Genomic DNA, 57,671 nt, shown 5'->3' on the forward strand with positions numbered 1-57,671 from the left:
GGGACATAACAAAATGATTGCTTCTAAGAGACGAACAATAGCTGTTCCAATCTTTTTGGTTTGTCTGAACACGTTCGTTCCATTGCGCTACGGCCACTCGCTTTCCGCGGGGAGGAACCTGAGCTTCCTCGCTGCGCTGCGGGATCTCCGTTTTCCCTCTCTTTCCCGCAGGAGTCGAGTGCCCTACGCTCCATTCCACCCTGTTTCCAACATTGTTTTCACAATCAACCAAAAAACCTGAACGATTAAAAGTGAGAAACTCTCAATCGTTCAGGTTTATCATTGGCTGAATTACTTATGTCCCAGCCTCTTTTAACTAAACATTTATTCCGACTCTGCTTCCATTGCATCTTGTTTCGTTTGATGAACAGTTCCGAACGGATGATTTGGCGGGGCATAAATAGAATAGAGCTTTAGAGGTGTGTCTCCTGTATTCGTTAAGTTATGCCATGTTCCTGCAGGTACGATAATGGCAAAATCATCTGAAACGTCGGTTTGAAACGTTAAGTTATCTTTTCGACTGCCCATTTTGACAGACCCTTGCCCTTGTTCAACGCGTAAAAACTGGTCTACGTCTGGATGTATTTCTAAACCAATATCTTCTCCTGGTGCAAGACTCATTAGCGTTACTTGAAAATGCTTTCCGGTCCATAAAGCCGTGCGAAACGTTTCATTTTGCTTAGTCGCTTCTTTGATGTTTACAACAAGTGGATTTGGACCGTAATCTCTGATTTCTCTCGTTTGATGGTTTCGGCTGCTTGCTGCAGGTGCAGAGTAATAAGGTGGATGAAACTGCTGATACATTTGATGATACCACTGATGGTAATAAGGTGAATTTGGATACATTATTTTTCCTCCTCTAACTAGGTGTTTTCCCTGTTCATCATATGCAGATAATGCCAAAAAGGGAGGAGGTGGGCTGAAAATGGGCGCTAAAAAGTTTGTGTTTCAACTCATTTTTGTAGAGTATATGGAATTCTTTCAGTAGTTAGCAATTGCACAAAGCCATTGTAGTAAGGAAGCAATTCCTCTGCTGTTTTAAAATCAACCCATTGAACTTCTAAAATATTTTCTTCACTAGGAATTTGTTTCGGCGCTTTTATAATACTTCCTCGAAATGCAATGAAAAAGACAATGAAATTAGAATATTATGTAAAAACAGGCGCTGATTATGATAAAATAAGAGCAATCAGAATGAGCGGGAGGAAGTCCGATGTAAACAATCTCTTACACTTATAAGCTAAAAACTAAATAAGATGTGAGGGATTTCTATGTCAACATTTCATAACGAACAATCATTTCGTTTTCTTTGGATTGGACAAATGCTAGCGAATTTAGGTGATGTGTTATATATTGTGAGCTTAACAGCAGTAGTATATCACATGACTAAATCAGTTACCTTCATGTCCTTGATTCCATTTGTTATTACGATGACAGCGTTAGTAAGCGGTATCGTGGCGCCTTTAATGATCGAAAAGTATCAGTTGAAAGCAATTCTATCTTACTCTCAGGTTGGGAAAACGATTTTTTTGCTAGTGCTTTGTCTTATGGCACTGCATATAAGCATAGACCGTTTATGGCTAGTCTATATAGTGATTGGATGCATTTCTTTTTTAGATGGAGCGGCATCACCGGCGCGCAATGCGCTTGTTCCAAGCCTAATCGATGACGAGCATCTTGTAAAAGCAAACAGCTTTTTAGCTATGATTGATCAAATAACAAGACTTGTCGCCTGGCCTGCTGGAAGCATACTAATGATATGGTGGGGCCAAGTTAATATGCTATGGCTCACTTTTTTGCTGTTTACTACTTCATCTATTTTTATGTGTTTGATTAAAGTGGAACCCATAGAAAAGAGCGCAGAAGCATCACCTAAGCTAGGCGTGATTAAGGAAGGGTGGCAAATTATTTGGAATTCAAAGCAGCTCCGGATAATCAACGTGATGACAGTGTTAGAAACTGTGGCTGGAGGAGTTTGGATTGCGGCCATTATACTTGTATTTGTCGAAGAGGCTCTGGATCAAACACAAGCGTGGTGGGGAATTATTAATGCAGCTTTCTTTGCAGGAATGTTATTAAGCGGAGCGCTTGTATATCGCTATTCTAAAGTAATGGAGAAGAATTTAGGTCAAGCGATGATGTGGTCATCATTCTTCCTAATGGTTCTTACTCTTTGGTTTGGAACGACTTCTATAGCATGGTTAGCCGCTATGATTTCACTATTGTACGGGTTACCACAAATGGCGAGAGATGTTGCAGAAGTGACCATTATTCAAAGAAATGCCAAAAAAGAGTTGCTGGCTAAAGTGTATTCAGCAAGAGATACACTAATATACGGGTCTTTTGGAATTTCTTCATTGCTCTTTGGGTATATAACAGATTATTTCGGTGTTCGCATAACGTTTACAACTGCAGCAGGTTTCTGTTTGCTTTCCTTTCTTATTGCAATTCTGAATAGAACCAACCTTGTCCGGATATCAGGCGTTAATAATAGAAATAGAACAAACCAAGCTGGCTAAATTTGCCACTTGGTTTTTTTATTCTTCTTTAAAACTTATCTTTGAGACAGCTTCTGACGATGTGTTAAATTCAATTGAAACAATTACCGTGAATTTTTGGTTGTTTTCATTTAACCAAAGCTTAAAGGTTTCTTTTGACATATTACCTTGCTGTTCTCTTTTTACATGCAAATAGTCATAAATAGCGGCTTTCGGGTACTTTTCTTTTGTTTTTTGCATCGCAAGCTTTCCCCACTTTGCGTAAGCTGGTTCTCTGGATTCTACTGCATGAGCGGGAGAAAACCAAGCAAGGTTAGTGAACGAAATAAAAGTGAGTGTTAAGCATAAAAGTAACTTTTTCAATGAAATCACCCTTCCTAATTTAAATTGAAATAAATTACGTTTCTATAGCATTATTTTTTAATATCTATGGCTTGTTGGCTGTTTGCAAAAAGCACAGTATTAAAAAGAAAAGACCGTTTAACATTGTGCTAGCTATCGTTAGTTTGTGAAAGTTGTTGAAAATTATGTTGAAATTCTAAAAAGCGAATACATACATAAAAGATAATGGCCTCTGTAGTGAGAATTGTTACACCTCAGTACTTCTGAATGGCTTTTGGTTTATTTAACCTCCTGATTATAAACCAACCAACCAACCGGGTTCTGATATTTGAGAAGAACGCTCCAAAATTTTATTCATGATGCTCTTTGTCGGAGCATTCGAGAGGGTTCGGCTGGTAGTTATTTTTAGAGGTGATAGAAGAAATGCTATAAGGAATAATAACAATTTATCTTTGCTCATTTCAAAAATATCTGATGTAAACATTAGAGAGAGGACAAATCGCATCCTCATACCTGTGTTCTAGGTAGTCATACGTGTGATTATTTGCTACGTTGACGTCTTTTACGAAATAATCCAACTATGAAAAGAAGCAGTGGATATATCAATCCAAAAATTAAGCTATAGGAAAGCCATGTCTCACTGTCCCATACTTTTTGATAACTGATGCTTGGATAGACGGTAATGGATAAAACGATAACCATAATGGCAAATGGAAGAGTAAAAGCCTTATACTCTTTTAATCCAAAAATTTGTGCAAAGCTTGAAACGGTACCGTAAAAGTAAATAGATAATTTAAAGTACAAAGAAATAAACCACATGATCGCAATTAAGATTTCAATTCCTTGCAAAAATGTCCCTATATTAATTCGCATCGCTAGTTCATAACTAGGGTAGGAAGTACTTGCAGAGACAAAGGGACCTAAAACTAAGGTGCTTAATAAAATAAGGATACACATGATGAATCCTCCTATAATGCCACCTTTTAAAAACGAAGATTTTGCTTTTTTGAATCGATTTATATGTGCAGGAAATAGCATAAGTAAAGCAGGAAAAGTAAGATAGCTAATGTTAACAAAAGTAAATGTAGAGCTGACGAGTGATTTTAGGTTTATATCCGTTATGGGCTGAAGATTTTTAAAATCGCTTTGTGGTGCAATAAAGCAGATTAACGCAATGAAGGGTATGACAAACCATGGAAACAAAATTTGAGCCGATCTCGCTAAATTTTCTACTCCCGATCGAACACCAATCGCTACAACAAGCATAAATGCGATATTAATTAATAAAATAGGGGTTTCGTCAATAACCTGTGTGGCTAAGAAGCTCCCTAAGTAGTATAGAACTTCACCACAAAATAAAAATACAGAAAGAAAAAAAAGAAGAGATACAGCCTTTCCAATCCACTTTCCAAGAAGATATTCATTTAATTCAATTAGCGTTTTATTTGGAGAAAGGTTCCCAATTGCAACGTACAACTGTACTAAAATAACCCCAATCATAATACCTAAAAAAGCTGAAATCCATGCGTCTTGTTTTGCATCAGCAGCTATGGCTGATGGTACAACAAGAATAGCGCTCCCTACACAGTGTAGCGTGACTAATATTCTAAACTGAGTAGAGGATATCTTATTTTTCTTCATAGTCGTTTCACCTATTTTTACCTTAAAATCTGAACTAGAATATCAGTAAGAGGTCTTAAAAGGAACGCAATCCCATTTAAAGGGTTAGGGACGTCCTGCAATATACCTCTAGCAATAACCATGCTAAAGCTAATTGAAAGCAAAAAAATAAGCACTTTGAATTCTTTGTGCATTTTTGCTTTTAGTAAACGAGGAGCGTCAATCTTTAGAATAAATATAGAAGCTAAGATTATGCAGATAATAGGAATCATTTTTACTTCATGCACTCCTGTTATGTTGGTTATTTATAGTTATTACCTTAGTGAACGGTTTTTATCAGTTTAGTTAAAAAATGCTTGTTTTAAAATTAGAAATTAGTTTCATCATGAGATGCGTCGGGTATACAAAATATAACAAATCAAATATAGGAGGGGTTTCAATGAGTAATCAAAACCAAGGATTGGGAGATAAAGTAAAAGGTGCTGTTAACAAGGCAAAAGGTGAAGTGAAGGATCAAGTAGGTAACGCTATAAATAATAAAAACCTTCAAGCAAGCGGTAAAAAAGATAAAGCAAAAGGAAAGGTACAAGAAGGCGTAGGGAAGTTTAAAGACGGTCAATAAGCTAATAAAAAAGCAGGCTTTGTATTGGACAAGCCCGCTTTTTTAATTAAACAAAGTATTATGAAATTAAAGTAAGTGGATTTTATGAAGTGATGAATGCTACTATTACATTATTGGTACGAACAATACCACCATACCCCTTTGACTTAAAGTCAAAAAATCCCTAGTTATCCCCTTGATAACTAAGGCCTTACTGGTCAATTTTAGTTTGATGTAGATGGAAAAAGCGCTGCTTGCGAGCAGCGTTTTTTCGTTATCCTTCTAAATATCGATATAGCGTAGATTTGCTAATTCCCGTTTTTTCTTTAATACCCGCTAATGTGTAGTTTTTGCTTTGGTACATTTCAATTGCTTTTTTTACATTTTCATCCGGTTTTCGTGGACGCCCAGTCGAAATTCCTTTTTTCTTCGCGCGTGAGACCCCTTGCTTTGTTCGCTCACTAATAACATTGCTTTGGAAGTCTAAAAGATGTTTTACCGTATGTATAAATACCTTTCCAGTAGATGAGCTCGTATCAATGTCTTCATCAAGAAACTGAACGTATGCTCCTTTTTCTTGAATTGCTTCAAGCAGTTCCAAAAGATGTCTGGTAGAGTCAGCTAGCGTGAAGAAACGTTTAACAACTAGCTGATCATTTGCTAAAAGACTATCAATTAAGTTTGCTAACTGAACTCGTTTTTTTGCAGAGCCATGTTCTTCTTTTATAATGGTATCGCATGGGATTTTTTGTAGAGATAGTTCTTGATTCTTACAGTTTATATCTCCTTCGTAAGGCCTCATGTATCCAATAATCATCTCACTGCTCCCTTGCTAATTAATGCATGTCTTTTATCATACCACAAAGAAAATTATAAACAAAAAGTATCAAAAAGATTCCATTTTGGGAAAAAAGAGTGGTAGACTACTTTTTGTTGAAGACGAATTCGGCTTGCGAGTAGCGAGTCAAAATAAAAGGTGCAGGATTTGGTAGATAAAATTAAGCAAGAATGGTTTTCGAACACCCGTGCTGACGTACTAGCAGGAATCGTAGTTGCTTTAGCACTAATTCCAGAAGCCATTGCATTTTCAATTATTGCAGGCGTAATTTTAAGTGCAGTATTATTCGTAGCAAAAATCTCAAAGATTAAGCTTTATCAAAAGGTGGAAGGTTCCAACTTACTTGTTAACGTAGAAGGTCCTTTGTTTTTTGCTTCAGTTGAAAGCTTCGTAAATGCTTTTGACTTTACAGCTGATGCTAAATCTGTCGTTATTAACTTTTCCAATGCCAAGGTTTGGGACGATTCAGCTGTAGATGCTATTGATAAGGTTGTGATGAAATATCATGAATATAGAACGAATGTCACGATAAAAGGGTTAGATTCGACCAGTAAAAGGTTGGTAGATAAGCTCGCGGTTTATCATCGCTCAAATGCTAAACCATCAGCTCACTGAGGTTAAAACTTTATCATTGGAGATAGGCTAATAATTATAGTCTTGATCTTGTTTGGATTAAAAAGAGACTGAGACATAAGTAGTTCAGTCCTTACTATACCTGAACGATTGAGAGTTTCTCACTTTTAATCGTTCAGGTTTTTGGTTGATTGTGAAAACAATGTTGGAAACAGGGTGGAATGGAGCGTAGGACACTCGACTCCTGCGGGAAAGAGAGGGAAAACGGAGATCCCGCAGCGCAGCGAGGAAGCTCAGGTCCCTCCCCGCGGAAAGCGAGTGGCCGTAGCGCAATGGAACGAACGGGTTGAGACAAATCAAAGAGATGGAAACAGCTAGTGTTCGTCTTTTAGAAGCCATCATTTTGTTATGTCCCAAACTCTTTTTTTTTAGTTCGGTTTATAAAGTAACAAAGCTAAAACCAATGTGTCGGATACTGCCTTGCACGAAAGGCGTTATTATAGATGGTTGAAATAAACACGACTACCAAAGCACCGAAAATAATGGGAAGTAGAAAATTCCAAGTTACTTCATTATTAATTGCAACGAGAGCACTAGCTGCTGCTGGCGGGTGCATGGTTTCTGTCAGAGCCATAAGAAATAAGACAAATGCCAATGCAAACACGAGAGAAAAAACGCTTTTACCCAGTAAACTAAGTATAATAATTGCGCATGTTGTAGAAAGAAGGTGTCCGCCAATAACATGTCGAGGTTGTGAAAGTAAGCCTTTGTGAGCACCGAAGACTAAAATGCAGCTTGCCCCAAGAGGAGCTAAAGCCATAGGGTAACTTAGGTGTAAGACGATAAAACTAACGACCAGCATGGCAATTAGTGCACCTGCAGCAGAAACAGTTGAATCTATATAATCAACTTTTCCTTGTTGTCTCATAGTTCCTTTCATTTTCTTAAAATATGAAATAAAAACATTAGTAGATTGGTGAGCGTACTTTGTAAGTTTTTTTTCCACAGTAGTAATTAAAGCTCCTTTCTAAAACAGTTAAGTTAAATATAGAATGTTTTATCTATTTAAATATTCTATAATAAAAACTAGTTTGTTCAAAGGGCTATCAATTTTTCAGACTAATAGAACATTCAAGCTTGTAAGTAATTATTTAAATAAAAGCATCCAAAACTCGAGAAGATGATTTTAATAATAGGCACTTAAATAGATAATCATTCATAAATTTTTCACCGTTCATTTTCAGTTCACATTTCCTTGCTAAACTGTGTAACAAATGATGAACAAAAGGAGAAGTTTATGAAAAAAATCACGCAACGATTGGATTTAGTATTAGTTTTAACCTTGGTAGCTGCACTAGTATTAAATACATATAACATTTGGCAGGACGGGGCTGCGAACCAATATTATTTAGCTGCGGTGAAAAGCATGACTCAGAGCTTTCACAATTTCTTTTACGCTTCATTTGACCCGTCTGGTTTCGTGACGGTGGATAAACCACCTGTTGTGCTATGGATTCAAACTATTTTTGCACTTTTGTTTGGCGTGCACACATGGAGCGTGATCCTACCCCAAGCCCTTGCTGGAGCAGGATCAGTTTACTTACTTTATAAAATGGTTCAACCGACGTTCGAAGATGGAGCAGCTCGAATTGCTGCAATTGTCATGGCGTTAACTCCTATTGCAGCAGCAGTAAGCCGAACGAATAATATTGACAGTCTGTTAGTATTTACACTTCTTTTAGGTACTTGGTATTTAATGAAATCGCTGAAATCAGGAAAGCTCCTTTGGCTTATATTCGCTTTTGGACTAATTGGACTGGGCTTTAATATGAAAATGCTTCAAGCATTTATGGTATTACCAGCTTTTATCGTCATGTACGCTGTTGCTGCACGGAAGTCAGTAAAAAAAAGAATTTTATCACTTATACTGTCTATGTTTGTATTAGCAAGCGTTTCGCTATCGTGGGCTTTGGTAGTAGATTACGCGTCAGAAGATAATCGTCCTTACGTTGGTAGCAGCCAAACGAATTCAGTTTTGGAGTTAGCTTTTGGTTATAACGGTACGGAACGTCTTTTAGGGCAAACAACAGGAAATGCAAGAGCTGGAATGGGCGGATTTGGAGAACAAGGAAGTGTTCAGGCATCAAAGAATATATCAATTTCTGACGACTCAGAAAGTGACGATGCTCAAGGGATACCTCCGTCAATGAACGGAAATAATCAGCCGCCGCAAATGCCTCAAAATCAAGGGGATGGTGGACCTCCAGGAAACAATAATTCAAGAGGGCCACAAGGAAGTGTAGGACCTGGAGGTAGCCAAAGTATGAATATGTTTGGAACAGGTGAAGCAGGTCCACTTCGATTATTTCAGTCGGCTTTATCTGGGCAAATTAGCTGGATGTTGCCTTTTGCATTAATGGGAATTTTAGCGGTAGCACTGACCGCATTTCGTGAGCGAAGAAAGAAAGAATGGCAAGAAGCGATGTTTTGGACTGCATGGCTGGTTCCAGTAGCCGGGTTTTTTAGCGTTGCGGGATTTTTTCATCACTACTATTTAATTATGCTTGCTCCTCCAATTGCCGCTTTGTGCGGGATTGGCTGGAGTGCAATGTATCGCTTATACAAAGAGCGTAACGATTGGAAAAGTTATTTACTACCCGCAGCAGTGGGGGTTACTGTCATCTTTCAAACGTATATTCTAGGCTCTTATACAGAGCAAATTGGAAGCGTATGGATGTATACATTAGGTATTGTAGGTGTAATACTGACAGTTGCTTTTGTTATACTGAAGAGTCACGACATAGCTAGAAAAAGACTGTCAATTATCAGTTTATGTATCCTTTTGATAGCGCCAATGTATTGGTCTGTGACTCCTATCCTTTACGGTGGAAATAGTGTACTCCCCGAATCAGGGCCGCAGCTTAGCAACTCAATGAACAGAGGTGGAATGTTTAGCTCAAACGTGAATAGCGAGCTTCTTTCATACCTTCGCGAAAATAATACGGGAGAAGAGTACTTATTTGCGACGTTCACAACCGTTACGGCCGCACCTTATATTATTGATGCTAATGAAAGCGTCATGGCATTAGGAGGGTTCAACGGTACGGACCCTATTCTAACAACGAGTGAGCTAGAGGGTCTTGTAAAGAAAGGGAAGGTTAAATATTTTTTACTGAGCGGGGATAACTCAGGAAATAGCGAACTTGTTAAATGGATTAAAATTCATGGTGTCGAAATTTCACAAGAACACTATTTAAGTGAAGAAGACCAAGGGAAGAATAATCTTGGTATGGATCGAGGTTTTGGTAGTAGAAACCAAGAGGCGCTTTATAAAATAGAAATATAGAATGAAGTAAAGGTACGAGGTGTCAAATTTTTTATGTCAGTCTTTTTTTATCAGTGGTAACACTGATAAAAAAAGACTGGAGTTGATGAAACATGATGGGTGCACTTAAAAATCATCGAGATGAACAAGTGATGGTTTCTGTAGAAGATTTAGTTCCTGCCAATCACTTTTTGCGTACAATTGAAGCGACAATTGATTTTAGCTTTATTGAAGAAAAGCTTCTTCCTTTCAGGAGCTGAAAGAAATAGGGCAATGTGAAAAAGACGGAGTGCAGCGCGCAGACCTCTTTATTTTAATCCTTCCAGGAGGAAAGGGAAGTCATATTGGGCAATTGCGTTTGAAAAGAAGGTCTATTTGTACAGTGAAAACAGCGGGTTAAATGATCTTCAAAACACAAGTGCTTTTTATCACCTAGACAGAGTTGACAAGTTTATGGGAACGCTTGAAGAGTTTTTTCACTATTTAATGAAATGTGAGGTGGCAACCCATGTCTGAAATTACATTTTTAGCATCATATAAGCCATTTATTATTCCTGATGAAATCGAAGAATACAACAAAAAAACAAACTTTGAAGGAATAGAGGACTTAATATATTTAGCTGTTTTTGATTTAAAAGATACGGGCTGGTATGAAGAAGTAGGCGGATTGTTTACACTGCCGTACTTATATGAAATCCGTGGTGCGGACAACCGTTTATTTTTACTGTACCTTGAAAAGTATATGGAAGAAGGAGATGTATTAGAGCTATGGCACCTTCCTAATCAGCATGCTTCTTCAGAATATGAAAGGCGTCTACTGTCTGCTGCTGAACCAATCAAGATCAATGTGGGTAGCTTGACTTATGAAAATCAAAAAGGGGTGTATCACTTGAATGAAAAAAAGTGGGTTGAAGAACTAAGTCACCGTAATTTTCTTACACCGTATGGGATTACAACAATTGTGAAGTATTAAATTATCAAAAAGTATGTTTTAAACAATCAAATGTCACTAAACAACTCTTTATCTTCAATATCCCCACATAAAAACAAAAAAAGAGGGCATAGATAAGTGTACGTTCTATAGAGGGGGATTTTCATGAGTAAGGAACAGTATTGGCAAACGATTCATAAAACCCAAGATAAATTAAATCGTTTATTTTATGATTATTGGAAGCAGTATTCAGACTTTGGAAACTGGCAGTTTTGGACTGTTTTAGCATTAGCAGTATTACCGCTTGTGTTACTTTGCTTTACAGTAGATAGAAAGCGCATATTTGAGCTCTTTTTCTTTGGGTACACGGTGCATATCCTATGGACTTATATTGATATTGCGCTTGGGGGTAGTAACCATCTTATACATACGTATTTTCTAATTCCGATATTACCAAACGCATCTAACATCACCGCTTCTGTACTTCCAGTTGGCTTTTTACTTCTCTATCAATATTGTACAAACCATAATAAAAACTTTTATATTTATACCATTGTACTAAGCGCGCTCTTTGCTTTTGGTTTAGCACCGTTAGAGAAAAGTGTAGGGTTAATTGAAGTGCGTAAGAGTATGAATTTATTCTACGTGTTTTTAATTGACTTAGGTGTTGTTTACTTTGCTTATTGGCTTACAAAATGGCTGTTAAAGATCCAAAACAAAGAGCAAGCTATAGATTAAATAAAAAAGAATGTTGAGTACTCAACATTCTTTTTTATTTAAGAGGTACAAGTTTTACCAACTTTTAAGCCAAAGCTGCCAGCGTAATCGCAATTCCGTTAAAAACGCCGTGGATAATCATTCCAGGTACCACAGAACCTGTTTTTTCATAAACCCAGCATAGAATACCGCCAGATATAAAATTAACTAGCAATGTATTGTAGGTTGGCAAATGAGCCAGCGTAAACAATACCGAACTGATAAGAGTAGCAGGGAGCACGCCCCATCTTCGAAACCAGCGATATAAAAAACCTCGATAAAAAATTTCTTCATAAACAGGAGAGACAATGCTAGCTGATATAAAACCAATCATGAAATTCATAACGGTTAAACGTGATTGAAGGCTTTCAGTTTTTTTGTTACTTGTACCAATACCCAGCAGCTCCATTGCTAGAACGGCCATGATACTTATAATAATTAATAGAAGAGTTAGCCAAACAATACTTATCCAAGCTCTTGGAGGGAACGCTTTTAGGCCTACTTCTTTCCAAGAAAGGTGGTTGGGCTTTAAGGCTACTACGTAAACGCCTAATGTGAAAAGGATGGCCATCAGCAATCCTGTTAATGTACCAGCATATAAATCATTTTGTAAAATAGCGTTCAGCTTTTTTTTGAAAAGGTATTCAATTAAAACAGGTATAACAATAAACACAAGACCTAACAATAGCGTTAGTTCTCTCCGACTCCATATACGCTTATTCCAATTCATTTCTTCAACTCCTAAATAATGGATGACTTTATGTATATTAGCTGTATATGGAAAATATCCTTTTTTAATTTTGGGTGAGGTTATTGCTTTGCATGGATGTTTTTTTCTGCTAGGGTAATACAAAAGCACAGGAGTGTGATGATATGCAAAATCGTAGTATATATAATCCATTAATTATTGATGTATCTCATCATCAAGGGGAAATTGATTGGGAACGAGTGGCTCGAGCAGGAGTGCAAGGTGCATATATTAAGTTAACAGAAGGAAAAACATTTACAGATCCAAGGGTATATGAGAATTATGTTGAAGCTAAGCGAGTGGGTTTGCTTGTCGGCTTTTATCACTATGCACACTGTACCAACGACCCTAAACAGGAAGTGGCTTTCTTTTTGCAGCAGCTGCAGTCAATGAAGTTTGATTTTCCCCCATGCTTAGATTTAGAAGTAAATAAAGGGAAAAATGCTGAGTTTGTCTCTAGATTTGGCCGAACGTGGCTAGAAGAAATGGAGAAAAATACTGGTGTACAGCCTTTGTTATATAGCGGGTATCACTTTGCTAAAACATACTTCACAAAGGAGCTTTCCTATTATCCTCTTTGGATTGCTCGCTATAGTAGCAGTAACCGAACGGAAGGATTTGATTGCCCGGGAAACCTATTTACTTGGTCAGAGTGGACCATGTTTCAATTTACCGATCAGGGGAAAGTTGACGGGATTTCAACGTATGTCGATTTAAATGAAATGAACGCTGCTTTTTTTCAGTATGTCAAGGAGTCGAAGCCAAGCTTACTAAGTACCGTAAAAACGTCTTTTCAACAAATGAAAAGTCAATTTGTGAAAAGTTCTAATCCGTCTCTACCTAAAGGCATGTTAAAAAAGGGAGCGAGAGGAGAAGAAGTGTTTGTACTCCAAAAAGCGCTTGCTTCCGTTTACTTTTATCCCAATAAGTTCGCTCCTAATCATGGAATAGACGGAATTTATGGAGCCAATACAGCTAATGCTGTTGCTCGCTTTCAAAAAGTCTATTTGCCAAAAGAAGTGGATGGAATTTACGGACCGAACGTTCGATTAAAATTAGAAGAAGTGATGAAAGGAAAAGAGGCTGGGACATAACAAAATGATTGCTTCTAAAAGACGAACACTAGCTGTTCCCATCTCTTTGGTTCGTCTGAACACGTTCGTTCCATTGCGCTGCGGGATCTCAGTTTTCCCTCTCTTTCCCGCAGGAGTCGAGTGTCCTACGTTCCATTCCACCCTGTTTCCAACATTGTTTTCACAATCAACCAAAAAACCTGAACGATTAAAAGTTATGAACTCTCAATCGTTCAGGTGTAGTAGAGGCTGAACTACTTATGTCTCAGTCTCTTTTTGAAGACGGTCTTTAATTAGTTTATATAAAGCATTTATTCCTAAGCTAATGCTAATTGTAATTCCTGACAAAGCAACGATAAAGGCGATGTACTCAAACAATGAATAATCTTTTATTGCGCTCCAGCTTAGGTTTTTATTCCAGCTTTCAATAACTAAATTCATTCCGTAAATACCGGATAGCACAGTATAGATGGTCAAAATCAACAGTAGATAATTATGACGTTTCCCTGCAATTTTTTCTTGATTTTGATATAAAGTCCCAAGTGTTTCCTTCACTTCTTGGTAGAGTGAATCAATGTGAAAGGTCTTTTTGAAAAGTCTAGAAAATTCTTGTCCTTCCGTTCGAGAACTGATTTCTAAAAACAAGTACTTACCTGAAAAGAGTGTGATAGAGCGGATGAGTCGCTCAATAGCGTTTTGGTCTTTTTTAAATGTAAGCTGCGAATATTGATAAGATAGTTTCAACAGTACAATTTTATAAAAGAAATGTAAAAATAGATTATAGTAGTGCTGACCAAATAGGTGATTCATTAACATTTGATTCGTCTCTTCATCGGCTGAATGTGAAATACAAGAAAAAACGTGGTCTGTTACAACATAGTATGTTTCGGGCGTCCATCGCTTGTAGACGTGTTGATCATTGTATTCATCAATATATTCTTGGTTTCTAGCTGAAATAAATGGTTTACCGCCAGTATCATAGCTGTTCAGTTGTCCAGTTCGAAATAAGGTGCCACTGCTAATAGGCTGTTCATTGTTGACGGTTACGTAACTTAGTACGTACATCCGTTCATCAATAAAATAAGGCAGGCTTCCAAAATGTTTGCTGTGCTGTGTTTCTTGCTCAATGTAAGGTTTTAGAAACGGTGTTAAGTTTGAAAAAATATAATCTTGTACTTTATCATAGGTTTTATTTTTGTATGTAATGGTCGCTCCGTGCTCTTCAGCTAATTTAGGCTCTAATACGCGAAAATGATTCATAAACTCAATGACGTCATCGTACGAATAATGGTTTCCCTTTACTTCGATACGAATCGTCATTACACCGATTTCAAATGGGCATAAAAAAATATCAATAGACAAAACTTCACTTAGAATTGTTGACGCTTTTGTTTCAAATGTAATTTCTTGATTCACCTTTTTTGAAAATCGAATGAGCCCTGTTTCTTTTGGTGATTGAGGAAAGAGAATACATTCGATATAAGGAAGAAAGTATTGATCAAGGCTAGCGTGGGAAACAAAATAGTCTTTGCTATAAAATTTCTTTTCTAAATCTGTATTCTCTAGAGAAAAAAAGTCAAATTCATGCTCATAAAGAGCTGAAACTAAATCTTTTTTCTCTTTTCGGTTAAAAGAAAAAGGAAACAAGAACATGTTTATTGCACGATTCGGTGTAATATCTTGAAAAGGAGAGTTCATTGCTTGCCACTTATCCACTGAGAAATTCCCTCCCTTATGCTTTTCATTATTGCTCTTTAAGTAATATACCTATATTTGACCAAAAAAAAACATAAAAAACCAGCTGGGTTGCAGCTGGTTTTTCTTAATGAATGGAGCGATATACTCCAATGACTTTTCCTAAAATAGTTACATGACGTAAGATAATAGGTGCCATTGTGGAGTTTTCTGGCTGTAAGCGAACGAAATTATCTTCTTTAAAGAAACGTTTGACAGTTGCTTCGTTGTCTTCCGTCATTGCTACAACAATATCGCCGTTATTAGCTGTTTGCTGTTGGCGAACAATGACCATATCTCCATCTAGTATACCGGCTTCAATCATACTTTCTCCCATAATTTCTAACATAAATACTTGCTCATCTGGAGAGGCGTACTTGTCAGGTAACGGAAAGTATTCTTCTACATTTTCAATTGCAGTAATTGGAAAGCCTGCCGTAACTTTACCGATAACAGGAACATTTATAACTGCACTTTGTGGAATGCTTACATCGGCCTCTGCTTGAAGAACTTCAATTGCTCTTGGTTTTGTGGGGTCTCTACGAATTAGACCTTTACTTTCTAAACGAGCTAAGTGCCCGTGAACTGTTGAACTAGATGCTAAACCAACTGCTTCACCAATTTCGCGAACAGATGGGGGATATCCTTTTAATTTCACTTCATGCTTAATGAAATCTAGTATTTCTTGTTGACGTTTTGATAGCTTCATACATTTCACCTCATTTTTAGCTATTCTTTGCTATAAATTATATCATGGCTATATATAATATACAAACATAAGTTCGAAAAAACCCATTGACAGAAACGGATGTTCGCAATAAAATGAGAACATACATTCTGAGGGGGATTTGAAATGAGACCATTAATAGAATCTATTAAACATTATACTACCTTTTTTGTGGTTATCGCCGCACTTACATATGTCTTGACGTTGCTATTAGGAGCAGATAGAGTGGAGTTAGAAAAATATACAACTGTTACTATTGCAAAGGGTGACACTATTTGGGAATTATCCCAAGAATATAGTAAGCATCATAATTTATCACCAAATGAATTTGTAGAATGGGTCCAAAATATGAATGAGCTAACTGTTCCATCTACACAGTCGCTTTCTCCGGGAGATCAGTTATATATTCCGGTATTGAAATCTGATTTAGCAAGTGATCATCAGATTGCTTTTGATAAGTGAACTAGAGCTACGAGTCCTCTACTGAACGATGGTAGGGGTTTTAGTGTTTGGAAATGAAGAAAGGGAGCTAGAAAGATGAAAGCAGTTATCTATTGTCGAGTAAGTACGGATAAAGAAGCCCAAGAGACATCGTTAAAGAGGCAGGAAGAAGAGTTAATGCAACTTGCTACGATGCATAATTTTACAGTTTGTGAAGTTATTTCTGAAAAAGCGAGCGGCTATGAAGTTGACCGAGAAGGAATATTAGAAGTCTTAGAATTATTAAAAGCAGAAGACGTTTCTACCCTGCTTATTCAGGATGAAACACGACTGGGGCGTGGAAATGCAAGGATTGCTTTACTGCACGCGTTAAATAAAGAGAAAGTAGCAATTTACACGATTAGTCATCAGGGACAGCTACAGCTATCAGAAGCTGATTCCATGTTGTTAAACATCATTAGCTTGGTGGAAGAACATCAAAGAAAATTACATAATGCAAAAATTAAACGAGGTATGAAAAGAGCAGTTGCCAATGGGTATCACCCGGAGCATAATTTGAAAAACCAGCATGTAAACTCAGGTAGAGAACGAAAGGAAGTTCCCATAGAAGAAATTGTACAACTACGTAATAATGGCTTAACATTTGCAGAAATTGCTGTCACGCTAAAAGGCTTTGGTTATAAGGTATCAAAAGCAACTGTACACCGTCGCTATCAGGAGTACTGCGACGACCAAGGCGAGCTTCTTGCTAAAAAACAAGAGATTTAGTAAGATGTGTAGTATTGTATTATGGTTTAAACTGTATTAAAAAGCGAGGAGTTCTGACAAAATGTTGTCTAAAGATAAAATGGCACGAATCAATCAACTATCTAAAAAATCAAAGGCGGAAGGTTTAACAGAAGCTGAAGCACAAGAACAGCAAGAGCTTCGTAAAGAATATTTACAAACGTTCCGTCAATCAATGACAAATCATCTTCATACGATTAAAGTTGTTGATGAAAAAGGGAATGACGTAACCCCTAAAAAACTGAAAGATAGCAAAAAGAAGCGTCTACACTAAGGCGATGGTTTGCTGTGGTGCAAAAACTAGGGAAATGAGTTTCTCTAGTTTTTTTGTATATTTTTGCGTTTGGAAACGAAAAATGTAAAAGTACGAAAAAAAACGAATCAAATATTGTACAAAATCGTTAATCATTAGTATGATTACATATATACATAGTTTTGAAAGGAATGAAGAGTTATGACACAACGTATTGAAGATCTTTCAATTGCAACAATTCGTACTTTATCAATTGATGCTATTGAAAAAGCAAATTCAGGTCACCCAGGTATGCCAATGGGAGCAGCTCCAATGGCGTACACGCTATGGACAAAGTTTATGAATATTAACCCATCAAATCCAGATTGGTTTAACCGTGATCGCTTTGTTTTATCAGCAGGACATGGTTCAGCACTTCTATATAGCTTATTACACTTAGCAGGCTATGACCTATCAATTGACGATTTAAAAAACTTCCGTCAATGGGGAAGTAAAACACCAGGTCATCCAGAGTATGGTCACACAGCAGGTGTTGATGCAACAACTGGTCCATTAGGACAAGGAATTGCAATGGCAGTTGGTAAAGCGATGGCTGAGCGTCATTTAGCCGAAACATATAATAAAGAGGGACTTGAAATCGTTGATCACTTTACATACGGTATTTGTGGTGACGGAGACTTAATGGAAGGTGTATCAGCTGAAGCAGCTTCACTAGCAGCGCACTTAAAATTAGGTCGCCTTGTCGTGCTTTATGATTCAAACGACATCTCATTAGACGGAGATTTAGACCGTTCATTCTCTGAAAACGTAGAAGATCGTTTCAAAGCTTACGGATGGCAAGTAATTCGCGTAGAAGATGGAAATGACTTAGCAGAGCTTTCAAGTGCAATCGAAGCAGCTAAAGAAGATCTTTCTCGTCCAACTTTAATTGAAGTAAAAACAACAATTGGTTATGGTTCTCCAAACCATGCGGGAACATCAGGTGTTCACGGTGCGCCACTAGGTGCAGATGAAACAAAATTAACAAAAGAAGCGTATAGCTGGACGTTTGAAGAAGATTTCTATGTGCCAGAAGAAGTTTATGCACACTTTAAAGCAACGATTGCTGATGAAGGTGCAAAGAAAGAAAAAGAATGGAACGACGTTTTTGCTCAGTATAAAGAAAAACATCCTGAGCTAGCAGCTCAATTTGAATTAGCTGTACAAGGTAAACTTCCAGAAGGTTGGGAACAACAATTACCTGTATATGAAACTGGTTCAAGCTTAGCAACTCGTGCTTCATCAGGTGAAGTATTAAACGCAGTAGCACAAGCTGTTCCTCAATTCTTTGGTGGTTCAGCAGACCTTGCTGGTTCAAACAAAACAATGATCAAAGGTGCAGAAGACTTTACTGCAAAAGATTACAGTGGACGCAACATCTGGTTTGGTGTTCGTGAATTTGCAATGGGCGCAGCGCTTAACGGTATGGCTCTTCATGGTGGTGTAAAAGTATTCGGCGGTACGTTCTTCGTATTCTCTGATTACCTACGTCCAGCAATTCGTCTAGCAGCATTAATGAAGCTACCTGTTACGTATGTATTTACGCATGACAGTATTGCAGTTGGTGAAGATGGTCCAACACATGAGCCAATCGAGCAATTACCTTCATTACGCGCAATGCCTGGTCTATCAGTTATTCGTCCAGCAGACGCTAACGAAACGGCTGCAGCATGGCGCTTATCATTAGAGTCTACAGATACGCCAACAGCGCTTGTGTTAACTCGTCAAAACTTACCGACTCTTGAAGGTACGAGTGAAACTGCTTATGAAGGTGTTTCAAAAGGGGCTTACGTTGTATCAAAAGCAGGTAAAGAACAGGCGGATGCACTTCTACTTGCAACTGGTTCTGAAGTAAGCTTAGCAGTAGAAGCACAAAAAGCACTTGAAGCAGAAGGTGTTTCAGTAGCTGTTGTCAGCATGCCATCATGGGATCGCTTCGAGAAGCAGTCAGCTGAGTACAAAGAAAGTGTTATTCCAAAATCAGTGAAGAAGCGCTTAGGTATTGAAATGGCTTCGACATTAGGTTGGGAGCGCTATGTAGGTGACGAAGGTCAAGTTCTTGGCATTAACCATTTCGGTGCTTCTGCTCCTGGTGAAATAATTATGAGGGAATTTGGCTTTACAGTTGATAACGTTGTAGCAAGAGTAAAAAGCATGTTAAATGCATAATTGATAAAAAAGAGGCTGGGACATAAATAATTCAGCCAATGATAAACCTGAACGATTGAGAGTCTCTCACTTTTAATCGTTCAGGTTTTTTGTTTGATTGTGAAAACAATGTTGGAAACAGGGGGGGGAATGGAGCGTAGGACACTCGACTCCTGCGGGAAAGAGAGGGAAAACGGAGATCCCGCAGCGCAATGGAACGAACGTGTTCAGACAAACCAAAAAGATGGGAACGGCTATTGTTCGTCTCTTAGAAGCAATCATTTTGTTATGTCCCAAACTCTTTTTGTTTCGACAAAAAAACAAAAGAATTTTTGCATCAATAGACAACCATTGCAATGTGGACAAGCTATAATAAAAAAATAAAAAGGCGAAAGTAAGGAGGAGAAGTATGAGAACATATGAAGTATATTTAATGGAAGACGAAGTAGCAAAAGCATATTTTCAAAGAGAGAAGCTTGTTTTTCAACTATTTGTGGATTATAAAATGAAGAGAGGCTTAGAAGATCACTATCTTCAAAAGCAGGTTGAATACATTACAAGACCCCTTGCTATTTCATATATTCAGCGCGCGATACTTCAAATATTTTCTCAATACCCTCACTTCTTTATACACAATGATCATTTTGTTTTAGAATACCCACACAAAAAAAGCCGGGCTTCGCTGAAAATAAATAGTCGATGTATAACGATTGAAGGAGATGGAAATGTTGATGCAGAGACCGCTTTCTTTGAAGTGCTGCGAAAGCTTGATGCGTGCTATCTAGCAATTAATTACGGGACAGAAGAGTACGGATGGCTAAGGCCTGTTAAAACAAGAAAATATGTGTAATTATTTAAGGAAATTAGTCTGGAAATATTGTATATTGGCGAATGATTTAGTACACTGTAAGGTAGACAACACGAAGGAGGAAGTTGTAGTATGTGGCCATATATTCTAGTTGGTATTCTAGCATTGCTTGCTGGGGTAGCGCTAGGATTTTTCATTGCTCGTAAATACATGATGAGCTACTTTAAGAAAAATCCACCAATTAATGAACAAATGTTAAAAATGATGATGATGCAAATGGGCATGAAACCATCACAGAAGAAGATTAACCAAATGATGAAAGCGATGAACAGCCAAATTAAATAACGGTTAATTGGACAGACACTCTCAGCTTAAAGGGTGTCTTTTTTGTACACTAAGTATTTGTAAGAGGGAAAGGGATAACGCAAATATCGTTGCGTTATAAAGAGCTTTAACTGCTTACGCGTATATAATATAAGTATGTACTGACGATAGTATGTGATTGTGTTAAAATATGTAAGTGATATAATATTTGAATTGTTAGAAAATATAGAAAAAACAGGGGTGGTGGTGGGGTTATGAATATATTTCGTGATTTGGGATGGTTTTTTAAGCAAGAAAAGAGAGCGTATATCATAGGGATTTTACTTTTGATAGCGGTTGCTTTACTTCAGCTAGTGCCACCTCGTGTTATTGGGTGGGCAGTTGATGCTATTGAAAAAGGAAGTTTATCAAAAGAAAAGCTCCTTCAGATGGTGCTCTTGTTAGGGGCAGCCGCTGTCGGCTCATATGGTATGAGATACATATGGCGAGTTATGATTTTTGGTGCTGCTGTTAAGCTGGCACGACAAATGCGCAATACGTTGTATGAACACTTCACGAAAATGAATCAAACATTTTATCAAAGTAAACGTACGGGTGACCTGATGGCTCACGCAACGAATGATATTCAAGCTATTCAACAAACAGCGGGAATTGGCGTTTTAACATTTGCGGATTCTGTTATTACGGGCAGTGTTGTTTTAATAACAATGGCTGTAACAATCAGCTGGAAGCTAACGCTAATTAGCTTATTACCCATGCCTTTAATGGCCTGGCTAACGAATAAATATGGCACAATGTTACATCAACGGTTTGGAGAAGCACAAGCGGCTTTTTCTTCATTAAACGATAAGGTGCAAGAAAGTATAACGGGTGTAAAAGTTGTAAAAACGTTTGGAAAAGAAACCTCAGAAGTCGATATGTTTACGAGACAATCAGCTGATGTTGTTCAAAAGAATATGAAAGTAGCGAGAATTGATTCTTTATTTGACCCTACGATTTCTTTTATTGTGAGCTGGTCTTTTTTATTTGCTCTTATTTTTGGATCACGAATGGTCGTAAGCAATGAGATCACGTTAGGAGAACTAGTTACATTTACTACGTACCTTGGGTTGTTAGTGTGGCCGATGCTAGCGTTTGGTTGGCTTTTCAATATCGTAGAAAGAGGAAGGGCTTCATATGATCGAGTTTTTGCTCTACTACAAGAAAAAAATGAGATTGTTGAAAGTGAGAAACCTATTACAAAACGCCCTAATGGAGCGATTACGGTACAAATTGACCGCTTTGTGTATCCGGGTACAGATGAAGCAGTTCTTAAAGATATCCACTTTTCCTTACAGGAAGGCCAAACGCTTGGAATTGTAGGAAAAACAGGAGCTGGAAAAACAACTTTACTAAAGCTTCTTATTCGTGAATTCGATTTAACGGTTGGAGATATTTATTTTGATCAACATAGCATTAAATCTTATAGCTTTGATTTTTTATATAATAGTATTGGTTACGTTCCCCAGGATCATTTCTTATTTTCAACGACAGTAGGAGAAAATATTGCCTTTTCAAACCAAAATGCTTCCCATTCGGATATAGAGCGAGTGGCACAATTGGCACATGTTCATGAAGATATCACGTGCTTTACAGATGGATATGAAACCATTGTAGGAGAAAAAGGGGTTTCTTTATCAGGTGGACAAAAACAACGATTGTCGATTGCGCGTGCACTATTACAAGATCCTCAAATGCTTTTTTTAGATGACTCGCTTTCAGCAGTTGATGGGAAAACTGAAGCCCTTATTTTGAAATCTTTAAAGCAGCACCGCCGCAATAAAACAACGGTTATTACTACTCATCGCCTGAGTGCAGTTGCACATGCAGATTTGATTTTGGTCATTAAAGGTGGGCGAATCATTCAGCGGGGAAGGCATGAAGAACTTTTAAAAGAACACGGGTGGTATCAAGAGATGTATACAAGGCAGCAGCTAGAAGAGATTGTGGAAGCTGGAGGCTATGAATATCATGAAAAATAAACAAGTATTAAGGCGGTTAGTAAGATACGCAGTTCCCCATCGCAAATCCTTTGCGCTTGCATTTTGTTTATTGTTGGTGGCCACCACAGCGGATTTATTAGGTCCCATGCTTATTAAAGTGTTTATTGATACGTATTTAACAGAGCGTTACTTTCCTGTAGAGCCGCTCCTTTTATTAGGAGTTGGCTATATAAGTTTGAACATGATCAAGGTCGTTATTCAATACTTTCAGCAGCTCAAGTTTCAGGGAATTGCTTTAAACATTATTCAGCAAATAAGAATTGACGTGTTTTCACATGTACATAAGCTTGGGCTCCGCTACTTTGACCGAACGCCAACGGGTAGTCTAGTTTCACGAATCACAAACGACACGGAAGCAATTAAGGAAATGTTTGTCGAAGTGATTGCGGTATTTATTCAAAATGGTGTCTTTTTAATTGGTATTTTTATAGCCATGTTCATTTTAGATATGAAGTTAGCACTTTATTGCTTAGCGCTTTTACCATTCATTTTCGTATTAATGAAAACATATCAGCATTTTAGTGGGATTTATTATACACAGTTAAGAGAAAAGCTCAGCCAGCTCAATGCAAAGATTCACGAATCGTTACAAGGTATGGGGATTGTTCAGGTATTTAGACAAGAAAAGCGTCTAAGACGTGAATTTGGAGATATTAACGAATCACATTACCAAGCTGGTGTACGTAATTTAAAGTTAGACGGCTTACTTTTAAGGCCAGCAGTTGACGTATTATATGTTCTTGCAATTATTGGCGTACTTAGCTACTTTGGTATATCAGTTTTAGATAGCCCAGTAGAAGTGGGGGTGTTATATGCTTTTGTAAACTATTTGGAGCGCTTTTTTCAGCCAGTTAATGAAATGATGCAGCGCCTTTCAATGTACCAACAAGCCATGGTCGCTTCAAAGCGAGTATTTGAATTAATGAACGAAGGTGAAAAAGCACCGTCTTTTATGAAAGACTCACAAGCTACAATTAAACGAGGTATGATAGAATTTAGAGGAGTTACCTTTTCTTATGATGGAAAGACAAACGTTCTATCAAATATTTCCTTTTTAATAAAAGAAGGTCAAACGGTAGCGTTAGTGGGACATACAGGCAGTGGTAAAAGCTCAATCATTAATCTTCTTCTAGGATTTTATACGCCAAAGCAAGGTGAAATCCTAATTGATGGTCAGCCCCTTCAAACGTATAGTGAAGAAGAAATTAGAAGAAGAATTGGTTTGGTATTACAAGATTCATTTATTTTTGCTGATACGGTTAAAGCAAATATCTCTCTTCATGATCCTTTAATTTTAGAAGAAGATGTACGAGAAGCGCTGAGATTCGTACAGGCAACACCTTTTATTGAAGATTTACCGAAAAGCTATAATGAAGTGCTTGTTGAAAGGGGGGCAACATTGTCAAGCGGCCAGCGTCAACTCTTATCATTTGCTCGCACAATGGTACGTAAACCAAAAATACTAGTTCTAGATGAAGCAACAGCACATATTGATACAGAGACAGAAGATGCTATTCAAGCTGTTTTAGCGAAGATGAAGAGAAATAGGACAACGGTGGCAATCGCTCATCGATTGTCTACTATTCAACATGCAGACGCTATCCTAGTGCTACATAAAGGTGAAATTGTAGAAAGAGGTACTCATGCAGAACTGTTAGAAAAGCAAGGTCTTTATTACAGCATGTATCGACTCCAGAACCATCAAGGAAAGGCTGGTGGAGAGATATAAAAAAACAACTTCTTAAGTAGAAGTTGTGTCGGAGTGCTGTGAAGGAGTGTTATTATAGATGTTTAGTAGATGATCTAATTCTTGACTATGCTTAATAGCAGGGGGAGAATTTAATCCACTAACTCGAACGACCCGAATCAGCTCTTCACGCTTCTTTTCAATCTCTAACAATATATTTTGTTTCAGCAATAGAACTGGTCCCTTCTCAATAAAACTTTTACCTAATTATACAAGATAATGGCACTTTTTGAAAAGGAATAGATGAGTCATTTTGATGACAAAATGGTAACAGATTCTAAACAAATGGAGTGAATCAGAAATGGCTGATGTGAATTTATTTTTAGCATTTGGAGCAGGATTTTTATCGTTTATTTCACCATGCTGTCTACCGCTGTATCCGGCTTTTTTATCGTATATTACAGGTGTCTCAGTAGGGGATCTGAAAGAAGGGAAAAACGTACATCAGCGCAAAGCTCTTTTACATACGACCTTTTTTCTACTAGGCTTTTGTTTAATCTTTATTGCAATTGGTTTTGGCACTTCTTTTATTGGAAGTTTATTTGCGAACTATGGAGATTTAATTCGTCAAGTGGGGGCCATACTCATTGTGTTTTTAGGGCTTGTAACAGTTGGAGTCTTTAAGCCGAAGTTTTTAATGAAAGATCGCAAAGTACAGTTTTCTAATCGACCTACAGGTTTGTTAGGTTCTTCTCTTATCGGAATGGCTTTTGCTGCAGGGTGGACGCCATGTACAGGACCTATTCTTGTATCTGTTATGGCTCTAGCAGCTACTAATCCTAGCTCAGCTATGCTCTACATGATTGCTTATTCGCTAGGGTTTTCAATTCCATTTTTTATCATGTCGTTTTTTATAGGTAAAATGAACTGGATAAAGCGTCATATGAAAGCAATGATGACCGCTGGTGGATATGCAATGATTGGAATGGGAATCATTTTATATTTTGACTGGATGACCAAGATTATTATTTATACAACGAGCATCTTTGGAGGCTTTACAGGGTTCTAGATAACGAAGTGGTGTGGCTTGAAAAAAGTTGGAATCGTTGATAAAGTAATAAGTAAAAAGTCCTATTTCGTTTCGTTGGAAAAGACCAGAGGTAGATAGGGGAAGACGGAGGGCTATAATTGTCAAGAATACTAATTGTAGATGACGCAAAGTTTATGAGAGCAACGTTAAGAAGTATTATGGAGAATGCTGGTTACCACGTAGTTGGAGAAGCGGAAACAGGTAAAGAAGCCATCGAAAAATTTCATGACCTTCAACCTGATGTTATAACGATGGATATTACAATGCCGGAGCTAAATGGAATTGAAGCGGTTAAAGCCATCAAGCGAGTTGATCCGAATGCAAAAATTATTATGTGTTCTGCGATGGGACAACAAAAAATGGTTGTTGAAGCCATTGAGGCTGGTGCAAAAGATTTTATTGTAAAACCTTTTGAGGAGTCGTCAGTGTTAGAAGCTATGAAGCGCTTGCTAAACTAGTAAAAAAACAATAGTTAATTAAATTGAAGACGCTTATATTAAGCGTTTTTTTTGTTAATAAAAATTTATTTTTATGTATTCCTTAACGATATAGAGAGTGATACAATGAAACCGTGAAATTTGTATTTTAAAAGAGGTGTAGAAGTGAAAGAGATTATATTAATATTGATTTTGCAACTAGTTTATGTACCAATCTTAACGTTGCGAACGATTTTCCTAGTAAAAGGAATGAGTATGTACGCCTCGGCTTTTGGTTTTTTAGAAGCATTAGTATATGTATTTGGTTTATCCCTCGTCTTTTCAGGTGACCAAAGCATTGTAGCTATGATTGTATATGCTGTTGGATTTGGTGCTGGTATTATATTAGGTGGATATATTGAGTCACGCTTAGCGATTGGCTATACGACATTTTTAGTGAATTTAATGACAAAGAATGAAGAGCTAATTAACCGCCTTCGTCAAGAAGGTTTTGGAGTTACGGTCTATCAAGGTGAAGGAAGAGATAGCGCACGTTATCGTTTAGATATTTTAACAAAAAGAAGTCGTGAAGAAGAGCTATTAGATTTTATAGAAGAATATGAACCTAGAGCATTTATTATTTCGTACGAGCCTCGTAAATTTAAAGGCGGATTCTTATTAAAAGCAATGAAAAAGCAAAAAGTAAAATCTAAGCAGAAACCGAAAAATGACCCTTCGCATTTAAAGTAAGACAAGATTTCACATTCTTTTGCAGTTGTTTTATAATAGGAAGTATACTATGAGTAAAGAAGGGGTTACTTTGATTTATGCTTCCACGATTTTTGCTGTTTTAATGGGTTCATTCATTATTTTTATGAGGATGAAAGCATCTGAAAAGCCGGTAAATGCTAAAAAAATCATTTTACCACCTTTTTTTATGAGTACGGGAGCGTTGATGTTTATTTTTCCAGTTTTTCGAGTGACTGGAGCTGAATTTTTAGAGGCTTTGATAGTTGGCCTGTTCTTTTCATTATTTCTAATAAAAACATCAAAGTTTGAAGTGCGTGATGATGATATTTATTTAAAACAGTCAAAAGCGTTTACCTTTATTATTATTGCATTGTTACTCATTCGGGTTGTCATGAAACTATATTTAAGCTCAACAATCGATGTAGGCGCTCTTGGGGGGATGTTTTGGATTTTAGCGTTCGGTATGATTGTGCCATGGCGCATTGCGATGTATCGTTCGTATAAAAAACTTGAGCAACAGCTGCAGCACAACTTGATGAATAAAATGATTTAAAAAGGTGTCCATACGGGACACCTTTTTTGTCTATTCAAATAAATGTTGATACGGAGAATGATCGATACGTTGAGCTTTTAATGTTTTTAACAAAAACTTATGATCTCGTTTTGGAGTTGCCGTAATGTATCCTCGAATAATTAAATCTTCCGTAATACTTGCGGCTTGCTCTTGAAGTGCAAGTTCACCGATTTTACCGGCGATTTTTTGCCTAGCTACGTCGCGAAATAGCTCAGGAACAGGTTGTACAAGCGTTTCCAATAACTGTTTTTGTTCATTAGACCACAAGTGAATCGTTTGCTCTAAGTAATAGTCTTGCCAATCAAGAATTGACTTTCCATCTTCTTTTGGTAACCGCTTTAAAAATTTTCGAAACATAAAAAAGCCACCGATTGCAAACAAGCTAACCAATATGACAACCCATAGTACAATGAACCACAAAAACCATCCCTCAAGCATTTTATCCCCCCTATGTATTATGCTCTTAGCAATATATAGCTTTTGTCTTTATTATAGCGAGGAGTGGATAAACGTGGCAACAGCTAGTTTAGAAGAATAAAAAGTCTATATAAGTCACAAATGACTTGATTGAGTCATTTGTGACTTATATAGAAAAAGAAAATTGTTCAGAAATGTCGAAAAAATTAAACTTTTAGAGTTGGCACGCTTCTTGCATATTAAAAGAGTGAGGAAATTAACTAGTGAAAGGAAGATTATAATGAGCAGACAATTCAGTCAGGTAGATAAAAACTTTCCGGGTAAAAATGCAAAACAACTATTAGAGCGTAGACATAAAGCTGTGCCAAAAGGTGTGAGTTACGGTATTCCAACATTTGCTGAAAAGGCAGAAGGTGCTTTAGTAACAGATGTTGACGGCAATACGTTTATCGATTTTGTTGGTGCTATCGGAACAATTAATGTCGGTCATGGACATCCAAAAGTAAAAGAAGCGCTTCATAAGCAAGTTGATCGATTCATCCACACAGGTTTTAATGTAGTGATGTATGAATCATACGTAGCATTGTGTGAACGATTAGCAGCTATTGCACCAGGAAACTTTGATAAAAAAGTATTATTGTTAAACAGCGGTGCTGAAGCAGTGGAAAATGCTGTGAAAATTGCTCGTAAATATACAAAACGTCAAGGCATCATTTCGTTTACTCGTGGTTTCCATGGACGTACATTAATGACAATGACGATGACAAGCAAGGTAAAACCGTATAAGTTTGAGTTCGGACCATTTGCTCCAGAGGTATACAAAGCTCCTTATCCTTATGCATACCGTAGACCAGAGGGGTTAACTGAAGAAGCTTATGAGGACTATATCATTTCAGAGTTTAAAAACTTCTTGAATAATGAAGTAGCACCTGAAACAGTAGCAGCAGTAGTTATGGAACCAATTCAAGGAGAAGGTGGCTTTATCGTTCCTGGCAAGCGCTTCGTTCAGGAAGTATATAACGTATGTAAAGAGAATGGAATTTTATTTGTTTCAGATGAAATTCAAGCCGGTTTTGCACGAACAGGTCGTTATTTTGGAATTGAGCACTTTGATGTTGAGCCGGATTTGATCACAGTATCAAAATCATTAGGTGCTGGCGTACCAATTAGTGGCGTTATTGGCCGAGCTGAAATTATGGACGAATCTAATCCTGGGGAACTTGGTGGAACGTATAGCGGAAGTCCTTTAGGCTGTGAAGCAGCGTTAGCTGTATTAGATATTATTGAAGAAGAAGGGCTAAACGAGCGCAGTGATGTTCTTGGAGAAATTGTGCGCGCACGCTTTGAAAAGTTAAGCGAAAGCTATGATGTAATTGGCGATATCCGCGGTCTTGGATCAATGTGCGCCGTAGAATTAGTAAAAGATCGTGTTAAAAAAGAGCCAAATAAAGAATTAACGCAAAAAGTTGTGCAAGAAGCAAATAAAAGAGGGTTATTGTTGCTAAGTGCAGGGGTTTATGGCAACGTACTTCGCTTCTTAATGCCGATTGTCATCACGGATGAACAGCTTGAAGAAGGGCTGCAAATTGTGGAAGAATCGTTAGCTGCAAGTGTACAACAACTCGTGAATGTATAAAAATAAGAATGGTGAGACAAGGGCCACCCGCTTGTCCTTTGTCTCTTAATAGAAGTACCATTTTCGTTACCAAACTTTTCTGATAAAATGAATGAATACTATTTTTGATGAAAAGGTGATTTAGTTAATGAGCAACAGCGAGAATATGTCTTATATGAATCAAGAACTTTACGATATCTTTGAGTCATCCTTTGATGAAGTTTTTGTTACGGATGCGCAAGGTTATGTCGTGATGGTAAATTCACAGTGTGAAAAAAATTACCATCTGAAAGCGGAAGAGTTTATTGGAAAGCACGTAAAGGAGCTTCAAGAAATGGGGATTTTTTATCCCTCGGCGACGCTTCAGGTAATTGAATCCAATACATCGCTAGAACTTGTGCAAAAAACAAGTTCAGGTAGGTATTTGCATGTTCGGACTCGTCCCGTTTTTGATGAAAGTAAGCAGTTGAAAAGCGTCATTAGCTATTCCCGTGATTTAACGGATTTAATGCAGTTGAAAAATAAAGTAGAACAGATGGAAGAGCAGCTGGAGAGTTAACAAAAAGAGATGTCTGATTCTGTAGAGCTAGAGGGCATTGTTACCAATAGCAAAGCAATGAAGAAAGTGTTTGCTATTGTTCAACGAATTGCTTCTGTTCATACAACCGTTCTTTTACTTGGAGAAACGGGTGTTGGAAAGAGTAGGGTGGCAAAATTAATTCAGCAGCTAAGTGTTAGAAAGAGTGCTCCTTATTATGAAATTAACTATGCTGCTTTACCAGATCAGCTAATTGAATCGGAGCTGTTCGGTTATCAAGGTGGAACATTTACAGGAGCGTTTCGTGAAGGGAAAAAAGGTATTATCGAGCTATCAAACGGAGGAACCTTGTTTTTAGATGAAGTTGGTGAACTATCGTTACAAGCACAAAGTAAATTGCTTCATGTGCTTCAAGACCGCACCATTCGGCCTGTCGGTTCAAGTAAAACAATTCCAGTAGATGTGCGCATTATTGCTGCAACCAATCAAGATTTGGAGGCGATGGTGGACAAAGGGTTATTTCGAAGAGACTTATATTATCGTTTGAATGTAGTCCCCATCACAATTCCTCCTTTACGTGAACGGGCAGAAGATATTTTACCGCTGGTCTATCAGTTTTTAAATCATTTTAATGCAGTGTATGACCGCAAAGTGGAGCTTTCACCAAAAGCATTGGATGCGTTTAGTAGACAGGAGTGGAAGGGGAATGTGCGAGAAGTTGAAAATATGATTGAACGTCTTGTCGTTACAAGTGACAATGTAGTAACGCTAAAAGATTTACCATTCGAACAGGACTTTTCAGTTCATAAACACAATCGTACATTGCCAGAAGTCGTAGAAGAAATAGAGAGAAAAATGGTGGTCGAAGCTTATGAAAAGTACGAATCTTCTTACAAAGTTGCAGAGCAATTAGGGATTAGTCAGTCACAAGCGAATCGAAAAATAAGGAAGTATCTAGAGGGGATGGATGAAGGAGATGAGCAAGCAACCTAAGCAATTGGATAAGGTGTTATCAAAATTCGATGTATTATGTTTAGCTATTGGAGCCATGTTAGGCTGGGGTTGGGTCGTACTATCAGGTACTTGGCTAAATTCGGCTGGGTCATTAGGAACGTTAATTGCTTTTTTAGTTGGAGGATTACTCGTTATTTTTGTAGGACTTACTTATGCTGAATTAGCATCAGCTATGCCAAAGGTAGGCGGAGAGCATGTATTTGTAAAAAGAGGCCTTGGAAAAAAGGCTTCGTTTGTAGGTTCATGGGCAATCGTTTTAGGGTATGTATCTGTAGTAACGTTTGAAGCAGTAGCGCTTCCTACGGTTCTAGACTACTTAATTCCTAATTATCAAACAGGATATTTATGGACAATAAACGGCTGGGATGTTTACTTAACGTGGGTATTAGTTGGAAGTGTAGGAGCCATTATTTTAACAGCCATCAACTATTTTGGTCTCAAAACAGCGGCCTTTTTACAGGTTGTACTAACAGTCGCAATTGTTGGTATTGGTATTCTTTTAATTTTTGGGTCAGGAATTAACGGAGATACAAAGAACTTGGACCCATTATTTATTGGGGGAGCAGGTGGCATCATGACCGTACTAGTCATGGTACCGTTCTTATTCGTTGGTTTTGATGTTATTCCTCAAGTAGCAGAAGAAGCTAATTTACCGGCAAGAGAAATTGGTAAGATTTTAATTATTTCTGTAAGTGCTGCAATTGTATTTTATATGTTTATTGCTTTGGGCGTAGGGATGGCATTAGATAAAGGCGCTCTAGAAATTTCGCAATTAGCAACTGCTGATGCGATGGCGGCAGCATTTAATTCACCATTATTCGGGAAAATTTTGATCATTGGCGGTATTGCAGGAATTGTGACGAGTTGGAACGCATTTATTATCGGGGGAAGCCGTGTTATTTATGCGATGGCCCAAGATGGAATGTTGCCAGCATGGTTTGGTCGCCTTCATCCTAAATATAATACACCTTCCAATGCGGTCATTTTTTTAGGGGCATTAGCAGTGTTTGCTCCATTATTGGGCAGACCTGCACTTGTATGGATTGTAGATGCAGGTGGATTAGGAATCGTTATAGCTTACTTAATGGTTGCGTTATCGTTTGTAGCTTTACGTAAAAAAGAACCGCAAATGGATCGTCCATTTAAAGCAGGAAAAACAACTTTTATCGGTTGGTTAGGAGTCATCTTTAGCATTGGATTCATTGCATTATATATGCCTGGAATGCCAGCTGCTCTTATTTGGCCGTATGAGTGGATTATGGTACTAGGCTGGACGCTTATCGGAGCATATTTCTTTATTAAGATGAACAAAGGAGTTTATCATAGCAATGACGAAGAAATACAAGTAAACGATACCGACAGCTCGGTTGATGCGAAAATTAATTAAAGGAGTGATCATTCATGAAACAAGCAAATCTATATATTAACGGTGAGTGGGTAAAAACGTCTGAAACGTTCGACGTTGTGAATCCAGCTACAAATGAAGTGGTAGCTTCAGTTGCCAAAGGTGGGGCTAAAGAAGCAAAATTGGCAGCAGATGCAGCATACGAAGCATTTTTAGAATGGTCCAAGAAAACAGCAGAAGAACGCGGAAAATTATTAATGAAATGGCATCAGCTAATTGAAGAGTATACCGACGAATTAGCTGAAACAATGACAATTGAGCAAGGAAAACCATTAAAAGAAGCAAAAGGTGAAATTGGATATGCGAACGGATTTGTATCATGGTATGCAGAGGAAGGTAAGCGAATATACGGTGAAACAATTCCGGCATCAGCTCCGAACAAGCGCTTATTTGTTCATAAACAACCAGTTGGTGTAATGGCGGCTATTACGCCTTGGAACTTTCCTGCTGCAATGATCACACGTAAAGTTGCTCCTGCTTTGGCGGCAGGTTGTACGGCTGTCATTAAGCCAGCTGAACAAACTCCTTTAACTGCATTACGCTTAGCTGAATTAGCAACGGAAGCAGGTATTCCAAAAGGAGTAATTAACGTCGTTGCCGGAGATGCGAAATCAATTGGTGAAGCTTGGATGGAAGATGGTCGTGTTCGTAAACTGTCATTTACAGGTTCAACAGCTGTTGGAAAGCTATTGATGAAAGGCGCAGCAGATACAATGAAAAAAGTATCACTTGAGCTTGGTGGACATGCACCGTTTATCGTAACAGAAAGCGCAGATTTAGATAAAGCAGTAACAAATGCTATCGCATCTAAATTCCGCAATGCTGGTCAAACATGCGTATGTACGAACCGTATTTATGTGCACGAAAAAGTTGCAGAGGAGTTTACAAAGCAATTTGCACAAGCAGTTTCACAGCTAAAGATTGGTAACGGTTTAGAAGAAGGAACAGATATTGGACCGCTAATCGACGAAAAAGCGTTAGAAAAAGTTCAGAAGCAGTTAGATGACGCAGTAGAAAAAGGTGGAGATGTTGTCACTGGTGGATCTGTTTTAACAAAAGGAAGTGGTTTGTTTGTAGAGCCAACTGTTGTCAAAGGCGCTACAGATGAAATGCTTTGTATGTATGAAGAAACGTTTGGACCAATCGCTCCAATCGCTACTTATCGAGATGAAGCAGAAGTAATTCGTCGTGCGAATAATTCACCATTTGGTTTAGCAGCATACGTATTTACTGAAAATATCTCAGAAGCAATCCGTATTGCAGAAGCTCTTGAATATGGAATTGTGGGGTTAAATGATGGCCTGCCATCAACACCACAAGCTCCGTTTGGTGGCTTTAAAGAAAGTGGACTTGGTAGAGAAGGAAGCCACTTTGGAATTGAGGAATACTTAGAAGTAAAATACATCTCATTAGGACTTTAATTTAACAAGTGAAAAAAGGTAGCTCCCAGAAAATATGGGAGCTACCTTTTTGTTATCCAGCTGCTTGATTGGGTGACTTTGGATGTGTATAGTCAATTTCCAAGCCGCTTGCGATATTTTGTTTTGCCTTTTTAAAGAATAAAAATAAAAAGATAATGCTTACTGCAAATGCAATTATATAAGATACGGTTATTGGTAAATTAAATCCGATTGGTGCATTCATAATATAAGTTGTCGTTGCCATCGTCATAAACAATGCTGGAATCGTTGAAATCCAATGATTAGCCCCTTTTACAATGAGATACATCGATGCGATCCATAGGGCAATGACTGCTGTTGACTGGTTAGCCCATGAGAAGTAGCGCCATAACAACGTGAAATCAATTTTAGTTAAGATAAATGCAATAACAAATAAAGGTGCAGCGATGATTAAACGATTCGGCAACTTAATTTGCGAAAAATTCAGATAATCAGCGATGATCATACGAGCGGAGCGGAAAGCCGTATCGCCTGATGTAATAGGCAAAATAATGACTCCGATAATAGCAAGCGTACCCCCAATTGCACCAAGCATCAACGTTGATACTTCAGATACAATGGCTGCTGGGCCACCACTGTTAATAATACTATTTAAATCACGACCATCAAACAAACTCATAGCTGCCGCAGCCCAAATCATTGCAATTGCAGCTTCTGCAATCATCATACCGTAGAAAATTTTGCGCCCGGATTTTTCATTTTGCAATGTACGTGAAATAATTGGTGATTGCGTGGCGTGAAAGCCTGATAATGCACCACAAGAAATCGTTAAAAATAAGAGTGGGAAAATTGGAATGTTATCAGGATGCATATTTGTAAACGTTAACTCTGGAATAGGTGCCCCTGTTACAACAAGCATGGCTCCTACACCAACTGCGCTGATAATTAGAAATGCACCAAAGATTGGATAAATACGTCCAATAATTTTATCAATCGGTAAAATTGTAGAAAGAATATAATAAACGAAAATAGCAAAGATAATGATAGTCAGCGGAATGGTTCCATTGGCTAAGTCATTGATTAAAGCCGCTGGTGATGTAATAAATACAGTTCCGACTAAAATGAGTAGTAAAATCGAGAAAACGTTTACAATGTGTTTTGAAAAAGTTCCTAAAAATTTTCCAGCTAATTCAGGAATATGAGCACCACGGTTTCGAATGGAAATCATACCAGTTAAATAATCATGTACAGCACCTGCAAAGATTGCTCCAATTACAATCCAAACAAACGCTACGGGACCATAAAGCGCTCCCATAATAGGTCCGAAAATTGGACCAACACCGGCAATATTTAATAGTTGAATTAAAGAATTCTTCTTATTATTCATCGGTACGTAGTCAATGCCATCTTTCATTGCATAGGCAGGAGTTGGTCGAGAATCTTTCACTCCAAATACGCGCTCGACTACTTTTCCATAAGTCGAATACCCAATGAGTAATAGCACAAACGAAAGTAAAAATGTAATCATCGTATCAGTCCTTTACTAAGTGTTGTGAAAACGGTTTCTTAAACTTAGTATACTAGAAAGTTATTAAAAGAAAAAGGACCTTTTAGTCAAATTTAGTAAAAAGACAGATCCTAAGAAGAATCATCTTGAACGTAATGTTTAAAGTCTAAAAACAAAAAACAAAACTCTTCAAAGGAAAAAGTATCAAATGTTTCACAAGAGTAAGTATCCAAAAAGTCTTCAATCATATGATGGGGGATAGATTGAAATAGTCCCATTGCTTTAAACGAGTACTCAAATTTATGATATAAAGGTTGTAATCCATAGTAGTCAAAGACATCCTGCAATTGTTCTGTATGCATTTTTTATTCCTCCTTTTTAAGTAGTATGACCATGTTGAATGAGAAAAATAAAATGAGTTTTGTCTAAAGGCTAGATTTTCTATTTCGAAGAAGCTATCCTAAAAGGATACACTGGTGATAAAGGAGAAAAAACATGTTTATGTACGTCACAATACTAGGATTTTTAACTTTTGCACTGTATGCTTGTACATTTGTGTATGCCATCATTAATAAAAGTGGACAAGCAAAGCAAAATGGAAAGCGCGCACTGATTGGCTTCTTAGTCATGGCTGTAGGTTTAATCGGTATGCAAGTGTCATAGTTTGAGATTTCTTTGACAATTTTGCCACCTTCACTTATAGTTAACCATGAGCGAACGTATGTATCTGTTTTTGAGTTTTCGTTCATAAATTGAATAAGAAAGAAGGTGGCAAAATTGAGATACCATACACATATTGCAACATCGATTGCTGCCGGTGCAGGAGTAGCGATTCAGACAGATGTCGCTTTTACTTTTCCATACGTCGTAGGCATAGCCATTGGATCATTGCTCCCCGATATCGATGAGCCAAACTCATACGTTGGACGAAGATCGTTTGGGCTTGCAAAAGTAATTAAAAGCATTTTTGGGCATCGTGGAATTACACATTCACTTCTTGTTTGTGGACTTATTTTTTATTTATATCAGCTATATTCATATGAATGGTTGTTTGGGATAGCGTGTGGCTATATCTTTCATGTAATAGGCGACTTCTTTTCAAAAAGAGGTGTGCCTTTATTTTGGCCCATTGTACGAAAGAAAATAAAATCGCCTCTCACATACGAAACAGGGAAACCTTCAGAACAGCTTATCTTTTACATAGCAATAGGTCTTATCATTTATTTCTTGTACAAATATAGCTTATATTCTCAGCTGTTTTAATGTTAAAAACCCCGACTTAACTAGTCGGGGTTTTTAACATTAAGATAGAATTGGCTTCAACATGTGTAATCGGTAATATAACGTCAATTGTTGTACCTTCTTGAAGCATGCTTGTTACGCTAAGTGTACCTTTATGCTCAAGTATAACCTTATTACAAATAGTTAAGCCTAATCCAACGCCGTGCTCTTTTGTTGTATAAAAAGGTTGACCAATTTTTTTTATTCGATCAGCATCCATGCCACAACCATTGTCCATAATTTGAATAGTAACGTGCTGTTGATTTATCTTGTTAAAAGAGACCGTAATTTGTCCTCCAAGAGGCATCGCATCAATTGCATTTTGAATGACATGTATAAATACCAGCTTTAATTGATGGGGTTGTCCATGAATGACAAAGTTACCGTGAGCAGTATTGTATTCATAAACCACTTTAATGCCTTGGTGTATAAAAGCTTGGGAGAAGCGTTTTGTCACATCTTTCAATAAAGCAAGTAAATCAATGGGCTCGTAAGGTCGAACTTCTTGTTTGGCTAAACTCATAAATTCATTTACAATTTGTTCAATTTGATCAATTTCACTTTGCATCATGCGACGATAAGCAATATCCTGAGCACTTTGATATTCTTCACTAAACAGTTGTAAGAAACCTTTAATCGTGGTTAAAGGATTTCTAATTTCATGAGCAATACTTGCAGCTAATTCCCCAATTGCTGATAATTTTTCAGCATTTCTCATCATTTCTTCAAGCTTTCGCTGTTCTGTTATATCACGAGAGACGAACACAAAACCTTCAACTTTTCCATCATTAACAATAGGTACGCCTTTTCCTTCAAGCAAAATAGAAGTGCCATTAGCATGTAGATTTCGATAATGAAAAGTACTTGCTGTTTTTGTTAACTTCATGTTTTCAATTCCGGTTGCTACTTTTGTATGATCATCTTCATGTACATGAAGAAGTACATCCTTCCCAATTAAGGAACAAGGAAGAAGGCCGAGTGTGTACTGGTAAGAGGGTGAAGCATATTCATAGCAACCATCGATTCCGACTACGCAAATTAAATCGTGCGTGTGAGAGAGAATTAAGCGATGGCGAATTTCACTTTGCTTTAAATGCTCTTCCGCTTCTTTACGAGCTTGAATATCACGAGCGGTAATAACAACGTAGGTTACTTGATTATCTTTTACAGATGGAATCCCTCGCCCTTCAACCCAAATATAAGAGCCGTCGTCTTTTAGTAAACGATATTCTGCACTCATTTCAACTTTTAATGAAAACACTTGATTTAATTTATGTCGTATCTGATCTATATCATCAGGATGTATTACGCTAAAGTTTAAAGACTGTCCTTCTTCTGTTGGTAAATAACCTAATACGGATAAATGAGAAGGGGAGTTATAAATTAAATGCCCATGCTGGTCCACAACGGTGATTAAATCTCGCATATTATCTGTAATGATTCGATCTTTTAGCTGATGAAAAGATAACACTTGGTTTTCGTTAAATTGATATTTTACAGGTGTACCACACATTCTGCAAAAATTATATTCTTCTTGATAACCGCAAGATGAACAAACAGGCATAGAATCACTCCAATCTTCCGTAAGGTAAAATATAGGCTCTATGTTATATTATACCTCATTTTAAACAGTTCTTGGTAGAAAGAAAACCCAAAAGAGACGTTCTTTCGATAGATACAAAGTCTCATTTTTGGGTTTGTTTTTTTTATGGAGGAAGGCTCTTTTAGTAAAAAACCTTCGAATTGACGAGCTGTAATCCCATACTTATCACAGAGGCGAATTAAAAGTTGCTCTTGCTGTTTTATATCTGGTTCATAGTTAGTATTCCAATAAATTGCGGTAGGGTTTACTTCTTTAATGAGAGATTCAATGGTTGGATTAGCCATCATAAACATCCTTTCTTTCAATAGTTTGCTATCTAGTATAAACATAAATAATTCGATTGCCCAAGTTTTAATATGTTGCCCATTTTTAATAGGACGAAATTCGAACGGAAAGAAAGGTGAATATGTTAAAACGGTAATAGTAACGGAAGGAGCCCTATAAATGAAACATGTATATGGAAGTTTACCAACTCCAATGCACGATCCTCGAATGAATCAACCGACACAAGGAATGCCGATGCAAGGAATGCCGATGCAAGGAATGCCGATGCAAGGAATGCCGATGCAAGGAATGCCGATGCAAGGAATGCCGATGCAAGAAATGCCGATGCAAGGAATGCCGATGCAAGGAATGCCGATGCAAGGAATGTCGATGCAAGGAATGTCGATGCAAGGAATGCCAATGCAGGGAATGCCGATGCAAGGAGTGCCAATGCCAGAAATGCCAATGCAAGGAATGCCGATGCAAGGAATGCCAATGCAGGGAATGCCGATGCAAGAAATGCCAATGCCAGAAATGCCAATGCAAGGAGTGCTGATGCAAGGAATGCCAATGCAGGGAATGCCGATGCCAGAAATGCCACCAATGCAGGGGATGTCGATGTCAGGAGGAGCAGACTGTGGATGCGGTCAGAAGCCTAGCAATTTGATGCCTGCAATGAATCAAAGTATGAATGCACCACTTGTACAAGGTGAAAACGTACAGATGCCTTCTAAGTCCATGATGCCTTCTAAGTCCATGATGCCTATGCATCCAATGCATAATGCGAATAAGCGAAGTCCCGGATACTTCTAATAAAAATGGTTAAAAAGCTAGGATTCTAAAGTTATAGAGTATAATTGTTGCATTTTTATAATAAAAACGTCATGAGAAATAACCAAGTTTTCAACGGTTATACCTGACGTTTTTTGTTCGTAAGGAAAAAGACATCTTTTCAAGCATGGTACGATATTGAAGAGAGTTTACTATGTTCTAGATTAATGAAGAAGAAAGGATGTTTATTGTAATGATAGATGTGATTGCGACGACATTGCATGATGCAAAGCTAGCTCAAGAGAATGGGGCAGATCGAATTAGTATTTGCACGAGTATTAATGAAGGTGGCATTACCCCAAGCTATGGGTTAATTAAACAAATAAAAAAAGCGATTACCCTTCCTGTATACGTAATGATTCGACCTCATAATCAGTCGTATCAATACAATGAAGACGATATTCAAACGATGGTTCATGATATCGAAGAAGCAAGGAAACTGGGAGTGGAAGGAGTAATCTTGGACTGTTTAACGTCAGAGAAAACCATTGATGAAGAGGCGTTAAAAGCTTTACTAAGTGCTTCTAAAGGAATGGATGTGACGTTTAACTTAGCTTTTGATGACTTACATAATCAAGAAGAAGGGCTTCGAAAATTATTGAATTATCCAGAAATAAAGCGGGTTATGACGTCTGGAGCTGATAAAAGTGCGTTAAACGGAATTCCACAAATCAAAAAAATGTTGCGTCAAATGAGAAACGAAAATCTTATATTTGTCGGAGCCAAGGGGTTAAAACCAGAAAATTTACAGGCTTTTCTATCGGTTACCAATCTAACAGAAGTATGCATTGGAGCAGGTATACGAGTTAATTGCCAATATACACAGCCAATAAATGAGAAAAGTGTGCAAAAAGCAAAAGAAATTATGAATAAAATGCAATAAGAGAAAAAGTGCTACGAAGTAAAGTAGCACTTTTTTTAGTAGAATCAGCATTAAAAACTGCCAGTTAACACAGATGAGTTTAGGAAAAAATGCATATTTTTAGAAAATTAGTTGACGTTGAAAATCATTATCATTTATCCTTATACATGTAATTAGTAATGAAAATCATTATCATTTAAAAAATAGGAGGATTATTCATGTCTATTTCAATAACAAATCAATCTACAAACGAAGCGTTACTTTCACAGCAAGAACTTCGAGAATCGAATGCAAGATCTTATCCAAGAAGAATTCCAATTGCTATTCAAAAAGCGGAGGGAGCCATCATCACAGATATGAACGGCAAAGAGTATATTGATTGTTTAGCAGGAGCGGGCACTTTAGCGCTTGGTCATAATCATGAAGTAGTCCATGAAGCGATTCAACAGGTACTAGCTGATCGTATTCCTTTACATACATTAGATTTAACTACGCCGGTTAAAGAAGCGTTCGTAGATGAGTTGTTTGCAAGTTTACCAGCTAATTTTGCCCAAAAAGCAAAAGTGCAGTTTTGTGGACCTACGGGTGGAGACGCCATTGAAGCAGCGTTAAAGCTTGTAAAGACGGCTACGGGGAACCGCACAATTTTATCGTTCCAAGGCGGCTACCATGGTTCTACTCACGGCACATTAAGTATTAGCGGAACAACAAGCCCTAAAGCGCGCATTCATGCTTTAGTTCCAGATACACATTTCTTACCTTATCCTTACGAATATCGTTGTCCTTTTGGAATCGGTGAAGGTGGTCATGAAGCAATTAGCACATACATTGAAAACTTATTAGACGATCCAGAAAGCGGTATTGTTAAACCAGCAGGAATTGTAGTTGAAGTTGTTCAAGGTGAAGGAGGTTCAGTACCTGCTCCTATCGCGTGGTTGAAAGAGCTTCGTCGTATCACAAAAGAGCGTCAAATTCCGTTAATTATTGATGAAGTGCAAACTGGAATTGGTCGAACGGGTAAAATGTTTGCTTTTCAGCATGCTGATATTGAGCCCGATGTTCTTGTGCTGTCAAAAGCAATCGGGGGTAGCTTACCACTATCTGTTGTTGTATACGATAAAGCGTTGGATCAGTGGGAACCAGGTGCTCATATTGGAACTTTTCGTGGTAATCAGCTCGCAATGGCAACGGGAAAAGCAACGCTTAGCTTTGTGAAAGAGCATGCTTTAGATGCACATGCGCATGATCTTGGAATATACATGCAAATGCAGTTAAAAGCCATCCAGTCCGATAGCTTTTCTATTGGAGATGTTCGTGGTCGAGGGTTAATGATTGGAGTGGAAATCATCGATTGGTCTAAGCCGGCAAATAAGATTGGAACCCATCCTGGAAATGGAGAGCTAGCGAAGGTGATTCAGCAAGAGTGCTTTAAGCGAGGGGTTATCCTAGAAGTTGGAGGCAGACATGGAGCAGTCATTCGCTTATTACCACCTTTAATTTTAAGTCAAGCTCAGGCTGATGATGTGCTAGAGCGCTTTAAAGAAGCGGTAAAAGCAGCAGAAGCTAAGTGGGTGACAAGGTAAGATGGAACAAGATTATCAACAATGGTTTCTATCTAAGGACAATCAAAGCGTAAGAACGTATAAGCAGTTAATGAATCAGTCTATAGAGATGATTTCGAACTATTATGAAACAATTGAAAAGCCTTATCATCATTGGGAGCTAGAAGATCGCTTTGAACACTTTAATGATGAAATGACATTCAAAGAAAATGGACGTGCGTTCGCAGAACTGAAAAAGTCAATAGAACAGCTTGTTTTAAGGCATTCTCTGCATATTTCTCATACTGGAGCAATGGCGCATTTGCATTGTCCACCAGCTATACCTGCTTTGGTCGCAGAAGTCTTTATCACAGCTCTCAACCAATCGATGGACTCTTGGGACCAAAGTCCAATTGCGACTTATATAGAAGACGCAGTTATTAAAGAGTGCGTTAAACAAATCGGCTATGAAGAAACCGCAAGTGGCGTATTTACAAGCGGTGGCACGCAGTCAAATTATATGGGGATGCTACTAGCTCGCAATGATTATTGTAAGCGAAAGCTTAAAGCAAATGTACAGGAAGAAGGTCTACCCCCTGAAGCAAATAAACTGCGAATCTTTTGTTCTGAAAAAGCGCACTTTACGGTTCAGCAATCCGCTGCGCAGCTTGGTTTAGGGATGAATGCAGTTATTCCAGTTAAAACAAATGAACGCTACGAGATGTGCATGGATGATTTATGTGCAAAGGTAGAGCTTTCTAAAGAAAGTGGAGAGCTTCCGATGGCTATTGTAGCCACAATTGGAACCACTGATTTTGGAAGTATTGATTCTCTTCATGATATTCATCAGCTGGCAGCAACTTATGATATGTGGATTCATGCCGATGCTGCGTATGGAGGCGGCCTGTTGTTTTCAAAAGCTAATAGACACCTAGTTCAAGAGTTAAAGCTTGCAGACTCTATTACGATTGATTTTCATAAATGGTTTTATCAGCCCATTAGCTGTGGTGCTTTCTTTGTGAAAGCTGAAACAGCTTTTCAGCATATTCAGCTTTATGCAGATTACTTAAATCCAGAAGAAGATGAGCATCTTCACCTTGTTAACCGCAGTATTCAAACAACTAAACGGTTTGATGCTCTCAAAGTTTGGCTAACGTTTCAAATGATGGGCACATCAGCCTTTGGTAAATTGATTGACCAAACTATTCAAAATGCGAGACAGCTAGCTGGATACTTACAAGAAAATTCAATGGTTAAAGTTATGAACGAACCGATGATGAACGCTGTTGTATTTAAGTATCAGTGTAAAAGGATAGCGAAAAGTGCGGAAAATCAAAAGTATATTGAAAATAAGATTAATACAATGATCCAGCAGCAGTTATATGAAAAAGGAACGTATATTATAGCGAAAACAAAAGTAAACCAAGAAGCATGTTTAAAAGTAACAATGTTGAATCCAATGATTGAGTTAGAGAACCTAAAACAACTTATAAAAGAAGTGATTCAGCTTGGAAACGAGTTGGAGCAGAAGGAGGAAGCATTACGTGAATGCGCAACAATCAGCTAATTTTATTACAATGCAAAATGTAGTGAACTGCTATGTCAGAGAAACAGGAAAGGGGAAATGGATAAAAGTAGGGGAAGGTGAAGAACTTATTTTAACCCTGGAAAAGCAGCCCGTCACGCTCTATTTCCCAGCTTATTATCGTTCTCTAACAGGGCGTCATTTATTAAACGAGCAAATGGCATACCAAGTAGAAGGTCATCAGCGCCAGGAGCTAGATTTGTTAACGCTATTAGCGCTGCTAATGAAAGAAGTAACGGAAGACTTGCTTCAAATAAACGAATTGATTGTTCGCGTGCTATTAAGCTACGAAAATATGAAGCAATTTATCGAAGTGAGACAAGCGGAACTTCAAGAGTGTTACGGGGCTGATAAAAGCTTTTTACAATCAGAACAAGCACTTTTAATTGGACATCAGCTTCATCCAACCCCAAAAAGCAGACAAGGCATTTTGCCTGAAGAAGAAACAATATTTGCTCCAGAGCTAAAGGGGAAGTTTCAACTACACTATTTTTACGCAGAAGCTTCATTGGTCAAAGAGGGGTCTGCGCTGGAACAAGCAAGGTTAGTTATTAAAAAGCAGTTGGTAGAAGATGAAGAAGTATCAGATGAATTCAAAACTAACTATTGCCAAGACGATGAGAATGTATTGATTCCAATGCATCCACTTCAAGCAAGATATTTACTTGGGAAATCAGAAGTTTGTGATTGGATTCAAAGCGGGAGACTTTCATATCTAGGTCCTCAAGGGCAAGCGTTTTATCCTACTTCTTCTGTACGAACTGTATATAACTCAAGCGCAGACGTCATGTATAAGTTTTCGATACCAGTAAAAATTACAAATTCACTTCGAGTCAACAAACGAAAAGAGCTGTACCGAGGTGTAGAGGTAACGGAACTTTTACGTGCTGGTTTAGAAGAAGAGCTACAAATTTATCATCCTGCTTTTCACATTATTAAAGATTTTGCATACGTAACGCTTGGTGAAGAAGAGATTGGCTTTGAGGTTGTGATTCGAGAAAACCCTTTTAAAGGCTCACAAGGTGATTCAACGACTCTTTTAGCGAGTTTGTGTCAAGATCATGTGTATCGTCATCATACACAGCTTCAAGAGATTGTTCATCGTTTAGCCAAAGCTGAAAATCGATCACTGGAAGCTGTTAGTCAAGATTGGTTTAAGCAGTATTTAGACATTTCATTAAAGCCAATGATGTGGCTGTATACAGAAAAAGGAATTGCGCTTGAAGCTCATCAACAAAACTCGATTATCAAATTGACAAAAGAAGGCTATCCACAAGCGTTTTATTATCGTGATAACCAAGGATATTATTTTATGCGCTCTAAACAAGAAAGCCTCAAAAAGCTTGTCAAAGACTTGAATCAGATGAGCGATACAGTTTGTGATGATGCGGTTGCTGAAGAAAGATTCCGTTATTATGTTATCTTTAATCATTTATTTGGCTTAATTAATGCTTTTGGTACAAGTGGACTAATTGAAGAAAGCAAGTTGATTGAACAGATGCGTACGGTCATTTCAGAATATGCAAAGAATGATCATACAAATCTAGTCAAGAGTATGCTTTCTCAAGAGAGTTTGCCTTGCAAAGCCAATTTATTAACGCGCGTTCATGATATGGATGAACTAGTTGGAAGTCTAGAAACACAATCTGTTTACGTAGACGTTACGAATCCGCTTGCGGTTCTAGAAGGTGTATATAAATGATGGTACTGGCTCAAAGTGACTACCCTATTACAGTATGGGATACCAACACAAAAAAAGAAATTACGTTTCGCTATGTAACGTATGAACAAGATTTTGACCGCTTGCATAGCTGGATGCATCAAGACCACGTCATTCCGTTTTGGAGTTTGGACAAGCCAAGAGCCGAGTATGCCTCTCATTTAAAACGTTTTTTAGCGAACAAACATCAGCAATTATTAATTGGTGAAATAGATGGGCAAGCGATGAGCTACTGGGAGTCGTATATCGTCTCCCAAGATCTAATCCGTCATTATTATGACTATGAGAAAGGAGATCAAGGCATTCATCTATTGATTGGCGAGCCAAATTATCTTGGCAAGGGGTTTATTTATCCATTAATGCTAACGCTCATGAAGAGAATGTTTGAAGTGACAGAAACCAAGCGTATTATGGCTGAACCGGATATTCGAAATGAAAAGATGATTTATGTTTTTGAAAAGTGTGGATTTCAACAGTTAAAGACGGTAGATCTTCCTGATAAAACAGCAATGCTTCTTTATTGTCAACAAGAAGTGTTTCAAAGTAGGTGGAACGCATGGATTCAAGGAGAATTTTAGAGGTTATTGGAGTGGGCATTGGGCCATTTAACCTTGGCCTAGCAGCTTTATTAGAAGAAACAGAATACTCGTATAAATGCTTTGATCAAAAGTCTCAGTTTAACTGGCATCCGGGTATGCTTTTAGAAGGAGCCACGCTACAAGTTCCGTTTATGGCGGACTTAGTGACAATGGTTAATCCGTCCAGCCCGTATAGCTTTTTACGTTATTTACACGAGCATGCGCGATTGTATCAGTTTTATTTCTTTGAAAAATTTCACATTCCACGAACTGAATATAATCACTATTGTCAATGGGTGGCTAGTCAGTTAAAAGGGCTACAATTCAACAGCAGGGTTCAGAAAATTGAAATAGAAGAAGAGCAGCTATATAAAGTAATAGTTGAGGAAGATGGTGAATCAACTGTTTACTACGCGAAAAATGTAGTAGTAGGGGTAGGTACAAATCCAACCGTTCCAGCTGATTTTAAAGATTTGCAAAATAATCGATTCTATCATTCGACTTGCTATAAGCAAAATCGTGATGAAACAGTTAAAGCTCGTCATATTACGGTCGTTGGTTCTGGGCAAAGTGCCGCTGAAGTTGTGTATGACTTGTTGCAACATCAAGAGGAAAACAACTATGAACTCCATTGGTATACAAGGTCTAAAGGGTTTTATCCAATGGAGTATTCAAAGCTCGGGTTAGAGCATTTTTCACCAGAATACACGCGTTATTTCTATCACTTAAATCAGGATAAAAAAAGAGATGTGTTAAAAAATCAAGCTCTCTTATATAAAGGAATTAGCTTTGATACGATTGCTGACATTTATGAACATTTGTATGAACGAACCGTTGGTGGAAAAGCTTCTCCTATTCATATGCAAGCACTAACGGAGGTTCAAAGTGTTAGTCGAGAAGAAACTGGCTATAAACTCACCCTTTATCAATATGAGCAAGATGAAGTGAAAGAGTTGAAAAGTGATGTTGTTATTATGGCTACAGGATATGCTAGCAGCTTTCCATCATGCTTAGAAAGTTTACAATCTCATCTACTAGTTGATGAAAGTGGGCAGTTGCAAATTGATGAGCAGTTCAAAGTCAGGACTCAACCCGTTGAAGCCAATTTGTTTATTCAAAATGGAGAACTTCATACACACGGCGTGGGAGCTCCAGATTTAGGGCTTGGTCCTTACCGGAATGCGATTATTATTAATCAAATTGCAGGAAAAGAAATTTATAAAGTTTATAGTAAGAATGTATTTCAACAGTTTGGTGTGTAAAGTAAAATGATTCGCTCGTGGATTATATTTACGTGCTTGTTTATGACGGTGGTGTCAGAAGTTCTTCTGTCACCTTTTCACCCCCAATTTTTCACAGATTTCTTTCAAGTTAATGGCTTACAGGCAACATCCTTATTTATTATTTGTTGTCGAATAGTCGTCATTATTATGACACCAATTTGGGGGTTGCTTTTAAAAAAGTGGAAGATTGAAAAAGTGAGCGTCTATGCTCTTGTTAGTATATCCATTTGTAAATGGATGTTGAGTGAAAGCAGCAGCTTTTCCATGTTTCTAGCTTTTTCACTTCTACTACTTGTATTTCAAAGTTGCCTAATTATCGATCTTTATCTGTTTAAGCAAAGCAATGCGGAGACGGTTTCTTATTATAGTTGGATGCTAACGGCACAAAATGTTGGCTTGCTTTTAGCGCCGCTACTTGCGCTAATACTTGTTCAAAATGGCAAGCTACATATACCTCTTATTGGTGGTGGAATGGTATTACTGGCAGCAGTTCTATCATTTATCATGGCTCAGCAGAGGTTAAAATTCTATAAACCGGTAAAGGAGAATAAAGGATGAAAATAACAGATACGAATTTAACGGTATTTACAAAAGAGCGCTGGAATAAAGCAAATAATCAATTGCTTGCTAAAATGTTAGAGGAGTTTATGTATGAAAATATTATTACTCCACACGAGGTGAAGGTAAACGAGGAAAGCTCGTTGTATGAATGGAAAGACCCTCGTGGAATTGTCTATCGGTTTGAAGCGAAAAAGCGCTTGTTTGATAGTTATGAAGTGTTAGTAGAAACAATTTATATAGAAGAAAATAATATGCTGATTAACTCTTCAAGAGCACTACAGCTATTAATTAGTCTGTCTGACCTTGATGAAATGTCGTTTTCAACAGCTGGACATTTAGCTAAAGAGTATATGCATACCCTTGTGGCTGATCTTCATTTACAAGAACGTCTCAGTGCTGATGAACTAGCAAATCTTGACTACGCAGAGCTTGAAGGTGAAATGACGGGACACCCTTGGATTACATATAACAAAGGACGAATTGGTTTTAACTATAATGACTATATGAAATTTGCTCCGGAACAAAAGCAAAAAATTCAGTTATCATGGATTGCTGTGTCGAAAACTGTGAGCTCTTTCCATTCACTCACATCACTTCAGTTCCAACAAGTAATGGAACAAGAGCTAGGTGAAAAAACAGTAGAAGTATTTGAAAATCAATTGCAGGAAAAAGGTTTACAACCAGCAGACTATTATTATCTACCTGTTCATGAATGGCAGTGGAAGAACATGATTATCCCTCTATATGCACACTATTTAGCGGAAAATCTCATTGTCCCAATGGGGGAAGGAGATGATTATTATCTTCCGCAGCAGTCAATTCGCACATTTGTTAATACAACAAATCGCAATAAATATCATGTAAAGCTACCAATGAGCATTTTAAATACGCTTGTATATCGAGGTCTTCCGAGTGAACGGACGGTTATTGCACCTCAGGTAACAAAGCATATAAAAGACATTCGCGACAATGATTCATTCTTGCGAGACATATGTAAAGTAGGCTTGTTAGGAGAAGTAGCCACTTTAAATGTAGACCATCCGACATTTGCAGCAATGAAAGATGCTCCTTATCAATATTTAGAAATGCTTGGCGTCGTGTGGAGAGAAAGTATTTATCAAGAGTTAGAAGAAGGAGAGCAAGCTATTACGCTAGCAGCACTCTTGCATGTGGACTCTAAGGGTAAAGCATTGGTATCGTCTTATATAGAACAGTCTGCCTTATCTGCTTCACAGTGGGTAGAAGCATTAATGAGCGCAACTCTTCCGCCGTTATTACATTACTTATATCAATATGGAACGGTGTTCTCACCTCATGGTCAAAATACAGTTCTTGTCTTAAAAGAAGGTAAGCCAGTCCGCATTATTATGAAAGATTTTGTTGATGACGTAAATATTAGTGATCAATCATTTAAAGAATTACAAAGTTTAACGCCCGAATTAAAAGCTGTATTGCGGAGCGAGAAACCAGATGGCTTAACACAATTTATCCTAACAGGTTTATTTATTTGTCACTTTCGTTATTTAGCGAAAGTGCTTGAAAATAAAGAAGGAATAAGTGAATATCAATTCTGGAATAGTGTTAGAAGTGAAATACTTGAATATCAAAAGCAATTTCCAAAGCTTCAAGAGCGCTTTGAACTGTTTGATTTGCTTCGTCCATCTGTGACTAAGCTCGCATTAAACCGAAATCGTATGTTTGATTACGGGTACAATGACGGTGAAGATCGACCACATGCGAGTGAACATGGGGAAGTAAGGAATGCGCTTCATGAAGTTGCAGTTATAAAACAAGTCTAAATATAAAGAGGCAGAAACATAAGTGTTTTAGCTAACGAGATATCCGAATTATTAGAAGTTAACGACTTTTGATAGTTTGGGTATCTTTTTGTTCATTCCAAAAACAAGTTGAAAAAACCTAGTGGAATGAAGCGTAGGACACGTAACTCCTCCCCGAGGAAAGCGAGTGTCTGCAGCGATAGGAAACAAACTGGTTATTGTAGCCTAATACTTTAAAAAAGGCATAATTCGTCTTGGAAAAGCCATCATTTCGTTATATCCCAACCTGTTTTTATGTTTTAAATGCAAGGCATCAGGTAAAAGAGTAATGTGTAATTCGTCTGCAGAAGCATGGTTTAAATCATTTTAGGAAAACCTCATAAATAAAGAACGCAGAGAGAAAAGGTTGGTGTTAAGTAACGTGACAATATATATGATAGGTGTTGATATTGGAACAACAACAACAAAGTCGGTTTTGTTTACTGCTGATGGAAAAGTGAAGGAGTCACATCATGTTGGGTATCCTCTTCATACGCCGGATGCCCTAACAGCTGAACAGAAGCCAGATGAGATTTTTGCAGCTGTCCTATCAACAATTAAGAAAGTAGTGGCAAAGGGAAAGGTAAATAAAGAAGATTTAAAAGTTGTATCTTTTAGCAGCGCGATGCATAGCCTTATTGCTGTTGATGAAAGTGGTGAGCCACTTACAAATTGTATAACATGGGCTGATAAGCGAGCGGCTACATATGCAGATAAGCTTTGTAATCAACGAATGGAACTATACAAGCGAACGGGTATGCCTCTTCATCCTATGTCACCTCTTGTTAAGATTAAATGGTTAAAGCATGAGCACCCAGAAATCTTTGAAAAAACAGCTAAATTTATTTCAATTAAAGAATATATATTCCATAAATTATTTGATGAGTATATAGTGGATTACTCCATTGCTTCTGCAACAGGCATGCTTAATTTAGAAACAAAACAATGGGATGAAGTTGCGTTAACAAATGCAGAAATCTCTCCTTTGCAACTATCCACGATTGTGCCAGCAACTCATGTGAGCAAAGGCATTAAAAGCGAACTTGCTCACACGCTTAAAATTAATGAAGACACGCCTTTTGTAATAGGGGCAAGCGATGGCGTATTGTCTAACTTGGGCTTAGATGCTATCGACCAAGGTGAAATTGCCATTACAATTGGCACGAGTGGAGCAGTTCGAGCGGTTACAAAAGAGCCTGTTCTAGATAAAGAGGGCCGAACATTTTGTTATGCATTTACCGACGATCTCTGGGTTGTAGGCGGCCCTATTAATAACGGTGGGATGATTTTACGATGGGCAAAAGATGAATTGGCCAAAAGCGAAGCTGCAGTTGCCGAACGCTTAGATGTTAACGTATATGATTTACTTACGAAAATGGCTGATACGATTCCCCCTGGAGCTGGAGGACTCATTTTTCATCCTTATTTATCAGGAGAGCGGGCTCCTTTATGGGATGCAGACGCGAGGGGTTCATTCACCGGACTGTCTCTTCATCATGGTAAGGAGCACATGATTCGCGCGGTTTTGGAAGGGATTATGTACAACTTATACACGGTGTTAGAGCCTCTTGAAGAATTAATTGGGCCTGCTCGTGAAATTAAAGCTTCAGGTGGATTTGCTCGCTCTGAAGTATGGAAGCAAATGATGGCTGACATTTTTAATGCAGAAGTAAGAATTCCAGAAAGTTTTGAAAGCTCTTGTCTTGGCGCAGCCGTACTAGGCCTTTATGCAATTGATGAAGTTGAATCGGTAAACGTTGTAGAGAAGATGGTTGGGAAAACTACACACCTAAAGCCAATTCCTGAAAATGTGGAAGTATATAAAAAAATTCTGCCCGTCTATCGAGATATTATGAATAGTATGAAGCCTCATTACGCGAAGCTAGCAGAGCTTCAGCATGGAGAAGAATCGAATCCTTACTCTAAAAATAAGAATGACGCTTGATAATCGGTAGACTTTCATTATAATGATAGAATAGTCTGTACATTCAAAGAGAGAGGGAACTTTATGAAATCGCACATTGAGCAACATGTAACATCATACAAAGAAAAGTATAAAAACAGAGGTCGGTTGTTAATCAGCTGTTCAGATCAGCCTGGAATTGTGTCAGCTGTATCTACGTTTTTATTTGAACAAGGAGCAAATATCGTAGAGTCTAGTCAGCATTCAACCAATCCAGAAGGTGGAACATTTTTTATTCGTTTTGAATTTGAATGCGACCGCTTGGATGAAAAAGGATCAGCAATGGAAGAAGCTTTCCAATCAATTGCAGAATCATTTTCAATGGAAGCGAAATTCACGTACGCACATCGTTTAAAACGAACGGCGGTCTTTGTATCAAAAGAGCTACATTGTTTATTAGAACTCCTATGGGCATGGGAAAGCGGTGATTTAATGAGCGATATTGCTGTAGTCGTTAGTAATCACGAAGATGCGCGTGAAGTCGTTGAATCTTTTGGTATTCCGTTCTATCATATTCCTGCAACAAAAGAAATTCGTGCTGAAGCGGAAGCACAGCAGCTACAATTATTGAAGGACTACAACATAGATTTAATTATCTTAGCACGTTATATGCAGATTTTAACGCCGACATTTGTAGCAGAGAATCCATATCGTATCATTAATATTCATCATTCGTTCTTACCTGCTTTTATTGGTGCAAAGCCATACGAGCGAGCATACAAGCGTGGTGTTAAGTTAATTGGTGCTACCTCACACTACGTAACGGATGATCTAGACGAAGGACCCATTATTGAACAAGATATCGAACGAGTAAATCACCGAGATGATGCGGAAGAGCTGAAGAAAAAAGGACGCTTAATTGAGCGTACTGTCTTAGCAAGAGCAGTAAAGTGGCATTTAGAAGATCGAATTTTAGTTTACGGTAATCGAACAATTGTATTTAATTGATGAAAAGAGGCTGGGTCATAAGAATTTCAGCCAATGATCTATCCGAGCTATTTAAAGTTACCTACTTTTTATAGTTCGGATTTTTTTGTTGGTTCGGAAAACAATTTTGAAAACAGAGTGGAGTGGAGCGTAGGACATTTGAATCCTGCGGGAAAGCGAGTGTCTGTGGCGCAACCGAACGAATGTGTTCTTACAACAACCTACATCGTTTAGAAACAGGATGATTCGTCTCCCAGAAGGAATCAGTTCGTTATGTCCCAGCTTTTTTCTATGAGAAACCCTGCACTTTCTCATAGACATGAGAAAAAATCGCCTATACAATAGAGAAAGACTTTTGAAAAAGGAAGTGTCGGAAGTGAAACAATATCTCGACTTATGTGAACATGTATTAAAACATGGAACGAAAAAAGAAGATCGGACAGGAACAGGAACAATTAGTACATTTGGCTATCAAATGCGATTTAACCTCCAAGAAGGTTTTCCTGCTTTAACCACAAAAAAACTTCATTTAAAATCAATTATTCATGAATTATTATGGTTTTTAAGCGGTGATACAAACATCAAATATTTACAAGATAACGGTGTACGTATTTGGAACGAATGGGCTGATGAAAACGGAGAATTAGGTCCTGTCTATGGTCACCAATGGCGCTCTTGGCCAACACCAGAAGGAAGTACGATTGATCAAATCACAAATGTCATTCATCAAATTAAAAATAATCCGGATTCAAGAAGGTTGATGATAAGCGCGTGGAACGTTGCGGATGTTGATAACATGGCGCTGCCGCCATGCCATTGCTTATTCCAATTTTACGTAGCAGACGGTAAATTATCTTGTCAGCTATATCAACGATCAGCCGATATTTTTTTAGGCGTACCTTTTAATATTGCATCCTATGCGCTTCTGACAATGATGGTTGCGCAAGTGTGTGATTTAGAACCAGGTGATTTTGTTCATACGTTTGGTGATGCTCATATTTATACAAACCATCTTGAACAAGTAAATCTTCAGCTAACGCGTGAACCTCGCTCGCTACCAAAAATGAAGATTAATCCAGATGTCAAATCGATCTTTGACTTTAAATTTGAAGATTTCGAGCTTGTTGAGTATGATCCGCATCCTCACATTAAAGGGGCCGTTAGCGTATGATTTCGTTAATTGTAGCAATGGACAACAACTGCTTGATTGGAAAAGAAAACGATTTACCTTGGCGTTTGCCAGCTGATTTACAGTATTTCAAACAAACCACAACGGGTCACACAATTGTAATGGGGCGAAAAACGTTTGAATCAATTGGTAAACCTCTTCCAAATCGAAACAACGTTATTTTAACAGGAAATAAAGACTATCACCATGAAGGTGTAAAAGTTATTCACTCTGTTGATGAACTAGTATCGCTTGAAGGAGAAAGTGAGCTGTTTGTGATTGGTGGCGCAACAGTGTATGAGCAAACTATGCATGTGGCGACTCGTTTATACGTTACGCATATCGACGAGGTGTTTGAAGGAGATACATACTTTCCTGAAATTGATTCATCTGTTTGGAGAGAAGTATCAAGAAAGCAAGGTGTTAAGGATGAAAAAAACCCTTATGCCTACTACTTTACAGTGTACGAACGTGCATAATGAAATAACTACCCATAGCAAGTGAGTATGTTTATTGATTGGGTCAATCGCAGAGCATCGGTTCAAGCTTTAAAAGATAGTGTTTGTCTACTTAAAGAGGGACATTCAATGGTCATTTTTCCAGAGGGAACACGGAGTAAAGGCAAAGGAATTGGTGAGTTTAAAAAAGGAAGTATAAGAATTGCATTAGATGCTAAGGTGCCAATTGTACCTGTTGCTATTCAAGGAATATCGAACATTATGGAACAATGTAAAGTTGGATTTCAAAAAGCAGATGTAACCATACGGATTTTACCCCAAGTTACAACGGATTTAGATGCAGGAAGTGATCCAAACGTGATTCATCATCAAGTTCGTGAGCGAATTATTCAAGCTTAAAATAATCATCATCAAGTTCAATCAAAAAGAGGCTGGGACATAAGTAATTCAGCCAATGATAAACCTGAACGATTGAGAGTTTCTCACTTTTAATCGTTCAGGTTTTTTGTTGATTGTGAAAACAATGTTGGAAACAGGGTGGAATGGAGCGTAGGACACTCGACTCCTGCGGGAAACAGAGGGAAAACTGAGATCCCACAGCGCAGCGAGGAAGCTCAGGTTCCTCCCCGCGGAAAGCGAGTGGCCGTAGCGCAATGGAACGAACGTGTTGAGACAAACCAAAAAGATTGGAACAGCTAGTGTTCGTCTCTTAGAAGCAATCATTTTGTTATGTCCCAAACTCTTTTTTTGTTCAATAAATTCCTGTAAATGATGAACTAACTGTCTGAATTCTTCTGGGTTTACAAATTGTTGTTCATTCCAATGTTGTTGGACCCACTGTGTAAGCTCAGAAGCTGAGTTAAATATTTCTCCACTTGTATCCGCATTCCTCAGCATGTATCGTCCGTTATCATCATCAATAGTTACTTCACAAGGAATGGCACTATCAATGCTTTGTAACGTATACTCCATGTTAATCACCAGCTTTCTATCTTTCTTTTTTACTGTTTACTATACTGGTGAAAAGATGCTAATTAAAAAAAATCAAAAGATTAACTAAAAATAATGATTTTTCTAAATTTTATGTGATATAATGTACAAATTAAAAAAAGGTAGGAAGAGGAAGGAAGTTGGTTATGAAACAACAAGTAGATAATCGAACAAAACATGTACAGTTAGAGGACATCATGATTGCGAATCAAATGATTAAAGATGTTGTTGTACATACACCACTACAGCGCAACGAGGTGCTTTCTGAGCGTTATGAATGTAATGTGTACTTGAAGCGTGAAGATCTGCAAGTCGTTCGTTCATTTAAAATTCGAGGAGCGTATAATCGAATTAAGCAATTGACAAAGCAGGAATTAGAGCATGGAATTGCGTGTGCAAGCGCCGGTAATCACGCACAGGGAGTGGCTTACGCTTGTCGCCACTTGAACATTGATGGGAAAATTTTCATGCCTAGCACTACTCCTCGACAGAAGGTCAACCAAGTTAAATTTTTAGGGAGAGACAATGTAAAGATTGTTTTAACAGGTGATACGTTCGATGATTCGTATGAAACAGCTATTCAGTGCAGTGAAGAAGAAAAAAGAACGTTTATTCACCCTTTTAACGACGTTGATGTAATTGCGGGACAAGGAACGGTTGCTGTTGAAATGTTTAACGATTGTGAAGACGAAATTGACTATGTGTTTGGAAGTATTGGGGGAGGCGGTCTAATTTCAGGTGTAGGGACTTATGTGAAAAGCATTTCTCCTAAAACAGCAGTCATTGGCGTAGAGCCAGCCGGCGCAGCTGGAATGCAAACGTCTTTTGATAGAGGAGAAGTCGTAACCCTTGAGGCCATTGACCCGTTTGTAGATGGAGCAGCCGTAAAGACCGTTGGTAGCGTATCCTACGAAATCAGCCGAGAAGTGGTTGATGATATCGTTATTGTTCCTGAAGGGAAAGTCTGTACAACCATTTTATCTCTGTATAATGAAAATGCGATTATTGCAGAGCCAGCCGGTGCGCTTTCTATTGCCGCTTTAGACTCTTATCGCGAACAAATTAAAGGTAAAACAGTGGTGTGCGTTATCAGTGGAGGGAATAATGATATTGGTCGCATGCAAGAAATCAAAGAACGTTCCATGATGTATGAAGGTTTGCAGCATTATTTTATTGTGAACTTCCCTCAGAGAGCAGGAGCACTACGAGAATTTTTAGACGAAGTGCTTGGACCAAATGATGACATTTCACGCTTTGAATATACGAAAAAAAATAACAAAGATAGCGGCCCAGCATTGGTTGGCATCGAATTAAAACATAAAGAAGATTATTATCCATTAATTAGTCGAATGGATAAAAAAGGATTTCCTTATACGGAAATTAATAAAGAAAGCAGCTTGTTCCATTTATTCATTTAAGATTGATGCAATAACCTGTAATAAAATAACAGCATTACAAAGGAATGTCTCATTGTACGTCGAATAAGATGTCTAAGATGTCTAAGATGTCTATGAGACATTTTTTCTAAAAATAAAGTAAAAATGAAAAGACAAGTAATTAGTTTACCATGTATAATAAAAGAAACGGGTAAAAAGAGGGTTGATCGCCTTGCTATTGAAAAGCCTTGAATTTAAACATGAGAATGGTCAAAAAGTAAAAATTATTGATATTCCAGTATTGGAGGAAGATAGCACATTTCGGTTTATGATCTCTGTAAAGTTAAATACCTTAATAACAGACATTATGAAGAAATCAATGCCGAAAAAAACCTACTCGTTTCAAGAATATTTAAAACGCGTGTTGAAATGGAAAGATTATGAACAGCTATTTAAGTCTGACGCATTAAAACATAATGCTTAAAGAGAAAAAGTTGACTATTCTGAATTTTTCAGCGTAGTCAACTTTTTTATGTTTTACGTGAAATAGTTGTATTATACTAGCTTGATAATAAGTACTTTAGAATATTACTGTAATCAAGTTTAGAACAATGCTATAATGAGCGCAAAGGATTTTGTAGGGGTGAACTCATGACGAAAATTAAAGTGGTAACGGATTCAACGATAGATTTAACCGTAGAGCAAGCAGCTCAATATGGTATTGAGATTGTCCCGTTATCGATTAATATTGATAATGAAACATATTTAGATCGAGTTGAAATAACGCCAAGTGATTTTATTGAAAAGATGAAAAGGTCTGATGTATTACCAAAGAGCTCCCAGCCAGCGGTTGGAGCCTTTGTTGAAGTATACGAGCGCCTAGTGAATGAAGGGTACGATGTTTTATCAATTCATATGACAGGTGGTATGAGTGGTACAGTACGTTCTGCAGAAAGTGCTGCTAAGATGGTAGATGGGAATATTACCGTAGTGGATTCTATGTATATCTCAAAAGCTCTCTCCTTTCAGGTGTTTGAAGCTCTTGATATGATTCAACAAGGGTGTGAAATGAATGAAATTGTCCAACGTTTGGATGAAATTCGCCGTAATACGACGCTGTTTGTTGTAGTTGATACGTTAGAAAACTTAATAAAAGGTGGACGAATTGGTCGAGGTAAAGCGCTAATTGGTTCTCTACTAAATATTAAGCCTATTGCTTCACTTGCTGATGGTGTGTATACGCCTGTTGCAAAAGTTAGAAGTCATTCTCAAATCGTGAAATTTTTGACAAAGCAAATCATGGAGGAAACGGCAGGTAAGCAAATTAAAGGAATCGGATTGGTTCATGCGGAAGGATTTGAACTAGCTCAAAAGCTAAGAGAATCGATAATTGCTGCCTGTGGCTATGAAGATTTTACAATTGAAGAAACAACACCTGTTATTTCTACTCATACAGGAGTTGGTGCGATTGGATTTATGTACTTTGCTGAATAAACTGAAAGTGATCTGTCTGGTGAGCAGGTCACTTTTTTGTTGGAAAAATCATATAGACTTCAACGTTAATAGTGGTGAAAAGATGTTATAATAGTGAGAAAGTAACCATCGTATGTTTAGCAAAAATTTCTATATGGAGTGCAAACATGAGAAATTATATTCGAAACTTAAGCGTGTTTAACAAAACTGTTTTGTTCTCCATGTTAATTGTTATTATTGTTGGAGTTGGGACAGCTTCGGTTAGCTACTATCTCCAAAACGTAACGACCAAGCAGCTACTCACTCAGAATGCACTAACGACAACAAAGCTTTGGAAAGAGACGTTATCTCCTAATGAGGTTACGCAATT

61 protein-coding genes and 2 pseudogenes (1 of these 63 running past the window's edge) are annotated in these 57,671 nt (G+C 37.8%); 47 read left to right on the top strand and 16 right to left on the bottom strand.

Annotated features, from left to right (window positions below; all coding sequences use genetic code 11):
- Both AS180_RS04595 and AS180_RS04600 read right to left on the bottom strand, forming a co-directional pair.
- Positions 1-199 (bottom strand): hypothetical protein (locus tag AS180_RS04595; protein WP_139109152.1); only part of this gene is annotated, 199 nt, incomplete at its 3' end.
- 125 nt (positions 200-324) lie between these two features.
- On the bottom strand, positions 325-846 hold the full coding sequence (locus AS180_RS04600) for a cupin domain-containing protein (protein WP_025910947.1): 522 nt from the start codon (positions 844-846) through the stop codon (positions 325-327).
- 425 nt (positions 847-1,271) lie between these two features.
- Between AS180_RS04600 and AS180_RS04605 the strand changes: the two genes are divergently transcribed.
- Entirely contained in the window at positions 1,272-2,519 is a 1,248-nt protein-coding gene (locus AS180_RS04605; RefSeq protein ID WP_025910948.1) for an MFS transporter, read from the top strand.
- Positions 2,520-2,537: 18 nt separating this feature from the next.
- On the opposite strand, the gene AS180_RS04610 is transcribed toward AS180_RS04605, so the two are convergent.
- Entirely contained in the window at positions 2,538-2,861 is a 324-nt protein-coding gene (locus AS180_RS04610) for a DUF3889 domain-containing protein (protein ID WP_025910949.1), read from the bottom strand.
- 519 nt (positions 2,862-3,380) lie between these two features.
- Entirely contained in the window at positions 3,381-4,481 is a 1,101-nt protein-coding gene (locus AS180_RS04615) for a GerAB/ArcD/ProY family transporter (RefSeq protein WP_025910950.1), read from the bottom strand.
- Between the two features lie 418 nt (positions 4,482-4,899).
- Here AS180_RS04615 and AS180_RS04625 point away from each other — a divergent pair, with 418 nt between their 5' ends.
- On the top strand, positions 4,900-5,082 hold the full coding sequence (locus AS180_RS04625) for a CsbD family protein (protein WP_025910952.1): 183 nt from the start codon (positions 4,900-4,902) through the stop codon (positions 5,080-5,082).
- Positions 5,083-5,335: 253 nt separating this feature from the next.
- Here AS180_RS04625 and AS180_RS04630 read toward each other — a convergent pair whose 3' ends face one another.
- On the bottom strand, positions 5,336-5,878 hold the full coding sequence (locus AS180_RS04630; RefSeq protein ID WP_025910953.1) for a recombinase family protein: 543 nt from the start codon (positions 5,876-5,878) through the stop codon (positions 5,336-5,338).
- 168 nt (positions 5,879-6,046) lie between these two features.
- Here AS180_RS04630 and AS180_RS04635 point away from each other — a divergent pair, with 168 nt between their 5' ends.
- Positions 6,047-6,514, top strand: coding sequence for an STAS domain-containing protein (locus AS180_RS04635; RefSeq protein ID WP_025910955.1), 468 nt, complete (start codon positions 6,047-6,049; stop codon positions 6,512-6,514).
- A gap of 174 nt (positions 6,515-6,688) precedes the next feature.
- Complete coding sequence (locus AS180_RS22235; RefSeq protein ID WP_156413431.1) at positions 6,689-6,850, top strand: hypothetical protein; 162 nt, start codon at positions 6,689-6,691, stop codon at positions 6,848-6,850.
- Positions 6,851-6,926: 76 nt separating this feature from the next.
- On the opposite strand, the gene AS180_RS04640 is transcribed toward AS180_RS22235, so the two are convergent.
- Positions 6,927-7,478 carry an HPP family protein gene (locus AS180_RS04640; RefSeq protein ID WP_025910958.1) on the bottom strand — a complete coding sequence of 184 codons (552 nt, stop codon included), beginning with the start codon at positions 7,476-7,478 and terminating at the stop codon, positions 6,927-6,929.
- Positions 7,479-7,769: 291 nt separating this feature from the next.
- On the opposite strand from AS180_RS04640, the gene AS180_RS04645 reads away from it, so the two are divergent.
- The 4 genes and pseudogenes from AS180_RS04645 (at position 7,770) to AS180_RS04655 (ending at position 11,466) form a co-directional block, all read left to right on the top strand.
- A complete protein-coding gene (locus AS180_RS04645; protein WP_025910959.1) occupies positions 7,770-9,818 on the top strand; it encodes a glycosyltransferase family 39 protein in 2,049 nt (682 codons plus the stop codon).
- 92 nt (positions 9,819-9,910) lie between these two features.
- Positions 9,911-10,048: pseudogene (locus tag AS180_RS22240) on the top strand (IS5/IS1182 family transposase); the annotation flags it as partial.
- Positions 10,049-10,305: 257 nt separating this feature from the next.
- The gene (locus AS180_RS04650; protein WP_025910961.1) at positions 10,306-10,770 is read left to right on the top strand and encodes a hypothetical protein; all 465 of its coding nucleotides are present in this window, start codon (positions 10,306-10,308) and stop codon (positions 10,768-10,770) included.
- Between the two features lie 123 nt (positions 10,771-10,893).
- On the top strand, positions 10,894-11,466 hold the full coding sequence (locus tag AS180_RS04655; RefSeq protein ID WP_025910963.1) for a hypothetical protein: 573 nt from the start codon (positions 10,894-10,896) through the stop codon (positions 11,464-11,466).
- Positions 11,467-11,530: 64 nt separating this feature from the next.
- On the opposite strand, the gene AS180_RS04660 is transcribed toward AS180_RS04655, so the two are convergent.
- Positions 11,531-12,214 (bottom strand): CPBP family intramembrane glutamic endopeptidase, encoded by a 684-nt coding sequence (locus tag AS180_RS04660; RefSeq protein ID WP_025910965.1) that lies wholly within the window; start codon positions 12,212-12,214, stop codon positions 11,531-11,533.
- Between the two features lie 143 nt (positions 12,215-12,357).
- Here AS180_RS04660 and AS180_RS04665 point away from each other — a divergent pair, with 143 nt between their 5' ends.
- Entirely contained in the window at positions 12,358-13,326 is a 969-nt protein-coding gene (locus tag AS180_RS04665) for a GH25 family lysozyme (RefSeq protein ID WP_062686497.1), read from the top strand.
- Here the strand turns inward: AS180_RS04665 and AS180_RS22245 are convergent.
- From AS180_RS22245 to lexA, 3 genes are all read right to left on the bottom strand, one after another.
- Positions 13,288-13,467, bottom strand: a complete 180-nt coding sequence (locus AS180_RS22245; protein ID WP_139109153.1) for a hypothetical protein — start codon at positions 13,465-13,467, stop codon at positions 13,288-13,290. The two genes, AS180_RS04665 and AS180_RS22245, sit on opposite strands and share 39 nt — an antisense overlap.
- Positions 13,468-13,563: 96 nt before the next feature.
- Entirely contained in the window at positions 13,564-15,021 is a 1,458-nt protein-coding gene (locus AS180_RS04670) for a magnesium transporter CorA family protein (RefSeq protein ID WP_025908268.1), read from the bottom strand.
- A 106-nt stretch (positions 15,022-15,127) separates the two neighbouring features.
- The gene (gene lexA / locus AS180_RS04675; protein WP_025908269.1) at positions 15,128-15,748 is read right to left on the bottom strand and encodes a transcriptional repressor LexA; all 621 of its coding nucleotides are present in this window, start codon (positions 15,746-15,748) and stop codon (positions 15,128-15,130) included.
- A gap of 144 nt (positions 15,749-15,892) precedes the next feature.
- Here lexA and yneA point away from each other — a divergent pair, with 144 nt between their 5' ends.
- The 9 genes from yneA to AS180_RS04720 all read left to right on the top strand — a co-directional run bounded on the left by yneA (position 15,893) and on the right by AS180_RS04720 (position 24,336).
- Entirely contained in the window at positions 15,893-16,228 is a 336-nt protein-coding gene (gene yneA / locus AS180_RS04680) for a cell division suppressor protein YneA (protein WP_025908270.1), read from the top strand.
- Positions 16,229-16,303: 75 nt separating this feature from the next.
- Positions 16,304-16,975: a YneB family resolvase-like protein gene (locus tag AS180_RS04685; protein ID WP_025908271.1), complete on the top strand. Its 672-nt coding sequence runs from the start codon at positions 16,304-16,306 to the stop codon at positions 16,973-16,975.
- 61 nt (positions 16,976-17,036) lie between these two features.
- On the top strand, positions 17,037-17,267 hold the full coding sequence (locus AS180_RS04690; RefSeq protein ID WP_025908272.1) for a DUF896 domain-containing protein: 231 nt from the start codon (positions 17,037-17,039) through the stop codon (positions 17,265-17,267).
- Between the two features lie 180 nt (positions 17,268-17,447).
- On the top strand, positions 17,448-19,454 hold the full coding sequence (tkt, locus tag AS180_RS04695) for a transketolase (protein WP_025908273.1): 2,007 nt from the start codon (positions 17,448-17,450) through the stop codon (positions 19,452-19,454).
- Positions 19,455-19,553: 99 nt separating this feature from the next.
- Positions 19,554-19,817 carry a hypothetical protein gene (locus AS180_RS04700; RefSeq protein ID WP_156413443.1) on the top strand — a complete coding sequence of 88 codons (264 nt, stop codon included), beginning with the start codon at positions 19,554-19,556 and terminating at the stop codon, positions 19,815-19,817.
- 25 nt (positions 19,818-19,842) lie between these two features.
- Positions 19,843-20,283 (top strand): sporulation inhibitor of replication protein SirA, encoded by a 441-nt coding sequence (gene sirA, locus AS180_RS04705; RefSeq protein ID WP_025908275.1) that lies wholly within the window; start codon positions 19,843-19,845, stop codon positions 20,281-20,283.
- Between the two features lie 90 nt (positions 20,284-20,373).
- On the top strand, positions 20,374-20,586 hold the full coding sequence (locus AS180_RS04710) for a YneF family protein (RefSeq protein ID WP_025908276.1): 213 nt from the start codon (positions 20,374-20,376) through the stop codon (positions 20,584-20,586).
- A gap of 233 nt (positions 20,587-20,819) precedes the next feature.
- Positions 20,820-22,586, top strand: a complete 1,767-nt coding sequence (locus AS180_RS04715; protein WP_062686498.1) for an ABC transporter transmembrane domain-containing protein — start codon at positions 20,820-20,822, stop codon at positions 22,584-22,586.
- Positions 22,576-24,336: an ABC transporter ATP-binding protein gene (locus tag AS180_RS04720; protein ID WP_374699985.1), complete on the top strand. Its 1,761-nt coding sequence runs from the start codon at positions 22,576-22,578 to the stop codon at positions 24,334-24,336. The genes AS180_RS04715 and AS180_RS04720 overlap by 11 nt, the downstream gene beginning before the upstream one ends.
- A gap of 12 nt (positions 24,337-24,348) precedes the next feature.
- Here AS180_RS04720 and AS180_RS21520 read toward each other — a convergent pair whose 3' ends face one another.
- Complete coding sequence (locus AS180_RS21520; protein WP_076512718.1) at positions 24,349-24,525, bottom strand: aspartyl-phosphate phosphatase Spo0E family protein; 177 nt, start codon at positions 24,523-24,525, stop codon at positions 24,349-24,351.
- 130 nt (positions 24,526-24,655) lie between these two features.
- Here AS180_RS21520 and AS180_RS04725 point away from each other — a divergent pair, with 130 nt between their 5' ends.
- The 4 genes from AS180_RS04725 to AS180_RS04740 all read left to right on the top strand — a co-directional run bounded on the left by AS180_RS04725 (position 24,656) and on the right by AS180_RS04740 (position 27,103).
- The gene (locus tag AS180_RS04725; RefSeq protein WP_025908279.1) at positions 24,656-25,363 is read left to right on the top strand and encodes a cytochrome c biogenesis CcdA family protein; all 708 of its coding nucleotides are present in this window, start codon (positions 24,656-24,658) and stop codon (positions 25,361-25,363) included.
- Between the two features lie 119 nt (positions 25,364-25,482).
- On the top strand, positions 25,483-25,842 hold the full coding sequence (locus AS180_RS04730) for a response regulator (protein WP_025908280.1): 360 nt from the start codon (positions 25,483-25,485) through the stop codon (positions 25,840-25,842).
- A gap of 144 nt (positions 25,843-25,986) precedes the next feature.
- Entirely contained in the window at positions 25,987-26,550 is a 564-nt protein-coding gene (locus AS180_RS04735) for a DUF2179 domain-containing protein (protein ID WP_025908282.1), read from the top strand.
- Positions 26,551-26,599: 49 nt separating this feature from the next.
- Complete coding sequence (locus AS180_RS04740) at positions 26,600-27,103, top strand: CcdC family protein (RefSeq protein WP_035320141.1); 504 nt, start codon at positions 26,600-26,602, stop codon at positions 27,101-27,103.
- Positions 27,104-27,133: 30 nt separating this feature from the next.
- Here the strand turns inward: AS180_RS04740 and AS180_RS04745 are convergent, their stop codons facing one another.
- Complete coding sequence (locus AS180_RS04745; RefSeq protein WP_025908284.1) at positions 27,134-27,562, bottom strand: DUF2621 domain-containing protein; 429 nt, start codon at positions 27,560-27,562, stop codon at positions 27,134-27,136.
- 259 nt (positions 27,563-27,821) lie between these two features.
- Between AS180_RS04745 and gabT the strand changes: the two genes are divergently transcribed.
- The 4 genes and pseudogenes from gabT to AS180_RS04765 all read left to right on the top strand — a co-directional run bounded on the left by gabT (position 27,822) and on the right by AS180_RS04765 (position 33,534).
- Complete coding sequence (gabT, locus tag AS180_RS04750) at positions 27,822-29,177, top strand: 4-aminobutyrate--2-oxoglutarate transaminase (RefSeq protein ID WP_035320142.1); 1,356 nt, start codon at positions 27,822-27,824, stop codon at positions 29,175-29,177.
- Positions 29,178-29,322: 145 nt separating this feature from the next.
- A pseudogene (locus AS180_RS04755) lies at positions 29,323-30,687 on the top strand (sigma-54 interaction domain-containing protein).
- On the top strand, positions 30,671-32,095 hold the full coding sequence (locus tag AS180_RS04760; protein ID WP_025908287.1) for an APC family permease: 1,425 nt from the start codon (positions 30,671-30,673) through the stop codon (positions 32,093-32,095). The pseudogene AS180_RS04755 and the gene AS180_RS04760 overlap by 17 nt, the downstream one beginning before the upstream one ends.
- A 14-nt stretch (positions 32,096-32,109) precedes the next feature.
- Positions 32,110-33,534, top strand: coding sequence for an NAD-dependent succinate-semialdehyde dehydrogenase (locus AS180_RS04765; protein WP_025908288.1), 1,425 nt, complete (start codon positions 32,110-32,112; stop codon positions 33,532-33,534).
- A 52-nt stretch (positions 33,535-33,586) separates the two neighbouring features.
- Here the strand turns inward: AS180_RS04765 and AS180_RS04770 are convergent, their stop codons facing one another.
- Positions 33,587-35,041, bottom strand: a complete 1,455-nt coding sequence (locus AS180_RS04770; RefSeq protein ID WP_025908289.1) for a carbon starvation CstA family protein — start codon at positions 35,039-35,041, stop codon at positions 33,587-33,589.
- 110 nt (positions 35,042-35,151) lie between these two features.
- Positions 35,152-35,382, bottom strand: coding sequence for a hypothetical protein (locus AS180_RS04775; protein ID WP_025908290.1), 231 nt, complete (start codon positions 35,380-35,382; stop codon positions 35,152-35,154).
- Between the two features lie 133 nt (positions 35,383-35,515).
- Between AS180_RS04775 and AS180_RS23125 the strand changes: the two genes are divergently transcribed.
- Positions 35,516-35,683, top strand: coding sequence for a hypothetical protein (locus AS180_RS23125; protein WP_175384187.1), 168 nt, complete (start codon positions 35,516-35,518; stop codon positions 35,681-35,683).
- Between the two features lie 114 nt (positions 35,684-35,797).
- Complete coding sequence (locus AS180_RS04780; protein ID WP_025908291.1) at positions 35,798-36,283, top strand: metal-dependent hydrolase; 486 nt, start codon at positions 35,798-35,800, stop codon at positions 36,281-36,283.
- A 16-nt stretch (positions 36,284-36,299) separates the two neighbouring features.
- On the opposite strand, the gene AS180_RS04785 is transcribed toward AS180_RS04780, so the two are convergent.
- Both AS180_RS04785 and AS180_RS04790 read right to left on the bottom strand, forming a co-directional pair.
- Positions 36,300-37,865 carry a PAS domain-containing sensor histidine kinase gene (locus tag AS180_RS04785; protein ID WP_025908292.1) on the bottom strand — a complete coding sequence of 522 codons (1,566 nt, stop codon included), beginning with the start codon at positions 37,863-37,865 and terminating at the stop codon, positions 36,300-36,302.
- Positions 37,866-37,903: 38 nt separating this feature from the next.
- Positions 37,904-38,188 carry a deoxyribodipyrimidine photo-lyase gene (locus tag AS180_RS04790; RefSeq protein ID WP_025908293.1) on the bottom strand — a complete coding sequence of 95 codons (285 nt, stop codon included), beginning with the start codon at positions 38,186-38,188 and terminating at the stop codon, positions 37,904-37,906.
- A 171-nt stretch (positions 38,189-38,359) separates the two neighbouring features.
- Here AS180_RS04790 and AS180_RS22250 point away from each other — a divergent pair, with 171 nt between their 5' ends.
- From AS180_RS22250 to AS180_RS04885, 19 genes are all read left to right on the top strand, one after another.
- Positions 38,360-38,827 (top strand): pentapeptide repeat-containing protein, encoded by a 468-nt coding sequence (locus tag AS180_RS22250; protein ID WP_226372931.1) that lies wholly within the window; start codon positions 38,360-38,362, stop codon positions 38,825-38,827.
- Between the two features lie 365 nt (positions 38,828-39,192).
- Positions 39,193-39,882 carry a copper homeostasis protein CutC gene (locus AS180_RS04800; protein ID WP_226372927.1) on the top strand — a complete coding sequence of 230 codons (690 nt, stop codon included), beginning with the start codon at positions 39,193-39,195 and terminating at the stop codon, positions 39,880-39,882.
- 197 nt (positions 39,883-40,079) lie between these two features.
- Positions 40,080-41,444 carry an aspartate aminotransferase family protein gene (locus AS180_RS04805; RefSeq protein ID WP_035320144.1) on the top strand — a complete coding sequence of 455 codons (1,365 nt, stop codon included), beginning with the start codon at positions 40,080-40,082 and terminating at the stop codon, positions 41,442-41,444.
- A gap of 1 nt (position 41,445) precedes the next feature.
- On the top strand, positions 41,446-42,969 hold the full coding sequence (locus AS180_RS04810) for a pyridoxal phosphate-dependent decarboxylase family protein (RefSeq protein WP_025908297.1): 1,524 nt from the start codon (positions 41,446-41,448) through the stop codon (positions 42,967-42,969).
- Positions 42,947-44,689 (top strand): IucA/IucC family protein, encoded by a 1,743-nt coding sequence (locus tag AS180_RS04815; protein WP_025908298.1) that lies wholly within the window; start codon positions 42,947-42,949, stop codon positions 44,687-44,689. Before AS180_RS04810 ends, AS180_RS04815 begins: the two co-directional genes overlap by 23 nt.
- On the top strand, positions 44,689-45,285 hold the full coding sequence (locus tag AS180_RS04820; RefSeq protein WP_090752718.1) for a GNAT family N-acetyltransferase: 597 nt from the start codon (positions 44,689-44,691) through the stop codon (positions 45,283-45,285). The genes AS180_RS04815 and AS180_RS04820 overlap by 1 nt, the downstream gene beginning before the upstream one ends.
- Positions 45,264-46,547 (top strand): lysine N(6)-hydroxylase/L-ornithine N(5)-oxygenase family protein, encoded by a 1,284-nt coding sequence (locus AS180_RS04825; RefSeq protein WP_062686501.1) that lies wholly within the window; start codon positions 45,264-45,266, stop codon positions 46,545-46,547. The genes AS180_RS04820 and AS180_RS04825 overlap by 22 nt, the downstream gene beginning before the upstream one ends.
- A 6-nt stretch (positions 46,548-46,553) precedes the next feature.
- The gene (locus tag AS180_RS04830; RefSeq protein ID WP_025908301.1) at positions 46,554-47,126 is read left to right on the top strand and encodes a hypothetical protein; all 573 of its coding nucleotides are present in this window, start codon (positions 46,554-46,556) and stop codon (positions 47,124-47,126) included.
- Positions 47,123-48,928, top strand: coding sequence for an IucA/IucC family protein (locus AS180_RS04835; protein WP_025908302.1), 1,806 nt, complete (start codon positions 47,123-47,125; stop codon positions 48,926-48,928). The genes AS180_RS04830 and AS180_RS04835 overlap by 4 nt, the downstream gene beginning before the upstream one ends.
- Before the next feature lie 412 nt (positions 48,929-49,340).
- Positions 49,341-50,891: a gluconokinase gene (gntK, locus tag AS180_RS04840; protein ID WP_025908303.1), complete on the top strand. Its 1,551-nt coding sequence runs from the start codon at positions 49,341-49,343 to the stop codon at positions 50,889-50,891.
- A gap of 63 nt (positions 50,892-50,954) precedes the next feature.
- On the top strand, positions 50,955-51,857 hold the full coding sequence (gene purU, locus AS180_RS04845) for a formyltetrahydrofolate deformylase (RefSeq protein ID WP_025908304.1): 903 nt from the start codon (positions 50,955-50,957) through the stop codon (positions 51,855-51,857).
- Between the two features lie 355 nt (positions 51,858-52,212).
- Complete coding sequence (locus tag AS180_RS04850) at positions 52,213-53,007, top strand: thymidylate synthase (protein WP_025908305.1); 795 nt, start codon at positions 52,213-52,215, stop codon at positions 53,005-53,007.
- On the top strand, positions 53,004-53,483 hold the full coding sequence (locus AS180_RS04855; RefSeq protein WP_025908306.1) for a dihydrofolate reductase: 480 nt from the start codon (positions 53,004-53,006) through the stop codon (positions 53,481-53,483). The genes AS180_RS04850 and AS180_RS04855 overlap by 4 nt, the downstream gene beginning before the upstream one ends.
- A 27-nt stretch (positions 53,484-53,510) precedes the next feature.
- A complete protein-coding gene (locus tag AS180_RS04860) occupies positions 53,511-53,861 on the top strand; it encodes a lysophospholipid acyltransferase family protein (protein ID WP_082636350.1) in 351 nt (116 codons plus the stop codon).
- A gap of 138 nt (positions 53,862-53,999) precedes the next feature.
- Entirely contained in the window at positions 54,000-54,161 is a 162-nt protein-coding gene (locus AS180_RS22255) for a hypothetical protein (RefSeq protein ID WP_156413444.1), read from the top strand.
- A 437-nt stretch (positions 54,162-54,598) separates the two neighbouring features.
- Positions 54,599-55,870 carry a threonine ammonia-lyase IlvA gene (ilvA, locus tag AS180_RS04870; protein ID WP_025908503.1) on the top strand — a complete coding sequence of 424 codons (1,272 nt, stop codon included), beginning with the start codon at positions 54,599-54,601 and terminating at the stop codon, positions 55,868-55,870.
- Between the two features lie 190 nt (positions 55,871-56,060).
- On the top strand, positions 56,061-56,312 hold the full coding sequence (locus AS180_RS04875) for a DUF2535 family protein (protein WP_025908502.1): 252 nt from the start codon (positions 56,061-56,063) through the stop codon (positions 56,310-56,312).
- A gap of 167 nt (positions 56,313-56,479) precedes the next feature.
- Positions 56,480-57,322, top strand: coding sequence for a DegV family protein (locus AS180_RS04880; RefSeq protein WP_025908501.1), 843 nt, complete (start codon positions 56,480-56,482; stop codon positions 57,320-57,322).
- 146 nt (positions 57,323-57,468) lie between these two features.
- On the top strand, positions 57,469-57,671 hold the 5' end (the start) of the coding sequence (locus AS180_RS04885) for an ATP-binding protein (protein ID WP_025908500.1). 1,420 nt of this gene lie beyond the right edge of the window; only the first 203 of its 1,623 coding nucleotides appear in the window; the start codon lies at positions 57,469-57,471; its stop codon lies off the right edge, out of view.

The organism is Priestia veravalensis (genome assembly GCF_001457055.1).
Taxonomy (GTDB): Bacteria; Bacillota; Bacilli; order Bacillales; family Bacillaceae_H; genus Priestia; species Priestia flexa.

Bases quoted from the DNA above. Each gene is read 5' to 3' on its own strand.
- AS180_RS04600 (WP_025910947.1), bottom strand. From the start codon at position 846: ATGTATCCAAATTCACCTTATTACCATCAGTGGTATCATCAAATGTAT.
- AS180_RS04605 (WP_025910948.1), top strand. From the start codon at position 1,272: ATGTCAACATTTCATAACGAACAATCATTTCGTTTTCTTTGGATTGGA.
- AS180_RS04615 (WP_025910950.1), bottom strand. From the start codon at position 4,481: ATGAAGAAAAATAAGATATCCTCTACTCAGTTTAGAATATTAGTCACG.
- AS180_RS04625 (WP_025910952.1), top strand. From the start codon at position 4,900: ATGAGTAATCAAAACCAAGGATTGGGAGATAAAGTAAAAGGTGCTGTT.
- AS180_RS04630 (WP_025910953.1), bottom strand. From the start codon at position 5,878: ATGATTATTGGATACATGAGGCCTTACGAAGGAGATATAAACTGTAAG.
- AS180_RS04645 (WP_025910959.1), top strand. From the start codon at position 7,770: ATGAAAAAAATCACGCAACGATTGGATTTAGTATTAGTTTTAACCTTG.
- AS180_RS04650 (WP_025910961.1), top strand. From the start codon at position 10,306: ATGTCTGAAATTACATTTTTAGCATCATATAAGCCATTTATTATTCCT.
- AS180_RS04655 (WP_025910963.1), top strand. From the start codon at position 10,894: ATGAGTAAGGAACAGTATTGGCAAACGATTCATAAAACCCAAGATAAA.
- AS180_RS04660 (WP_025910965.1), bottom strand. From the start codon at position 12,214: ATGAATTGGAATAAGCGTATATGGAGTCGGAGAGAACTAACGCTATTG.
- AS180_RS04665 (WP_062686497.1), top strand. From the start codon at position 12,358: ATGCAAAATCGTAGTATATATAATCCATTAATTATTGATGTATCTCAT.
- lexA (WP_025908269.1), bottom strand. From the start codon at position 15,748: ATGAAGCTATCAAAACGTCAACAAGAAATACTAGATTTCATTAAGCAT.
- yneA (WP_025908270.1), top strand. From the start codon at position 15,893: ATGAGACCATTAATAGAATCTATTAAACATTATACTACCTTTTTTGTG.
- AS180_RS04685 (WP_025908271.1), top strand. From the start codon at position 16,304: ATGAAAGCAGTTATCTATTGTCGAGTAAGTACGGATAAAGAAGCCCAA.
- AS180_RS04690 (WP_025908272.1), top strand. From the start codon at position 17,037: ATGTTGTCTAAAGATAAAATGGCACGAATCAATCAACTATCTAAAAAA.
- tkt (WP_025908273.1), top strand. From the start codon at position 17,448: ATGACACAACGTATTGAAGATCTTTCAATTGCAACAATTCGTACTTTA.
- sirA (WP_025908275.1), top strand. From the start codon at position 19,843: ATGAGAACATATGAAGTATATTTAATGGAAGACGAAGTAGCAAAAGCA.
- AS180_RS04710 (WP_025908276.1), top strand. From the start codon at position 20,374: ATGTGGCCATATATTCTAGTTGGTATTCTAGCATTGCTTGCTGGGGTA.
- AS180_RS04715 (WP_062686498.1), top strand. From the start codon at position 20,820: ATGAATATATTTCGTGATTTGGGATGGTTTTTTAAGCAAGAAAAGAGA.
- AS180_RS04720 (WP_374699985.1), top strand. From the start codon at position 22,576: ATGAAAAATAAACAAGTATTAAGGCGGTTAGTAAGATACGCAGTTCCC.
- AS180_RS04725 (WP_025908279.1), top strand. From the start codon at position 24,656: ATGGCTGATGTGAATTTATTTTTAGCATTTGGAGCAGGATTTTTATCG.
- AS180_RS04740 (WP_035320141.1), top strand. From the start codon at position 26,600: ATGAGTAAAGAAGGGGTTACTTTGATTTATGCTTCCACGATTTTTGCT.
- AS180_RS04745 (WP_025908284.1), bottom strand. From the start codon at position 27,562: ATGCTTGAGGGATGGTTTTTGTGGTTCATTGTACTATGGGTTGTCATA.
- gabT (WP_035320142.1), top strand. From the start codon at position 27,822: ATGAGCAGACAATTCAGTCAGGTAGATAAAAACTTTCCGGGTAAAAAT.
- AS180_RS04760 (WP_025908287.1), top strand. From the start codon at position 30,671: ATGAGCAAGCAACCTAAGCAATTGGATAAGGTGTTATCAAAATTCGAT.
- AS180_RS04765 (WP_025908288.1), top strand. From the start codon at position 32,110: ATGAAACAAGCAAATCTATATATTAACGGTGAGTGGGTAAAAACGTCT.
- AS180_RS04770 (WP_025908289.1), bottom strand. From the start codon at position 35,041: ATGATTACATTTTTACTTTCGTTTGTGCTATTACTCATTGGGTATTCG.
- AS180_RS04775 (WP_025908290.1), bottom strand. From the start codon at position 35,382: ATGCATACAGAACAATTGCAGGATGTCTTTGACTACTATGGATTACAA.
- AS180_RS23125 (WP_175384187.1), top strand. From the start codon at position 35,516: ATGTTTATGTACGTCACAATACTAGGATTTTTAACTTTTGCACTGTAT.
- AS180_RS04785 (WP_025908292.1), bottom strand. From the start codon at position 37,865: ATGCCTGTTTGTTCATCTTGCGGTTATCAAGAAGAATATAATTTTTGC.
- AS180_RS04790 (WP_025908293.1), bottom strand. From the start codon at position 38,188: ATGGCTAATCCAACCATTGAATCTCTCATTAAAGAAGTAAACCCTACC.
- AS180_RS04800 (WP_226372927.1), top strand. From the start codon at position 39,193: ATGATAGATGTGATTGCGACGACATTGCATGATGCAAAGCTAGCTCAA.
- AS180_RS04805 (WP_035320144.1), top strand. From the start codon at position 40,080: ATGTCTATTTCAATAACAAATCAATCTACAAACGAAGCGTTACTTTCA.
- AS180_RS04810 (WP_025908297.1), top strand. From the start codon at position 41,446: ATGGAACAAGATTATCAACAATGGTTTCTATCTAAGGACAATCAAAGC.
- AS180_RS04820 (WP_090752718.1), top strand. From the start codon at position 44,689: ATGGTACTGGCTCAAAGTGACTACCCTATTACAGTATGGGATACCAAC.
- AS180_RS04825 (WP_062686501.1), top strand. From the start codon at position 45,264: ATGGATTCAAGGAGAATTTTAGAGGTTATTGGAGTGGGCATTGGGCCA.
- AS180_RS04830 (WP_025908301.1), top strand. From the start codon at position 46,554: ATGATTCGCTCGTGGATTATATTTACGTGCTTGTTTATGACGGTGGTG.
- AS180_RS04835 (WP_025908302.1), top strand. From the start codon at position 47,123: ATGAAAATAACAGATACGAATTTAACGGTATTTACAAAAGAGCGCTGG.
- gntK (WP_025908303.1), top strand. From the start codon at position 49,341: ATGATAGGTGTTGATATTGGAACAACAACAACAAAGTCGGTTTTGTTT.
- purU (WP_025908304.1), top strand. From the start codon at position 50,955: ATGAAATCGCACATTGAGCAACATGTAACATCATACAAAGAAAAGTAT.
- AS180_RS04855 (WP_025908306.1), top strand. From the start codon at position 53,004: ATGATTTCGTTAATTGTAGCAATGGACAACAACTGCTTGATTGGAAAA.
- AS180_RS04860 (WP_082636350.1), top strand. From the start codon at position 53,511: ATGTTTATTGATTGGGTCAATCGCAGAGCATCGGTTCAAGCTTTAAAA.
- ilvA (WP_025908503.1), top strand. From the start codon at position 54,599: ATGAAACAACAAGTAGATAATCGAACAAAACATGTACAGTTAGAGGAC.
- AS180_RS04880 (WP_025908501.1), top strand. From the start codon at position 56,480: ATGACGAAAATTAAAGTGGTAACGGATTCAACGATAGATTTAACCGTA.